This window comes from Skermanella rosea, from assembly GCF_016806835.2.
Taxonomy (GTDB): Bacteria; Pseudomonadota; Alphaproteobacteria; order Azospirillales; family Azospirillaceae; genus Skermanella; species Skermanella rosea.
On sequence record NZ_CP086112.1, the window covers coordinates 307963 to 365633 of the forward strand.

Annotated in this window: 48 protein-coding genes and 3 pseudogenes (1 of these 51 running past the window's edge); 41 read left to right on the forward strand and 10 right to left on the reverse strand. The window is 66.2% G+C overall.

What is annotated here, in order from left to right:
• Positions 1-45: pseudogene (locus JL101_RS29980) on the reverse strand (IS256 family transposase) (it extends 1201 nt beyond the left edge of the window).
• 275 nt (positions 46-320) lie between these two features.
• Here JL101_RS29980 and JL101_RS29985 point away from each other — a divergent pair.
• A complete protein-coding gene (locus JL101_RS29985; protein ID WP_203103750.1) occupies positions 321-506 on the forward strand; it encodes a hypothetical protein in 186 nt (61 codons plus the stop codon).
• A 692-nt stretch (positions 507-1198) separates the two neighbouring features.
• Here JL101_RS29985 and JL101_RS29990 read toward each other — a convergent pair.
• The 3 genes from JL101_RS29990 to JL101_RS30000 form a co-directional block, all read right to left on the reverse strand.
• Positions 1199-2359, reverse strand: coding sequence for an alkaline phosphatase D family protein (locus JL101_RS29990; RefSeq protein WP_203103747.1), 1161 nt, complete (start codon positions 2357-2359; stop codon positions 1199-1201).
• A gap of 387 nt (positions 2360-2746) precedes the next feature.
• The gene (locus JL101_RS29995; RefSeq protein WP_203103745.1) at positions 2747-3322 is read right to left on the reverse strand and encodes an SGNH/GDSL hydrolase family protein; all 576 of its coding nucleotides are present in this window, start codon (positions 3320-3322) and stop codon (positions 2747-2749) included.
• A gap of 204 nt (positions 3323-3526) precedes the next feature.
• Positions 3527-4501 carry a competence protein CoiA family protein gene (locus tag JL101_RS30000; protein ID WP_203103743.1) on the reverse strand — a complete coding sequence of 325 codons (975 nt, stop codon included), beginning with the start codon at positions 4499-4501 and terminating at the stop codon, positions 3527-3529.
• 636 nt (positions 4502-5137) lie between these two features.
• Between JL101_RS30000 and JL101_RS30005 the strand changes: the two genes are divergently transcribed.
• The 5 genes from JL101_RS30005 to JL101_RS30025 all read left to right on the forward strand — a co-directional run bounded on the left by JL101_RS30005 (position 5138) and on the right by JL101_RS30025 (position 10658).
• On the forward strand, positions 5138-5545 hold the full coding sequence (locus JL101_RS30005; RefSeq protein WP_203103741.1) for a recombinase family protein: 408 nt from the start codon (positions 5138-5140) through the stop codon (positions 5543-5545).
• 466 nt (positions 5546-6011) lie between these two features.
• Positions 6012-8942 carry a PAS domain-containing protein gene (locus JL101_RS30010; protein WP_203103739.1) on the forward strand — a complete coding sequence of 977 codons (2931 nt, stop codon included), beginning with the start codon at positions 6012-6014 and terminating at the stop codon, positions 8940-8942.
• A gap of 148 nt (positions 8943-9090) precedes the next feature.
• Positions 9091-9951: a DNA/RNA non-specific endonuclease gene (locus JL101_RS30015; protein WP_203103737.1), complete on the forward strand. Its 861-nt coding sequence runs from the start codon at positions 9091-9093 to the stop codon at positions 9949-9951.
• A 10-nt stretch (positions 9952-9961) separates the two neighbouring features.
• Entirely contained in the window at positions 9962-10219 is a 258-nt protein-coding gene (locus JL101_RS30020; protein WP_203103735.1) for a hypothetical protein, read from the forward strand.
• A gap of 157 nt (positions 10220-10376) precedes the next feature.
• Complete coding sequence (locus tag JL101_RS30025) at positions 10377-10658, forward strand: hypothetical protein (protein WP_203103733.1); 282 nt, start codon at positions 10377-10379, stop codon at positions 10656-10658.
• Between the two features lie 194 nt (positions 10659-10852).
• Here JL101_RS30025 and JL101_RS30030 read toward each other — a convergent pair.
• Positions 10853-12019 (reverse strand): annotated as a pseudogene (locus tag JL101_RS30030) (ISL3 family transposase); the annotation flags it as partial.
• 103 nt (positions 12020-12122) lie between these two features.
• On the opposite strand from JL101_RS30030, the gene JL101_RS30035 reads away from it, so the two are divergent.
• On the forward strand, positions 12123-13343 hold the full coding sequence (locus tag JL101_RS30035; protein WP_228435549.1) for an IS256 family transposase: 1221 nt from the start codon (positions 12123-12125) through the stop codon (positions 13341-13343).
• Positions 13344-13408: 65 nt separating this feature from the next.
• On the opposite strand, the pseudogene JL101_RS30040 reads toward JL101_RS30035, so the two are convergent.
• Positions 13409-13884: pseudogene (locus JL101_RS30040) on the reverse strand (transposase family protein); the annotation flags it as partial.
• A 233-nt stretch (positions 13885-14117) separates the two neighbouring features.
• Here JL101_RS30040 and JL101_RS30045 point away from each other — a divergent pair.
• From JL101_RS30045 to JL101_RS30130, 18 genes are all read left to right on the forward strand, one after another.
• The gene (locus tag JL101_RS30045) at positions 14118-14342 is read left to right on the forward strand and encodes an AbrB/MazE/SpoVT family DNA-binding domain-containing protein (RefSeq protein ID WP_203102800.1); all 225 of its coding nucleotides are present in this window, start codon (positions 14118-14120) and stop codon (positions 14340-14342) included.
• Entirely contained in the window at positions 14339-14761 is a 423-nt protein-coding gene (locus JL101_RS30050; protein ID WP_203102802.1) for a putative toxin-antitoxin system toxin component, PIN family, read from the forward strand. The genes JL101_RS30045 and JL101_RS30050 overlap by 4 nt, the downstream gene beginning before the upstream one ends.
• A 205-nt stretch (positions 14762-14966) precedes the next feature.
• Positions 14967-15899 carry a transposase gene (locus tag JL101_RS30055; RefSeq protein WP_203102804.1) on the forward strand — a complete coding sequence of 311 codons (933 nt, stop codon included), beginning with the start codon at positions 14967-14969 and terminating at the stop codon, positions 15897-15899.
• A gap of 1284 nt (positions 15900-17183) precedes the next feature.
• Entirely contained in the window at positions 17184-18404 is a 1221-nt protein-coding gene (locus JL101_RS30060) for a hypothetical protein (protein ID WP_228435550.1), read from the forward strand.
• Between the two features lie 16 nt (positions 18405-18420).
• A complete protein-coding gene (locus JL101_RS30065; protein WP_203102806.1) occupies positions 18421-20430 on the forward strand; it encodes a type IV secretory system conjugative DNA transfer family protein in 2010 nt (669 codons plus the stop codon).
• The gene (locus JL101_RS30070) at positions 20427-20783 is read left to right on the forward strand and encodes a hypothetical protein (RefSeq protein ID WP_203102807.1); all 357 of its coding nucleotides are present in this window, start codon (positions 20427-20429) and stop codon (positions 20781-20783) included. Before JL101_RS30065 ends, JL101_RS30070 begins: the two co-directional genes overlap by 4 nt.
• Positions 20780-21739 carry a P-type conjugative transfer ATPase TrbB gene (gene trbB, locus JL101_RS30075; protein ID WP_203102808.1) on the forward strand — a complete coding sequence of 320 codons (960 nt, stop codon included), beginning with the start codon at positions 20780-20782 and terminating at the stop codon, positions 21737-21739. The genes JL101_RS30070 and trbB overlap by 4 nt, the downstream gene beginning before the upstream one ends.
• Before the next feature lie 84 nt (positions 21740-21823).
• Complete coding sequence (locus JL101_RS30080; RefSeq protein WP_228435551.1) at positions 21824-22144, forward strand: TrbC/VirB2 family protein; 321 nt, start codon at positions 21824-21826, stop codon at positions 22142-22144.
• Between the two features lies 1 nt (position 22145).
• Complete coding sequence (locus JL101_RS30085; RefSeq protein ID WP_203102812.1) at positions 22146-22415, forward strand: VirB3 family type IV secretion system protein; 270 nt, start codon at positions 22146-22148, stop codon at positions 22413-22415.
• A 3-nt stretch (positions 22416-22418) separates the two neighbouring features.
• The gene (locus JL101_RS30090) at positions 22419-24905 is read left to right on the forward strand and encodes a VirB4 family type IV secretion/conjugal transfer ATPase (RefSeq protein WP_203102813.1); all 2487 of its coding nucleotides are present in this window, start codon (positions 22419-22421) and stop codon (positions 24903-24905) included.
• A gap of 5 nt (positions 24906-24910) precedes the next feature.
• Positions 24911-26836, forward strand: coding sequence for a hypothetical protein (locus JL101_RS30095; protein ID WP_203102814.1), 1926 nt, complete (start codon positions 24911-24913; stop codon positions 26834-26836).
• Positions 26837-26845: 9 nt separating this feature from the next.
• A complete protein-coding gene (locus JL101_RS30100; protein ID WP_203102815.1) occupies positions 26846-27025 on the forward strand; it encodes a hypothetical protein in 180 nt (59 codons plus the stop codon).
• Positions 27022-28884, forward strand: coding sequence for a P-type conjugative transfer protein TrbL (gene trbL, locus JL101_RS30105; RefSeq protein WP_203102816.1), 1863 nt, complete (start codon positions 27022-27024; stop codon positions 28882-28884). The genes JL101_RS30100 and trbL overlap by 4 nt, the downstream gene beginning before the upstream one ends.
• Positions 28881-29651, forward strand: coding sequence for a conjugal transfer protein TrbF (trbF, locus tag JL101_RS30110; RefSeq protein ID WP_203102817.1), 771 nt, complete (start codon positions 28881-28883; stop codon positions 29649-29651). Before trbL ends, trbF begins: the two co-directional genes overlap by 4 nt.
• A gap of 54 nt (positions 29652-29705) precedes the next feature.
• Positions 29706-30686 carry a TrbG/VirB9 family P-type conjugative transfer protein gene (locus JL101_RS30115; protein WP_203102818.1) on the forward strand — a complete coding sequence of 327 codons (981 nt, stop codon included), beginning with the start codon at positions 29706-29708 and terminating at the stop codon, positions 30684-30686.
• Positions 30687-30697: 11 nt separating this feature from the next.
• The gene (locus JL101_RS30120) at positions 30698-31810 is read left to right on the forward strand and encodes a TrbI/VirB10 family protein (RefSeq protein ID WP_203102819.1); all 1113 of its coding nucleotides are present in this window, start codon (positions 30698-30700) and stop codon (positions 31808-31810) included.
• Entirely contained in the window at positions 31803-32222 is a 420-nt protein-coding gene (locus JL101_RS30125) for a hypothetical protein (RefSeq protein ID WP_203102821.1), read from the forward strand. Before JL101_RS30120 ends, JL101_RS30125 begins: the two co-directional genes overlap by 8 nt.
• Positions 32223-32347: 125 nt before the next feature.
• Positions 32348-32920, forward strand: a complete 573-nt coding sequence (locus JL101_RS30130) for a S26 family signal peptidase (protein WP_228435552.1) — start codon at positions 32348-32350, stop codon at positions 32918-32920.
• A 10-nt stretch (positions 32921-32930) separates the two neighbouring features.
• On the opposite strand, the gene JL101_RS30135 is transcribed toward JL101_RS30130, so the two are convergent.
• The 4 genes from JL101_RS30135 to JL101_RS30150 all read right to left on the reverse strand — a co-directional run bounded on the left by JL101_RS30135 (position 32931) and on the right by JL101_RS30150 (position 36633).
• Positions 32931-33452 carry a hypothetical protein gene (locus tag JL101_RS30135; RefSeq protein WP_203102825.1) on the reverse strand — a complete coding sequence of 174 codons (522 nt, stop codon included), beginning with the start codon at positions 33450-33452 and terminating at the stop codon, positions 32931-32933.
• Positions 33453-34127: 675 nt separating this feature from the next.
• A complete protein-coding gene (locus JL101_RS30140; protein WP_203102827.1) occupies positions 34128-35042 on the reverse strand; it encodes a P-loop NTPase family protein in 915 nt (304 codons plus the stop codon).
• A gap of 385 nt (positions 35043-35427) precedes the next feature.
• Complete coding sequence (locus JL101_RS30145) at positions 35428-35694, reverse strand: helix-turn-helix transcriptional regulator (protein ID WP_407697449.1); 267 nt, start codon at positions 35692-35694, stop codon at positions 35428-35430.
• Between the two features lie 141 nt (positions 35695-35835).
• A complete protein-coding gene (locus JL101_RS30150) occupies positions 35836-36633 on the reverse strand; it encodes a DUF2285 domain-containing protein (protein WP_203102829.1) in 798 nt (265 codons plus the stop codon).
• Between the two features lie 228 nt (positions 36634-36861).
• On the opposite strand from JL101_RS30150, the gene JL101_RS30155 reads away from it, so the two are divergent.
• The 16 genes from JL101_RS30155 (at position 36862) to JL101_RS30230 (ending at position 57546) form a co-directional block, all read left to right on the forward strand.
• The gene (locus tag JL101_RS30155; RefSeq protein ID WP_203102830.1) at positions 36862-37374 is read left to right on the forward strand and encodes a hypothetical protein; all 513 of its coding nucleotides are present in this window, start codon (positions 36862-36864) and stop codon (positions 37372-37374) included.
• Positions 37375-37774: 400 nt separating this feature from the next.
• The gene (locus tag JL101_RS30160; protein WP_203102831.1) at positions 37775-38113 is read left to right on the forward strand and encodes an aminotransferase-like domain-containing protein; all 339 of its coding nucleotides are present in this window, start codon (positions 37775-37777) and stop codon (positions 38111-38113) included.
• Between the two features lie 35 nt (positions 38114-38148).
• Positions 38149-38913, forward strand: a complete 765-nt coding sequence (locus JL101_RS30165) for a GntR family transcriptional regulator (RefSeq protein WP_203102832.1) — start codon at positions 38149-38151, stop codon at positions 38911-38913.
• A 93-nt stretch (positions 38914-39006) separates the two neighbouring features.
• The gene (locus JL101_RS30170; RefSeq protein WP_203102834.1) at positions 39007-39213 is read left to right on the forward strand and encodes a hypothetical protein; all 207 of its coding nucleotides are present in this window, start codon (positions 39007-39009) and stop codon (positions 39211-39213) included.
• A 167-nt stretch (positions 39214-39380) separates the two neighbouring features.
• Positions 39381-40376 carry a hypothetical protein gene (locus tag JL101_RS30175; protein WP_203102836.1) on the forward strand — a complete coding sequence of 332 codons (996 nt, stop codon included), beginning with the start codon at positions 39381-39383 and terminating at the stop codon, positions 40374-40376.
• Complete coding sequence (locus tag JL101_RS30180) at positions 40366-41886, forward strand: MBOAT family O-acyltransferase (RefSeq protein ID WP_203102837.1); 1521 nt, start codon at positions 40366-40368, stop codon at positions 41884-41886. The genes JL101_RS30175 and JL101_RS30180 overlap by 11 nt, the downstream gene beginning before the upstream one ends.
• A 201-nt stretch (positions 41887-42087) precedes the next feature.
• Positions 42088-43065 (forward strand): Bug family tripartite tricarboxylate transporter substrate binding protein, encoded by a 978-nt coding sequence (locus JL101_RS30185; protein WP_203102838.1) that lies wholly within the window; start codon positions 42088-42090, stop codon positions 43063-43065.
• Between the two features lie 30 nt (positions 43066-43095).
• Positions 43096-43581 (forward strand): tripartite tricarboxylate transporter TctB family protein, encoded by a 486-nt coding sequence (locus JL101_RS30190; RefSeq protein WP_203102839.1) that lies wholly within the window; start codon positions 43096-43098, stop codon positions 43579-43581.
• 28 nt (positions 43582-43609) lie between these two features.
• A complete protein-coding gene (locus JL101_RS30195) occupies positions 43610-45121 on the forward strand; it encodes a tripartite tricarboxylate transporter permease (RefSeq protein WP_203102840.1) in 1512 nt (503 codons plus the stop codon).
• A 122-nt stretch (positions 45122-45243) separates the two neighbouring features.
• Positions 45244-46104 carry a universal stress protein gene (locus JL101_RS30200; protein ID WP_203102841.1) on the forward strand — a complete coding sequence of 287 codons (861 nt, stop codon included), beginning with the start codon at positions 45244-45246 and terminating at the stop codon, positions 46102-46104.
• Positions 46105-46888: 784 nt separating this feature from the next.
• Positions 46889-48181, forward strand: a complete 1293-nt coding sequence (gene ectB, locus JL101_RS30205; protein WP_203102842.1) for a diaminobutyrate--2-oxoglutarate transaminase — start codon at positions 46889-46891, stop codon at positions 48179-48181.
• A 131-nt stretch (positions 48182-48312) separates the two neighbouring features.
• Positions 48313-52419 carry a Pls/PosA family non-ribosomal peptide synthetase gene (locus JL101_RS30210; protein ID WP_203102844.1) on the forward strand — a complete coding sequence of 1369 codons (4107 nt, stop codon included), beginning with the start codon at positions 48313-48315 and terminating at the stop codon, positions 52417-52419.
• Between the two features lie 9 nt (positions 52420-52428).
• Positions 52429-52929, forward strand: coding sequence for a hypothetical protein (locus JL101_RS30215; protein ID WP_203102846.1), 501 nt, complete (start codon positions 52429-52431; stop codon positions 52927-52929).
• Positions 52930-52945: 16 nt separating this feature from the next.
• Positions 52946-54325 carry a S41 family peptidase gene (locus JL101_RS30220; protein ID WP_203102848.1) on the forward strand — a complete coding sequence of 460 codons (1380 nt, stop codon included), beginning with the start codon at positions 52946-52948 and terminating at the stop codon, positions 54323-54325.
• Positions 54307-56565 carry a porin gene (locus tag JL101_RS30225; RefSeq protein WP_203102850.1) on the forward strand — a complete coding sequence of 753 codons (2259 nt, stop codon included), beginning with the start codon at positions 54307-54309 and terminating at the stop codon, positions 56563-56565. Before JL101_RS30220 ends, JL101_RS30225 begins: the two co-directional genes overlap by 19 nt.
• A 78-nt stretch (positions 56566-56643) precedes the next feature.
• On the forward strand, positions 56644-57546 hold the full coding sequence (locus JL101_RS30230) for an FkbM family methyltransferase (RefSeq protein ID WP_203102852.1): 903 nt from the start codon (positions 56644-56646) through the stop codon (positions 57544-57546).
• Positions 57547-57671 lie beyond the last annotated feature (125 nt).

The following is a 57671-nucleotide window of genomic DNA, read 5'->3' on the forward strand; positions in this document are numbered from 1 at the left end:
GCCCAGCAATGGAACCGTGGCGTCGTTGGATGTAGTCTTTTCCATGGCGTGATCTCGTGGCGGCGGTGGCCAGACCGCCGGTGTGGGTTCTTCACCTTCCGGAGATTACGCCGCCAGACAATTTCCTACCAACCTTCGGACACGACCGCCGAGTCTCGCCGTTACGAGTCCTGCTGAGACTCCCCGGCCGCTTCTCCCCACAGCCGATTCTTCTCTTCTGGCACGTGTCCTTACATGGACGTTTCATCTTTCCATTCCCCGCTCGCATTCCTACGGCGAGCGGGTGTTTCTTGTAGGTGCTGAGTCGTCGGTGCGGTAAAATGGCCAAGGAGGATCGGGTGCAGTTCGTCGCCATCGCCCTCTCGCCGATTGCGCATGCCGTGGGCATGGTCTCCGACCTGGTCGCCTCGATCGGTTTTTACAGCGGCCTGACTGCCTCGGCATTCGGCTTGGTTACGGGGGTCGATAAGTGGACCTGTCAATTGGAGCAGCAGACCAGGCGATGATCCCCCGTCTAGTGCTGCTGGCGGTTCTGTTGACAGCACAATCCGCGCAGGCCCATGACTGGTATTCGGGTCTGCAGTCTCCGCGCGGTATATCCTGCTGCAATCAAGGTGATTGTCAGCGTGTGGGACATCGCTATTCACCACAAAGCGGGCATGAGATCCAGATCGATGGGCGATGGGTCCAAATCGATCCCGGAAGCATCCTGCCGTTCTCGTCGCCGGACGGCATGACGCACGCCTGCTTCTCACGTTACTGGTGGACCGATCCACCCAGTCAAGTCTATCTCAACGTGCGTTGCGTGATCCTCGGGGGGATGGCGTAGTCAACCGCCCTGCGTGCTCCCGCCAGCGGCACATCTGCTTCTGCTTCGTCGGCGACGTAGATGACGAATGTGAAGGTCATGGCGACCGTCTCGCCGTCGCCGGACAGCGGGAGATGGATGCCGCGGACGCTGGAAGCCGTTTTGTCTCCCCCCTGTAGGCCGGCGCCGTCATCCTGGGTGCGGATGTCTCGACAACGGCCCGTCTGTCTGTCCAGACTGGGGCCCTCTATGGGAGAGCTTCGACAAGCACCGCCCGGTTTAGCCCCCGCTGGATTTGGCGGTGATCCCGGTCCTGATTATGCGGTACTTGAAATCAAGCGGATCGCGCAGGATGTCGACCAGCAGGACCCAAGACAGAGGTATAGGCGGTTACTCGCCCGGGATGCTTAGGCAGCTCGTCGCCCCTGCACCATGCCACGTCGCAGCAAGGTCGACGCCGGTGAGCTCGATCTCCAGCCAGTTACGGGCGCGTAGGAAGCGCCGGCCCAGTCCGGGCAGCGGCAGCAGTCTGGCCGAAAAATCCGCGCCAGGCTGCAGTGGTCTGGCGCCGACCCGCTCGAGGACGGCGACGGCCAAGGCTGAGGGCGGAGGATGAACGATACCTGAAGAGGTGAGCTGGTGGATCTTCGTCGTGCTACTCTCAATCACGCCCCAAGATCCCAGATGGATCTCGCCCGACAGCGAGGTGATTCGTACGCCCCGCTCCGCCGAGAAGCGAAGCAAGGTGCGCAGCAGGCAAGTCCATTCGTCCCAATGCGCAAGGCTCGGCCATTGATCGATCAGGTCGTCCTGCCATTCCTGGTGGCCGGGAATGTGGCCAAACAGCCGTTCGAGCCCATGGAGGTGCACGTGCACCAGCGGCACGCTGGAGAGGAGAAGGATGTGGCGGCAGTCCGCCATGCGCTCGAGGCTTGCCTTCAAGGCGTGCCAGCCCACTTCGCCCATGACCCGTTCGCGCGTGCGCTCGGAGCGCAGATCCGGAGCCAGGATGCCGATTTCGCCCAAACGGTAGGCCCAGCCGAACTGTTTTCCGCAGCCGTCGGTAAATCCCTCCGGCAAGTCGTGGGGGTGCGCGGCAAGCTGGAACAGGGCAAAATGCTCCCGGGCCGCGGTCCAAAGCCCCTGGAACATCGCGCTTTCCAGCCAATCCGTAGCGTAGCTGCCCCACCCGTCGATGATGTCATGGTCGTCCCACATCATCAGCGACGGAACAACCGACAGGATCGGCGCCAACTCCGGCTGGCTCCACAGGTGACAGTAGCTGTCGAAGAAGAAGTCCCGCGCTGCTTCGGCCATTTCGGGCGTGAAGGAAGCCTTTCGACGCCGACGCCAAGGCTCTCGCCGCCACTCGGCGAATGCCGGAACATCGTGCCATAGCGCATCGGCATAGAGTTGATCGCCACCGTGCAGCAGCAGGTGAAAGGGATTTCTCGCGTGCTCCGCCGCCAGGTGCAGCCAGCGCTCGTTGCGCTCCCGCCCGCATGTCCAGACGTTCCTCGCCTCCGTGCCATTGCATGCCAAGTAGGCCATCCGAAGGGCACCTTTGGCCGGCAGATGAACTCGCCAGCTCTGATCTCCCATCCTGTATTCGTGACAGCATGGCGCCCCGCCTGTCGGCAAGGTGAAGTCGTATCGCCAGAGGCTGCAACCGCGCCGCTGGGCGAGGCGCAACGGTATCGTACGGCAGGTACTGGTCAGCAATGACGGCGGCTCCGCCTGCGCCGCCATCAGGACCGATAGGCGCCATGCACCGGCTTCGGCGCCGCGAAAGTAGAGCACAGGCCCCATGTGTGTCATCGATCTCGCCCCACGGTGCCCTGAAGCATCCCTGGATCCTCAAGCGCACGCCGGCCACATCGCGGCGCCAGCGTGGCTTGACCAGCAGGAAGCAGCCCGTGCGCCTCGACCCAATTCACTTCAGGATTGCCTTGACCGTTTCTGCAACACCATTGCCGATCGCCTTGTGGGCGGCCACAGTGGCCACCGCGCCGAGCGGGGCGGACAGAGGACCAGGGCCCTGGGCGCGGGATAGGAGGTGCCAACCCCTCCCGTGGTCTGCGTCACGATGTCAACCAGCTTGCCCACGCCGAGCGCGATCCACAACGGCGACCGATTGAACATCTGCTTCAGGTTATTGGTATCGAGCATGATCACGACGGGATCGAGCGGCAGGTGTGCCGCGATGGCGGCCGGCAGATAGGCCGACCCGTCGAGTTCGGCCCCCGGGATGTGCGGCAGCATCGGGTCAGTCAAGTCGGTCGTGCGCGCGCTTAGCCCCTCGTCAACGACCTTATAATTTGGCCCGAGCGTTACTCCGAACACACCCGGCCAACGCACGTCCTTAGGGTAGCGCTCGGGAACATAGCCCCAGGTATTGGAATCGCCGTAGACCATGATGCGCTTGGCTGCCCCCTCGGCCGCCTGCGTGGCGTTCCCACCAAGCAGCATCGGAGCCGTCAGTGCAACAATCAGGCTGCTTTGTATGGCGGACATGAAATGGCATCGTGTTATGAGCATGACACCTCCAGCCCTCAAGAAATCGAGCATTGCGGACCGCTACTACAGTTCACTCGCGGATTTGGCCCTTTTCAGAATTCCCGGATCCCCCATGGGTGCGATGAATGACCCTATCCTTCCTGCGAGAGTCCGGCATATCCAGCCACCGGAGATGCCCCCAACAATCTTGCGCCGCCTGCCTCAGTCCGCAGACCCGCTCCAGGTCCAGCGTGATGAGTGCAGCTTCGACGGTGCCCAGGGTTTGCCGGCGAGCGTCCAGCAGAGATGCCATCCGCAGGATGTCAGGGTTGTTTCGGGCACCCTCTGCAGGGAAATGGCCGCATCACACCAGGGACAGTGCGCGCGCATGCCGGCCGCGATTCGGGAGGGCGGCGGACGGCGCAGCGGGGTGAGCGACTCGCACGCTCCATGCAGCGTGGAAATGGCTCTCTGGTAGACGGCCAGCGCCTCGGGAAGCTTGCCAAGATCGCACGCCGGCAGGGTGCCGTGCGGCGCGAAAACGGTATGCGCCGGAAAATTGACGAGGGCCACGACCAGATCGATGTCGCGGCAGCATTTCCAGCATACCGATGGCACGGTCGCCACCGATGGAGCGCCGGCTCGGGGAGGTGGTCCCTCGAAGCGGACGCGCCCGGTCAGCAGTCTCCCAGTGAATTTCGCCAGATCAGTTCGTGCTGGCGCGCTATCCGTCGCGGAGTCGATCACCGCCGGTGCGAGGCGTTCGGCCTGCTTCACCTCCAGACGGAACAGAGGAAGGTCGCGCCGGGCCTCAAGCCTGGCGATGTCGTAGCCGACCAGCCACGCGCCGCGAATACCGGCTTCCCGGTAACGCTCCTGGCGATCCTGAATAGCCGCCAACGGAATGCGGGAGAGTTGGGCTTCCAGAGCCACCGTCCAATCCGGATGCCGCACGAGCACATCGGCGACCCAGGTTCCGTCGTCCGCACGCACCTCCGTGGTGACGTCCAGGCCGAGCCGGGCTGCCGCACGCGCCATGATCGATTTGCAGACGATATGTGCCAGGCTCTCGCGAATGGTGCAGACCGTGTTCGGCTTATGGCGGAAGAATTGCCAGCCGGTCGGCGAGCGGACGGGGATGACTGCCGCCCCGCAGCACGGGGCAGTGAGCCCCAGATCCCGATAGCTGGCCTTCAACTCCTCCCAAGCCGAGGGCGACATTGCCCAAGCGTGGTAAGCGGCTTCGTCAACTCCATAAGCAAGCAGCGGCATGACATCAGGCGGGCAAATGGTTTCCGATAGGCAGCAGAGATATTGGCACGGCATAAGGTGACTTTGCCGTCGATCACACTACCATGCCGACGGTGGCTTGGTGCACGGATGATGCGGTTGCCCTCGGAGAGGATGCCGGATAGGAGGCAGGTCCCTTGCTGATCGCCCCGCCTGCCCATGCCGCGCGGTCTGCGGCCGGGGCGGCCTGCCGCTTCCGTCGGTCAAACCCATGCGGGTGAACGCGTCGGCCGGCCTCCGCCAGTTGGGCCGGACCTGCTGCAGAAGCACCGACACCTCCTCGTGGTTCTCGCGCATCCACTGGTGGAGTGACGACCGGGTCCCCGGCGCCCCGGAAAGCGCCGCGCGCAGTTCGGCCATGGTATCGTCGCGCCGGGGCATCGGTCACCTGTCTCGCCAGCGTCGAAATAGTGTAGAGCGACGTGTCCGGGAGTTGTCAGGGACTCATCAGGCATATGCCATATGACTGCATCGCACCTGTCGAGGTTGCGTCACGGGATCGTGTCGCGAGCGCTACAGCACCCCGTATCCGGAAGGGAGTGCTTGTCAGTCTTCCACCGCGTCCGGAAAATCCCGGAAACCGGCACTGACCGGCCTGAACCCCAACGGCATCTCGCGCCCGAACCGGCGCCGGCGGCCACCCAGCTCCGTGCCGTCATCGCTGAAAGGCCCGTTGAGTTGAACGAAGCTCTGACGTATTCGGCCGGGGGCAACGTGCCGGTGGTCTGGAAGCTGGACCGCTTGGCACGATCCTTGGAGAACCTGATCAAGATCATCGCCTGCCTTAACCGGCGCGGTATCGATTTCCGGTCACTGACCGAGGGCATCGGCGCGGCCACCGTTGCCGGCCGCCTGACCTTCCCCATCCTTGGGGCCTTCGGCCAGTTCGAGCGCGACATCATCCGTGAGCGGACGGTAGCGGGCTTTGAGGCCGCTGGCGTCCGCGGGTAAATGAGGGAACACCGAAAGCCGTGGGAGCGGCCAAGATCGAAGCGGCGCGCCATCTGCTCGCCGGCGGCATGCCCATCAGGGGCGTCGCAGCGACGCTGGACGTTTGAATCAGCACCCTATATTGCTTTGGTTTGGATATGTTGGCAGTATCATCGCCAGCTTGAGCGAGTGGTGAGTCCGCCTGACCCCGGACAGTACTGAGTGACTTTGAGCCGCAGTATGGGACGTCCGGCTCAGTCGCGCCCGCTCCCGGGGGCCTCCGGATCGAGAATGCAAGGATGCGTCCCTCCACATCCCCACGTAGAAATCGACTGCAGTTCCTAAGAAGCTTTTCCGGTGATTAGAGTTCATCGTCTGGATAAGCAGCCAAAGGACATAGTACTCTGGAACAAAGAACATTTATTGTGGATGTCCTGTTTTTGAGCTAAGCGTTCTTGAAAGAACAATGCCGGGTCAGGAAAGCCCCATGAGTCTTCTGCGTCGCCTCATCCTGCTCGTGATGCTGGTTGTTGTTCCCATAATCGCAATCGAGATCACCAATCAGATCCAACTGCATAACGAACGTGTGGCCGCCATCAACGCGGAGGCGGAGCGGCTCGCCGTCCTGGTTGACGATGGCTACATCCACATGATCGAGGGGCTCCGCCACCTTCTCAGCACCTGGGCCGAGTCCCCGCTCCTGCGTGACGGCGACATGGCGGGATGTCAGGAGATGGCGGAGCGGCTTGGCAGGAGCTATCCCGCCTACCTCGGCGTCACCGCGACCGATGAGGTCGGGGTCATCCGGTGCGCGACCATGCAGGTAGCCCTCGGCCTGTCCACAAGCGAGAGCCCGCACATCCGCCTCGCCCGGGAGACCGGCGGCTTCGCGGTCGGAGAGTTCATTCTCCGCCGGGACACACACAGGCCGGCGCTGTCCTTCGCACAGCCCTACCGGAACCGAGCCGGTGCCCCGGCCGGCTTCATCATCGCCCTGGTTGACCTGGGTGGGTTCGAGCAATATCTCGCCAATAAGCTGCTGCCCGCGGAAGCTGCCTTCACCATCGCCGACCGGCACGGAACCGTGCTCGCCCGCACGCCTGAGGTGGCCGGCGCGGCTGGCAAGCCACTGCCCGAGCCTTACCGGCCGCTACTGGAGGCCGCACAGAGCGGCAGCGTGGATCTGGCCGGCCTCGACGGTGTCATGCGGGTGCAGGGCTATGTCCCGCCAGCCACTGGTGCGCAGGGCCTGTTCGTCATGGCTGGGCTGGACAAGGCCGCGGCGCTGGCGCCGATCCGCGGCACCCTGTGGCGCTCCCTGGGAGGGCTCTGCGCCACGATGCTTCTCGCCCTGGCCGTGGCCTGGTGGGGGACTCACCGCTACCTGCGCGGTCCGGTGCGGGCTCTGGTGGCGGCAACCGAACGCTGGCGCGATGGCGACTACACCGCCAGAGCCGGCATTCGGGACGGCGGCTCGGAACTGGTCGCGCTCGGTGGCGCCTTTGACGCCATGGCCGAAAGCCTGGAGACCTACAACCGGGCACGCGACGAGGCCTATGTGGCCAGGCGCAAAGTCGCCGAGGTCTTCGACTGCATTACCGACGGCGTGTTCGAGGTCGACCGCGACTGGCGCATCACCTTCATGAACGAGCTTGCCCGGAACGGGGTCGCGCAGGGGCAGGATCAGGTCGGCATGACTCTGTGGGAGGCCTACCCGGAACTCGTGGGCAGTCGGTTCTGGCACGAGGATCATCGGTCCATGACGGAGCGGGTGCCGATCGAGGTTGAGGACTACTACCCGCCGCACCAGAAATGGTATCGCGTGCGCGCTTTTCCGTCGCGTGAGGGCTTGGCCATTTATTTTCAGGACGTAACCGAGCGGCGTAGCCTGCAAGAGGATCTGAGACGCCAGCAGGCCCTGCTGGAGACCGTTATCGAGAGCGCACCTGATCCCATATTCGCCAAGGACCGGGAAGGGCATTGCATCACGCTGAACTCGGCGGCCGCCCGCATCCTCGGCCATCCGCGCCAGGCCGTCATCGGGCGTACAGATGCCGATTTGTTTCCCGTGGAGATCGCCACCGTGCTGCGGGACCAGGAACTGCGCATCATGGAAACAGGCGTGACCGAGGTTCTGGAGGAAACCATTCCGGACCGGCACCATGGCGAGTCCCGGGTGTTCCTGACGACCAAGACGCCGTTGCGCGATCCCGTCGGCGCCGTCGTCGGGATCATCGGCGTCTCCCGCGACATCACCGAGCGCAAGGCCCGGGAGGAGGCGCTGCGCCAGGCCAAGGAAGAAGCGGAGCGCGCCAACCTCGCCAAGTCCAAGTTCCTGGTAGCGGCCAGCCACGACCTGCGCCAGCCTCTCCAGTCCCTTACCCTGTTCACCGGCGTGCTCAGGGGGCATGTCCAGAACGCGCGTGGCCAGCAGGCGCTGCGACATCTGGAACACGGGCTCGACACCTTGAAGGCGTTGCTGGACAGCCTGCTCGACGTGTCGAGGCTGGACGCCGGCATTGTGAAGCCGGAGATCACGGAGTTCCCGATCTCCGCGGTGCTCGACGGAATCGCGGCCAGCTATGGTCCGGTTGCCACAGCCAAGGGACTGGGCTGGCAGGTCGAGACCTGCACCGAGGTGGTGCGGACCGATATGACGCTGCTTGGGCGCGTGCTCCGGAACCTGGTCGAGAATGCGGTGCGCTACACGAAATCCGGCCACATACGGATCGCCTGCCGCCGGATCGAGGATCGTTTGCGCGTCGCGGTCGAGGACACCGGCATCGGCATTCCGCCCGGGCAACTTGAGCAGATCTTCGAGGAGTTCCACCAGGTGGACAACCAGGCGCGCGACCGGAGCCAGGGTCTTGGCCTCGGTCTGGCGATCGTCCGACGCATCGTGGATCTGCTGGGCCACCGGGTTGAAACGCAATCCCGGCCGGGCGAGGGCTCCACCTTCAGCATCGAGTTGCCGCTCACCATGACAGGCACCATGCCGGTACCGACGTTGTCCGGGGGTGATAGCTCGGAACAGGACGGGCAGGGCCGGCTGGTCGTGGTGATAGACGATGACGTCCTGGTGCTGACGAGCCTGGAGGCGATTCTGACCGAGTGGCGCTACGATGTGATCGCCGCCATCAGCGCCGAGGAGGCTGTCGCCCAGGTCCGGAATGCGGGCCGCCGGCCCGATATCGTGCTTGCCGACTACCGGCTACAGGACGGACGCACGGGCACCGAGGCCGTCCTGGCCATCCGCGCCCTGTTCGACCGTCCCATCCCCGGCCTGATCCTGACCGGCGAAACCGATCTGCAGTTCCTGCGCGGGTGCGCCGGCCAGGATCTGGGCATCGCGCACAAGCCGGTGATGCCCGCGCAACTCGGTCGTGCGCTTGAGCAACAGTTGAACGCTGTGGCCTGAATGCAAGACGCCGAGGAAACACGGGAAGGCAGCCTGTCCGACCCTGCGGCGCTGAAGACGCTGAGCGGAGATGCCTTGCACTGGTTGGGAAGGAACATGGTGGGGCAGGAATGAAGAGTTCGTATCGATCACAGGGCGTGCCCTGGTCATGATGATGCTGAGGCGCTCCGTCATCGTGGCCGCTCTTGCGTTATGCCCGACCATCGGCATGACGACCGTGTCGCTGGCCGCCCCGATCGAGTGCTCGCAGTTCTTCCCGCACGGCAGCGCGCCGGACCTGGTCAACCCGAAGCTCCGCCCCAGGACCCAGGCATTGTGCTACTCGGCCTTTGCCGTGCTGCATTCCGGCATCACGCGCACTCCGCTCTGGGCGGCCGAGCACCTGACCCGGAAAGGGCTCGACGCGGCAGTGGCTACTCTGCGCAGGGACACCTTCCACGAGGAACCAAGACTGCCGCCCGGTGAGCGCGCCGATCTCGATGATTACGCGCGTTCAGGTTTCGACCGTGGCCATCTCGCGCCGGCCGCCGATATGCCCGACGAGCAGGCGCAGCAAGAGAGCTTCTCCCTGGCCAACATGATACCGCAGGATCCGCAGAGCAACCGCGGCCTGTGGTCGGGCATCGAGTCCGCCGCGCGTGGCCTCGCGCGCAAGGCAGGGGAACTGTACGTCGTCAGCGGCCCGGTTTTCCAGGGTGCGACCCTGCAGCGCCTGCGCGGACGGGTGCTGGTGCCGACCCACATCTTCAAGGCCGTGTACGATCCCAAACGCAAACAGGCGGCCGCCTATCTCGTGGAGAATGCCGATGGTGATCACTGGCGAGGTGTATCGATCGCCGAGCTTCGGCAATTCACCGGGATCGATCCGTTCCCGGGGCTGGCGCCAACGGTCAAGGATCATGCGATGGCCCTGCCGGACCCGAAGCTGCCGGGCAGGCGCCAGAAGCAGACCGAGACCCCCTGGAGCATGGACACGATCCTGGACAAACTGATGCGGTTCATGCGTTGAGGATGCCACTATGAACAGGACCATCTCGCCCTTCGCGAACGAAAGCGAGACGCTCACAATCGGTAACCTGACGATCGAGAACCGGGCGGATCGCGTTTCAATCTACGGCAGCATCGATCTCACCCGCGACAAAACCGGGCTCGAACATGCCCGGATCCTGAAGGCGGTGCTCGACGAGGTGCTGCAGGTCCTGGAGAGCGAGAGTGACCTGCCGGACAAAACCGCACTAGCCGACCTGCCGGATCACGTGGAAAACCCGTTTCGATAAGTTTGCCCACTGATGTTCAGATAAGAAGCTGTTCGCAGACGGGACGTGCCAGCCGGTGCTGAGCGGGATGCTACTTTGAGGGGAATGAGGGCTGACGCGTGGGAGGGCGATAGGATATGTCTGCGGCCATGGTCAACAGTCATCGGACCAGGTGCATATGGGCACCGCCTTCAACCCCGCCAAGACGTCTCCGGCCTCGTGGAATGCGTTCTCCGGTGTCGAGGACTTCGTCGACGCGGTGCTGGCGGAACTCGCGGCCATGGCGGCAGATGGCACCCGGTCGATCCGTTCCGGGCCCAAGTCGCCGTTGACCGGAGCAGCGTTGCGCAAGGCCATCATGGCGATCTGGTGCGTCTGCTTCTGCGGTCTGCAGTGGCGAGCCATAGGCCAGCTCTGCGATATCCCGTTCGGTACGCTCTACACCCTGTTCGCCCGCTGAACCCGGCCCAGCCTGTGGCGGCGCCTGCTCAACCGCCTGATCCTGGCCTGGCGGCAGGCCTTCGGCGACACGCCCGATTCCAGCGCGGTCATCATAGACAGCCGCTCCTATCACTTGTCAATCGGCTTCGAATAACCGGTTCTTCCAAGTTTTGTGTGGATGACTCTGGCGTGTTTGGCTCCATCGTTTACTCGCTACGCATGTGCGAGCACTCGACAGCGGAGTAAGTCGAACCCGGCGCGTCCGTACATCTCGCGCTTGATGACCTTGAGCCGGTTGACCTGACCCTAGACCTGGCCGTTGCTCCACGGCTCGATCAAGGCGGCGCACAGCGCGTCCTCATCGCGGCGCAGACCGGTGGCGAACGGCGCCAGGGCGCTGGCCTCCGCCTCGCGCAGCCAGCCGTCGAGAGCGCCGGCCATCTGGTCCTTCACCATCGTCGTGAAGCGGCGGATCAGATCGACGGCGGTGGCGATGGTCGGCGAGCGCTCCAGCAGTGCGGTGACGAACCGGCGGTCGTCGTCGCTGAGCTTACCGGCCTCCCCGGTCAGAAGGCGAACCGCCCGGCGTGGTGTCGGCGGCTCCGGGCTCTTGCTCAGGGCCGGTTTGCCGGGCGTCCCTTTCAGATCGCCAGGAGGGTCCTGCCGCTGGCGCTGTGTCGCCCAATCCCGTACGACAGTGTACTGCCCGGCAAAGCCCCGGTCCCGGAGTTCCCGCCATAGTGCCGCAGCGTTGTTGCAACCGCTCCGCCAGCGTTCCTCCAGCCAGGCTTTGTACGGATCGAGGATGCTGGTGCCGCGATCGGCATGACGCCATGTCGGGGCATGACCGGCCCTCAGCCAGCGGCGCACCGTCCTGCGTTCGATGCCGATCGTCCGGGCGATCGCTGTCAGCGACAAACCCTGCTCGCGCAGACGGGCGACTTCAGCGAAGCGGGCATCGCGGCGTTCCTGTGCCGCCTGTGACCGCCGCTCGGTTGTACGCATCGGCCTCTCTGCTGGTGAAACCGGTTCCGGGACCTCCACAACTGCTGCCGGAGCCGCTGGCTGTGCTGCCGCTCGTGCGGCCGCGCGCAGCTCGCGGTGATGCTGATCGAGGAGACCGCGCAGGGCGTCGCTGCCGTTGCGCAGCAGATGCCAGCGATCAACAATCTGGATGGCGTCGGGCGCGCCCCGGGCGGCGCCGTCGGCATAGGCGCCGGCGCGGTCGCGGACAACTGCCGAGACACTGGGATGCTCCTCCAGCCAAGCCGCCAGAGTGTCGGCGCTGCGGTCGGGCAACAGGTCGATGACCCGGCGACGCTCGAGATCGCACAGGATCGTGCCGTAGTTATGGCCCTTGTGCCATGCCCAATCATCCACGCGGTCGTGTCCGAAGGTTGGTAGGAAATTGTCTGGCGGCGTAATCTCCTGAAGGTGAAGAACCCACACCGGCGGTCTGGCCACCGCCGCAGGAGATCACGCCATGGAGAAGACTACATCCAACGACGCCGCGGTTCCATTGCTGGGCGACGACTGGTTCGATCCGTTGGAAGCCGGTGTGCGCCAGCGGATCCGCTCGTTCATCGAGGCGATGCTGGAGAGCGAGCTGGACGCGGCGCTGAACCGCGGGCGTTATGAGCGCGCCGGGCCACGCCAGGGGCATCGCCACGGCCATCGTGACCGACAGGTCCTCGGCACATTCGGCCCGACCACCGTGTCGGTTCCGCGCGCCCGGTTGGCCGGGGCCGACGGCACGACCCGGGAATGGCGCAACCGGACGCTGCCGGCCTACAAGCGACTGACCAGGCAGGCCGAGGCGCTGATCGCCGGGACCTACCTGGCGGGCACCAACACCCGCCGGGTCCGCCGCGCCCTGGGAGCGCTGTTCGGCGGGGCGGTCGGCAAGGACACCGTCAGCCGGGCCTGGCGCAAGGTCCAGGGCGACTGGGAAGCCTGGCAGAAGCGGGATCTGTCGCAGGACGACATCGTGCGCATCATACTGGATGGCACCGTGGTCAAGGTCCGGCTGGACAAACGGGCCACCGGCATCTCGGTGCTGGTGGCACTCGGTGTCCGGCGCGACGGCCAGAAGGTGCTTCTCGGCCTGCGCAATATGGGCGGCGAGAGCGAAGCCGCGTGGCGGGCCTTCCTGGATGATCTGGTCGCCCGCAAGCTCGCCACGCCGGACCTGCTGATCATCGACGGCGCCCCGGGCCTGGAGGCGGCCCTGAGCGCCCTCTGGCCGGACGTGCCGCGGCAACGCTGCACAGTCCACAAGCATAGGAATCTCGTGGCCCACGCGCCCAAGAAGCTGCACGAAGAGATCAGCACCGACTACACCGACATGATCTACGCCAGGACGGTGAAGGATGTCGAAGCCCGGCGGAAGGCGTTCGTGCGAAAGTGGCGGCTGAAGTGCCCAGCGGTCGCCGCCAGCCTTGAGGAGGCAGGTGCCAACCTGTTCACCTTCCTGCTCTACCCGCCCGACCAGTGGAAGTCGATCCGGACGACCAACGCCATCGAGCGGTTGCACGAGGAGTTCAAGCGCCGGATCAAGACGCAGTGCCTGCTGCCGTGTGCCGAGACCGCCTGCATGCTGTTCTGGGCCCTGCTCGCCAGCGGCCAGATCACCCTACGCCGCGTTGACGGTTGGGACACCCTGCACGTCGCTCCCGCCGACCAGCCGCTTGACCTCGCCGCATGATCCGACGACCCTGAAGCTCAGGAGAATGCGCCCTCAGCAATTCCTACCAACCTTCGGACACGACCATCCACGCCGAGCACTCTGACCGGTGGGATCGGGTCGGCATCATTGGAACAGACACGGTGCAGCAGCGTCGTGCGGCTGATCGGCACGCCCAGGGTGGCGGCATGGCGGGCACCGGGATTGCCGCCCAGCGCCAAGCCGATGGAGCGATGGATCGTACGCAACCGGTCGGTCTGGCGTGCCCGCGGGCAGTGCCAGGCAGGGCCTCGGCGAAGGTTCGCCGCGGACATTCAGGACTGGCGCAGCGAAAGCGGCGGATCCGGACGAGCAGAAGCGTCGGGCGGCCGAAACAAGCGACGTCGCCAAGGCTGCGCCAGTAAAAGCCGTGAACCCTCCGCGAGGATGTTCCGCAGGTGGTGCAGGAACCTGACTTTGCTGTTGGCTGCGCCCGCAGCGTGATCCGGCAAAAACCATGGTCGATTTGTTCAAGGACCTCAAGAGTGTCAGGAAAGCCGATTGAATGCAGGGAGATACTCAAGAACGGGCCCGGGATAGTGGAGGATATCTCTCATATGGCAATCCCGCGCCTCACAGAAATCAGGCCTCGCCGCGGGCTGAACTCCAAGGGCACCGCGACCTCCGGTTGGTCACACAAAACTTGGAAGAACCCCGGCGTTGGCGCCGATTCAGTCGCGGTGGACGGGGAAGCCCTTGAACCTAGCGGCGGAATACACTATTGTTTCCTTACATCCTTACTAAGGGATTTTCGCCATGCTCGCCAAGTTGACCTCAAAGAACCAACTGACCCTGCCCAAGGCGGTGGTCGCCGCCGTCCAGGGGGCAGAATATTTCGACGTTGCGGAAGAGAACGGCCGCATCGTGCTGACCCCGGTGCGCATCAACCGCGCCGATGCCGTGCGAGCCAAGCTGGAAGAATTGAACCTGTCCGAGACCGACATCGCCGACGCAGTTGCCTGGGCACGCCGGCCCGGATGAGTCCGCCCCGCCTTGTCCTCGACACCAACGTGCTGCTGTCGGCGCTGCTTTTCCGCAGTGCGTCCATGACTTGGCTGCGGAAGGCCTGGCAGGCCGGGAACATCCTGCCTCTGGCCAGCCGCGACACCGTGTCGGAATTGCTCCGCGTGCTCAGCTATCCCAAATTCGGCCTGACCGCGCCCGATCGTGACGACCTGCTGGCTGATTACTTGCCGTGGTGCGAAACGGTCACCATTCCGACGCCACCACCCGCCGTGCCCAAGTGCCGCGACGCGTTCGACCAGCCCTTCCTGCTGCTGGCCCTGACCGGCCACGCCGATGCCCTGGTCACCGGCGACCGCGACCTGCTGGCGCTGGCGGATACCTTTCCGGTTCCCATCCTCACCCCGGCGGACATGAAGTCCCGGCTGCCTGGGTGACCGCGCCACCATGGCCCTCCGTGCGGGAATGTCCGCTCACAACCGGCGCGACAGAAGCTCACCGCTGTGTCAGAGCTTGTTCGCAGACGGGGCATCCTGGGCCGTGCGGAGCGGGATGCTACTTTGAGATGAGTAAGAGGTGACGCGTGGGCAGCTGGCGGGCTATGTCTAGAACCGACGTTAACAGTCGCCGAGCCAGCAGGATATGGGTACCGCCGTCAGAACCGCAACGACCTCTCCAGCCTCCTGGAGCGCTTTTGCTGACGTTGATGCCTTCGTGGGTGAGGTGCTGACGGAACTCGCGGCCATGGCAGCGGATGGCACGAGGCCGACCCGGTCGGGACCGAAGCCGGCGCTGACCGGTGCGACCCTGCGTAAGGCGATCATGGCGATCTGGTGCTTGTGCTTCTGCGGCATGCAGTGGCGCGCCATCGGGCAGCTCTGCAACATCCCGTTCAACACGCTGTTCACTCTGTTTTCCCGCTGGACCCGCCTTGGTCTGTGGCGTCGGCTGCTCGACCGGCTGCGCCGCACTTGGCGGCTGGCCTGCGGCGACACCCCGAAACCGAGCGCTGTCGTCATCGACAGCCCCCTTTCGCTGTCCGCAAGCGGACAGCTGTCGGGTGAGAGCTCTTGCAAGTCGGCGCCGGGCTGCTTTGAGCGCGGCTTTGATGGCGGCAAGAAGATCCGCGGCATCAAGGTTCACTTGGGCGTCAACACCCGAAGGGCAGCGAAGCTAATTACGGCATCCCGCTGGCGATCGACGTTCCGTCAGCCAACGTGCATGGGCCATGGCAACGCCGCCAGGCGGTATACGAAGGGTATCATCCCGGTGCTCCGCGAACTCTCCGGCAAAGGTTTCCGGGGATCGGCGCTGGGCGACCTCGGCTACCGGGGCAAGCGTCTGGCCAAGGCAGGCCGGAAGCTCGGCATTGCCGTCGAGCCCGTCGCTCGCGGCCATGATGACAAGTTCCTCCCGGCTGGAATCTGCTGGGTGGTCGAGCGTTCCTTCTCCTGGATTTTCAATCACCGACGGTTGAACACGATCTTCGAGCGGACGAAGGAGCACCTCGTCGCCTTCATTTCCATCCTGTCCAGGCGCATCAAGCGCCTCGTCGCCGAGGAAGTCTGTGCCTGACCTTTACAAACATCTTCTAAAGGTTCCGCCGAGGTCACCGAGGTCTGTGACGGTATAGGTTGGGACGGCAAGAGCCGTGCCGGGAGCCAAGCCGAAAGCCAGGGCGATGGTGGTCAGGAGGACCAGGTGATGCGAGCGCATGGTTTGTCTCCGTGCCGCTGTCTGGCCTGAGGTTTGAGCAAGTTCCGGGCTTTCTTCCCAAGCCGAAGATGCTAGCCAGTAGATCCGTCAGGTTTCCATAAGCCGGGTATTATCGTATGGATAGGGATTGTCGGCAACGAAATGGACGGTGGTTCCAGAGGCGCTAACGGACGCGACTGTAGTGTACGGGGATGAATGGTCTGGCACTATCTTCCAGAAAAAAGCCCCGCAGCGGATGAACGCGCGGGGCTAAGTCTAGGGAGGAAACGCACGTGAATGCGTGCACGTGATTATGACTTGGAATCCTATCAAATTTGTTAAACATAGTTTGAATGTGTGCCTCTTCTTGAGACTCCGACCCGGGTAGAAACCGCCCATTGGGTTGAGCCACGGTGCCTGTATGGTTCCGTCGAACGCAGGAATGACCATCCCCGCCGTCAGCCCAGGACCAGCAGTCGCGTCGCGGATGCGCTACAGGACACCGCTACGAAAGCGTGACGCCCTGTCGAATTTCCGTCAAGACAGCGTTACGCAAGCGTGACACATACGCGACAGAAGCGTCCATGCGGTATCCATCGCCGGAGCGGCCGATCCGTCCACAATGTTCGGAAACCTGAAGAGTTCGGAGTCCGGCCGGCCACAGCCACCCTATCCCCGGCACGGGGATGCGGATGCCGGGGGGCGGTCCATCTCCGCCCCGTGACTGCCGCCGGTTCATCCAGGCCCATACCGAACCTGCCGGCACATTCCTCTCGATGCATCCGGTCCGTCCATCATCGCTGACAAAGGCTTTGCGGCTGGCGGCACCCGGCCCATAATCCTACCAGGACGCGGCGCTTGCCGGCTACGCGAGGCGGTCCGAGAGCCCACCGGAACCGGCCCGGAACGGATCAGGCCGGAACGGCGCCGGCCGGCGGCATGCCGAAACCGGAGATCGTGAGACAGAGAGCCCGAGGATCATGACGGATCCTGCGCGAGGATCCTGGGGCAGCCTAAGCAAGAAGGAAAGCCGATCCGGACCAAACAGCAGGAAACCGCGCGATCACGCGGGCAATCGCCTGTGTGGCGGCGGGTCGTCCGGAAAAAATCCGTGCACTGGTCCGGATGGTTTCCGGATATGACAGGGGAGGTCTCGAGGTGCCGATGAGCCGAAGGTCGCGATACTTCTTCAAGCGTGACGAGGACGGGATCGAGCCTCGCATGCATATGCGAAAGCCGGTCGATGGAGCGATGGAGGCGAGTGCCAGCCGGCTGAAAACCCCGACGATCATGGGACGCGGGCGGTGGGCCTATGTCCGGCCGGCGGCAGCTTCCCAGCAGCGCGTGACGGTCAAGACGAAGATCCAGCCGGCGGCGAAGGCGGCGGCCCATGCCCGGTACCTCGAGAAGCAAGCGGCGGGCCTCGACGGCCAGGACGCGCGCGGCTTCACGGCGACCGGGGATGATGTCGACCCGAAGGGCCTGGCCGAAGAGTGGTCGGAGGATAGGCATCATTTCCAAACGATCATCTCGCCGGAACAGGGCGACCGGCTCGATATGCAGCGCTACGTCCGCGATGTGATGGTCCGGTACGAGCGGGATCTGGGCTCCAAACTTACATGGTGCGCTGTGATACATTATGACACCGAACGCCCCCATGCTCATGTCCTGATCCGCGGGCGGGATAATCGAGGCGGTGATCTGGTGATCGACCGGGAGTACATCCGGCACGGCATGAGGACGCGGGCGATGGAGGTCGCGACGACGGAGCTGGGCTTGCGATCGGCGCAGGAAATCGCCGCGTCTTCGGAGAAGCGCCGGCGCGCTCCGGAGGCCGGTATCGGGCAGGCGGAGGGGCTTGGGAAGGCGGCCGGCTGGCAGCTTCACCTGAACGTCCCGGCTGAGCGGTGGCATCCGACGACCCAGGCCGTCCTGGCCGATCTGGCCGACCGTGGCTTGCCGTACCAGATGCACTTCGCGGCGGACAAGGCGAAGCGCCTGACGGTCAGCGTCGGCCCATACGACGACGCGGTCAGGGTGGCGCGCGAGCTGGATGCCGCCTTCGGCGAGCGGCTCCGCGACCCGACGGGGAAGATTGCCCGCGACGACGTGCGTCTGTCCGGGCCCGTGTGGGGCGCCTTCGAGTCGCAGGGAGATCGGGACTTCACCCACTGGACGGTGAAGGGCCTGCCGCTGGAGCGGAACGCGGCGCGGGACCTGCGCGGGTTGCGGGGAGCGGAGCGGGTCGCCCTGCGCGATCGATTGCGCGCGGCGGCGGACGCGAAGCTGATGGAGCGGTACGGCGAATTCTATGCCGGATCGGAACGGCTCCGGGCGCTGGAGAAGCTTCGGGAGCTGCAGCGGGGAATGGGCCACGGATACTGAAGGGGAGTGATACGAAATGACACTGAGGGACAAGCTGGTCGGCACGGCCAGCGTCCTGGGGATCGCCGCGGCGACCTGGGGGCCGACATACTGGCTGGCGTCGCGGTTCGGTTTCCATTCGGCGCTGGGCGGCTGGAAGCCGTTCGGGGTGCCGGTGTACTGGCCCGGGCAGTTGGTGGCCTGGGCCGGCCAGTGGGGCCAAGTCCACCAGACGCCCTTCGCGATAGCCGGCGGGACGATGCTGGCCGGGCTGACACTCAGCCTGCTGCTGGCCCGCCTGGGAAGGGCGGGTGGTTGCGCATCCCCGCCGCCGGAATTCGGCGCCGGCACCTGGGGCACGCTGAAGGATGCGAAGCGCGCCGGGCTCCTTGATGACAGGGGCGTGGTCCTGGGCAAGCTGGACGGCCGACTGCTGACCCATCACGGGGCGGAAGCGGTGCTGGTGTCGGGCGCCAGCCGGTCGGGCAAGGGGCGCGGCACGGTGGTTCCGACCCTGCTGTCGCACCCGGGGTCGGCGTTCATCCTGGACACCAAGGAGGAGCTGTTCTTCGGGACGGAGAACGAGGAGTACAGGTTCGAGGGCACCAGCGGCTGGCGCAGCACCTTCTCCCACTGCATCTACTTCAATCCTTTGGACAGGCGGTCGGCGCGGTTCAACCCGCTGTTCGAGGTCCGCAAGGGCGAGGACGAGGTCGGGGATGCCCAGGCCATCGCGGCGATCCTGACCGATCCTGCCGGGGTTCGCGACGAGCCGGACATCTGGGACCGGGCGACGCGCGAGTTCTACACCGGCCTGATCCTGCACCAGCTCTACGCGGCACCGGACCCGGAGAAGACCCTGGCGGGCGTCCGCCGGCAGCTCGTCCGGCCGATGGAGCACCTGTCCTGGGAGATGCGGAACACCCGGCACCTGGGCGATCGTCCGCATCCCGTCGTCCAGCGGGCGGCACAGGCGCTGCTGGAGCGGGCGAAGGGGAATGACCGCTACCTCTCGTCGGTCCTGGCGACCGCGGACTCGCACCTGAGCCTGTTCGACAACCCCGTCGTGGAATGGACCACGCAGACGTCGCAGTGGTCCATGGGCGACGTCATGTGCAGTGATCACCCGGTTTCGGTCTACCTGTCCATGCCGGCTTCGGACGAGGAGACATTGATCGTCCTGCTTCGGGTCATGATGAAGCAGTTCCTGACCGTGAACATGCGCCATCTCAGCCGGGACAACCGGGGGCGTAAGAAGAAGCACGACTGCCTGATCGTCGCGGACGAGTTCCCGGCGCTGAAGAGGATGAAAAGCTACGAGCTGCTGATGAAGCGGTTCGCCCAGTACGGGGTGAAGTCGTTCAAGACGGTCCAGAGCTTCAACGACATCGACGCGGCCTATACCCGCTACAACACGATCCGGGAGAACTGCCACGTCACCGTGATCTTCGCCTCCGCCGATCCGACGACGCAGAAGCAGCTGTCGGGGATGCTGGGGAAGGACACCGAGTACCGGCAGATGGAGAACCTCCAGGGGAGCCGGTTCGGGGTGATGCTCGGCAACAAGTCCATCGTCACCAACGAGGTCCATCGGGACATCGTGTCTCCCGGCGATGTGCGCGAGCTGGAGCCGGAATACGAGTACCTGCTGGTCACCGGCCATCCGAAGTTCAGGGCGAAGAAGGTCCGGTACGACGAGGAGCCGGTGTTCCGCGACCGCCTGCTGCCGGCGGCCGGGGTCGGCGACGGCGCGGGCAACTACCCCGACCTCCCCGGGAAGGTCGCCGGGAAGGTCGGGATCGGATGGCTTGGCATGCGGGCGTCCTGCCCGCCGATGCCCAGGCAGGCCGATCCGAAGAAGCCGCCGGAGGATGCACCGACAAGAAAGCGGCCGGGGACGACGAAGGAGCCCCGGGGGGCGCCCCGGGATCTCCCGGACCCGCCGGACGGGGCGGCGGAACCCGGGGCGCCGCCGGCCGAAACCGTCGTGCCGGGGGCCAGGCTGCGGCGGAAGAGAACCCTGGCGATCAAGGGAGACGGCGCATGAAACGGCAGAAGGCGGGCACTCCCAAAACCCGGTTTGATCTTCGGCTGCCGGCCGACCTGGACACGAAGGTGCTGAAGATCGCCGCCAAGGCCGGCACGACCCGAACCGCCGTACTGGTCGCCGCGGTCGAGCGCTTCATCTACGCCGAAGACACCCAGGCCGGCGTCGAGACGATCCATGAGCGGGTCGCGGCCCTGACTGTCGGACAGGACCGGATAATGTGGGAGCTGCTGGAGGTCCGGGCTTACCTGGATACCTTGGCGCAGACGATATGCGGCAGCCAGGGGAAGTTCGACGCGTTCCTGGCCGCCGTCGACAAGGTTAAATCCGAACTGGCGGAGGACGCGGGATGAGGAACGAGATCGCGTCCGGCCGGACGCTGGCGGCCTACCGGCGCGCGCTGGGTGCCACGATCCGCGGCGCCATGGATGATCCCAACGTGGTCGAGGTCATGCTGAACCCGGATGGAAGGATCTGGGTGGACCGGTTGACCGGCGGCAGGGCGTGCACGGGCGAGACGATGGACCCGGAGGACGCGCTCCAGGTGATCGACCTGGTGGCCGACCATGTCGGCGAGACCGGGATCGGCTGGAACCGGCCGCTCCTGTCGGCCGACCTTCCCGAGACGGGAGAGCGTTTCCAGGCCATTCTGCCGCCGGTCTCGCGGGCGCCGATGTTCACCATCCGGAAGAAGCCGCCGGTCGTGTTCACGCTGGCCGACTACGTGCGGGACGGCATCATGACCCGGCGGCAGGCCGATATCCTGGAGGATGCCGTCGACCGGCGCATCAACATCATCGTCGGGGGGTCGACCGGCAGCGGTAAGACGACGCTGCTGAACGCGCTGCTGGCGCTTCCCGGGTTCACCCGGCACCGCATCCTGATCGGTCAGGACCGGGATGAGCTTCAGTGCTCGGCGCCGGACATGGCATCCCTGCTGGCGCGCGAGATGGATCCCATCGTCACCGTGCACGACATCATCAAGGCCAAGATGCGGTTGCGCCCGGACCGGATCGTGATCGGGGAAGTCCGGGAAGGGGCACCCTGCCTGGCGATGCTGAAGGCCTGGAACACCGGACACCCCGGCGGTCTGGGAACCATCCATGCCGACAGCGCCGCGGAGATCTTCGACCGGCTGGAGGAGCTTGTCGGAGAAGTCACCGCCTGTCCCCAGCACCGCCTGATCATGCGATCCGTCAAAATGGCCGTGTTCATCGAGCGGACAGAGGAAGGCGTGCGGCGGGTGACCGAGATCCGAAAGCCGACCGGGTATAGGGACGGGGAATTCCAGACCGAGCGCATTGCCTGAGGGCTGGATGCAGAGCCGTGGATGTGGTACTGGATATCACTGTGTAATTAAGTATCACAACAGACCGAGCAGAGGATGGCTGAAATGAACGTTCGCAGAAACGCTCTCGCTGTCAGGACCTTCGCGCTGTCGGGACTGGCTTTGATGGCATCGGCTCCCGCCCGGGCTGCCGGCGGCGGCATGCCCTGGGAAGACCCGCTGTCGCAGGTCGCGAACTCGATCACCGGGCCGGTCGCGGGGTCGATCATCGCCATCGCCATCGTGGCATCGGGTCTGACGATGGCGTTCGCCGCGGGCCAGGGCATGCGGACCTTCGCCGGTATCATCTTCGCCGGATCGATCGTCGGGGTCGGCCTGCTGTTCTTCATGGGCCTGTTCGGCCTGACCGCCGGAATGGTGTTCTGAGATGGCGGGCGACGACGTTCCAGGGTTCCGGATCACCCTCCATCAGAGCCTGCTGGAGCCGGTGACGATCAAGGGGGTGGCGCGCATTCCCGCCATCCTGATCGGGACCGTGGGGGCCCTGCTGGTCTTCTCGCTTCACAAGGTGACCGGCGGCGTGCTGCTGACCGTGGGGCTCTGGACCGTCGCCCGCCACCTCACCGGGATCGACCCGCACATGTTCGACTTCATCACGCGCCGGGCTCGGGCGCGCCTACCCTTCCTGGGGGGCTAGATCATGCTCAATCTGAAAGAGTACCGCGAGCAGCCCAGGTCCCTGGCGGACTATCTGCCCTACGTGGCGCTGCCGTTCGGGCAGTACCCGTTCGTGATGGCGCAGAAGGACGGCAGCCTGCTCGCCCTGATCCGCTATCGCGGGCCGGACCTGGAGAGCACGACCACCTCCGTCCTGGTGAACTACTACGCCGGCCTGGGCACGATGCTGAAGCACCTGGGGGACCGCTGGGCGGTTCACCTGATCGCGGATCGCTTCTACACGTCGGAGTACCCGGATGCCGATTGGCCCTGCCACGCGGCGGCCCTGTTCGATCTGGAGCGTCGGAACCTTGTCCAGGGCAGCGGCCGTCAGCTTGAGTCCGACTACGTCCTGGCCCTGACCTACCTGCCGCCGGGCGATGCGTCCAGCCGGCTGGAAGGCCTGCTGATCGAAGGGGAAGACGGCGAGCGCGAAGGCTCCGGCATCGAACAGGTCGACTACTTCGCCCATCGCGTCAACGAGGTCGGCGACATGCTGCGCGCCTTCATGCCCCTCGCGCGCCTCCTTCGGGACGATGATCTGCTGACCTTCCTGCACCATCCCCTGGGGCTGGAGCGGCACCAGGTGGCGATGCCCGAGGTCCCGATGTTCCTGGACTCGCTCCTGGCGGAACAGCCGGTGTGGCCCGGCATGCGGGTCGGGATCGGCTACACCGAGGACGCCGGCGGCACGCCCCGGCCGGAACGGTACCTGGTCACCGTGGGGGTTCGGGGATACCCATCCTCGACCCACGCCGGGATGCTCGATGACCTGAACAGCCTGGGCTTCGAGTACCGGTGGAGCACGCGCGCGATCACGCTCGGTCCTCAGCAGTCGCTGCGGGCCGTTCAGACGCGGGTGAACCGGTGGGGCAGCCAGCGCAAGGGCCTCATGACCCTGATCGCCGAACACGTCCTCAGGGAGCCCAGCGAGCGGGTGAACCACGAGGCGGTCGCCAGGCACGCCGACGCCCTCGCGGCGTTGCAGGAAGTCGCGGAAGGGCTGGTGTCGATGGCCTACGTCACCCCGACGATCACGGTGTGGCACGAGAACCTGGGCCAGGCCCTGGACAACGCCAAGAAGGTGGTCGGCCTGCTGACGGCGAAGCACTTCATAGCCAGGGTCGAGACGTTCAACGCCTTCGAGGCGTGGCTCGGCAGCCTGCCCGGGAGCTGCTACGCCAACGTGCGCCAGCCGCTGGTCAACACCATGAACCTCGCCCACCTGGCCCCGCTGTCGGCGGTGTGGGCCGGCGAGTCCTGGAACGGCGAGCTGAACGGCCCGGCGCTGATGCGGGTGATCACCGAAGGCAACACGCCGTTCCACTTCAACTTCCACCACGACGACGTCGGGCACTCGGTCATCTACGGCCCTACCGGCGCCGGAAAGTCGGTACTGCTGTCCTCGGTGGCGTTGCAGTGCCTGCGTTATCCGGGGGCGCGGGTCTACGCCTTCGACAAGGACAGGTCCATCCGGCTGACGACGCTGTGTGCCGGCGGCCGGTTCCACGATATCGGCGCCCAGGGTGGGACGCTGGGGTTTCAGCCGCTCGCCTGCATCGACGCGCCTGCCGAAGTGACCTGGGCCACGGAGTGGCTGTACGACCTGTTCGGCAAAGCCGGGCTGGAGCTGACCCCGGAGCAGAGGAACCACGCCGCCGAGAAGCTGGCGAGCCTGGCGACCAGTCCGGTCGGGGAGCGCAGCCTGACCGTGCTCCGGGCGCGGCTGGGCGACCGGGACCTGAAGGATGCCCTGAAGCCCTTCTGCGTGGGCGGAGCGTTCGGGCATCTCCTCGACGGCGACCGCGATACCCTTCACCTGGGCCGCTGGCAGGCCTTCGAGATGGGCTCGCTGCTCAAGCAGCCGAGTGCCGCGGTGCCGGTGATGACCTACCTGTTCCACCGGATCGAGGAGTCCCTGGACGGGTCTCCGACCCTGCTGATCATCGACGAGGGGTGGCGTTTTCTGGATGACACGACCTTCGCGAAGAAGATCGAGGACTGGCTGCTGACCTTGAGGAAAAAGAAGGTCGCAGTAATCTTCACGACGCAGACGATCTCCAGCATCGCCAAGAGCAAGGTTGCCCCGATCATCTGGGACAACTGCCTGACCCGGATCTACCTGCCCAACGCCGCGGCGAACGACCCCCAGACCAGAGGCTATTACTCGGCGCAGGGCCTGAACGACCGGCAGGTCAACCTGATCGCGAACGCCCGGCGCAAGCGCCAATACTATTACTCGTCGGCTTCGGGAAACCGACTGTTCGAACTGGGGCTCGGCGAACTCGGCCTGGCGCTGGTCGGGTCGAGTGACCCTGACGACCACAAGCTCGCGGACAGCCTGCTCGCGTCGTGCGGCGCGGACGTTTTCCTGCCGGCGTTCCTGCGCGCCAAAGGCATGGACTGGGCGGCCGACATGGTCGACCCCAACGGCGTGACCCGACACCTCATCCCCCAGGCGGCGGAGTAACGGATATGAAGCTGTTGTCCACGGTCCTGCTGGCCGGCACCGTTCTGACGACGCCTGCCATTGCCGAGACGATCACGCTGTCGCCGGGAGATAATGTCCAGGCCGCCATCGACCGCGCCCGCCCCGGCGACACCATAGCCCTGCGCGCCGGCACCTATAACCAGTCCCTCGACTTCTCGAACAAGCACGGCGCTGCCGGCGCCCCGATCAGTCTCGTGTCGGCCGACGGCAGGGGCGCTGCCCGGGTCGTGGCCCAGGGCAACCAGGCGGCCATCCAGGGCAACCGGCTTTCGCACATCACCGTGGACGGGCTGAACATCGTCTCGACCAGCCGGAGCGGCGACACGGGCGGGATCAAGTTCTGGGGGTCATACCAGAAACTGCACGACGTGAGGATCACCAACAACCTGATCACCGGGGTCGGGCAGGACGGCATCAAGATCTTCAACATGGCGCCCGGCGACGGGCGCGTGATGGTCGCCGGGAACACCATCGATGGCAACTGGCGGCAGGAAGGGATCGACAACGTGTCGGTCGTGGACGTGACCTATCAGGGGAACACGATCAAGGGCCGGGCGGGCTTCGCAGGGATAACCTGGAAGGCCGGCAGCGACGGCGTGAGGTTCATCAACAACACGGTGGACATCGCCGCGGACACGGCGGTCTCGGTCGGCGGCTACGGCGATTCGCGCCTGGGTCGGATGGGGAGTTTTCCCGACGAGTTCCAGGACAACGAAGCGGAGAACAGCGTCGTCACCGGCAACGACATCCGGGGCGACGTGCGGGTCATCTCGGCCGAGAACAACAGGATCGAAGGCAACAGCATCTCCGGGAGCATCAGCAACGGCCGGAACAGCCACATGCCGGGCAGCATCGCCAGCCGGAACAACGCCATCGCCGACAACCGGGTGACCGGGGGCACCGGGACGGCTGCCTGGAACGGCACGACGGACAGCCAGTTCGAGAGGAACGTGGACGGTCTTCAGCGAAACGTCCTCGACACGGACGAGCAGTTCTGGCGGGCCGTGGAACGGGGCGAGACGGGAGCGCTGCGGCGGCTGAACGACCTGGTCTCCGGCGGCATCGTCGCACGCGAGGGCAACCGGATCATCAACCGTGCCACCGGTCAGATGATCAGCGCGGTGAACAGCACCATCGGAGAGGCCGTCGATACGGTGCTGCAGCCGGTCGAGGACACGGTCTCCGGCGTGGTCGAGGCGGTGAAGTGCAACATCGGCGGCAGCATCATGGGGGGAGGGGCCAGCATCGTCAGCGGGATCTTCGGCGGCGGGCGCGCGACCCTCCCGGCGCAGATCGCCCAGCAGATGACGATGATCGCGGGCAATCTGTGCCTCAGCAGGCAGCTCGCCGTGCAGCAGAGGCAGCTTCAGGCGCAGCTCAAGCACTTGGAGGCGTCGCAGGCGGATACCGGCGCGGAGATCCAGGACGCCATGATGCGGCAGCGGTCGTTCATGGGAACAACGGAGGCCACGGCCTACGACCCGGATGAGGCAGCCGCGAGCTATCGGAACGCCTACCCGGACGACATGTCCGGCCTGTCGAATGACGGACTGCTGGCCCAGCCGGATCAGTGGCGCTATTCGGCGCACCGCGCGACCGAGGAGTCCTGGCGCGTCCAGTCAGGGGCGGTACAGGCGCAGCCGGCATCCCAGGCCCGCGTCGGCCGGCAGCTCGGCGCGGTCCGGTCGGCGCCCGGCATGCTGGCGGCCCAGCAGGGAACGGCGCAGCTGATCGGCAGCCTGATCGGCGAGACCCAGGCCCTGCAGTCCGTCTCGATCTCCCACTTCCGTGCCGTCGAGCATTCGATGGCGCAGGAGCAGGCAAAGGCAAAAAGAGCCGAAGAGCTTCACCGGAGGGCGATGCAGGGACTGGGTGAGAATGATGCCGTAAATGTCAGAATTCCATTCTAGGAGGGTGAGATGCTGATCCCGGCTCTTACGCCCAAGGCGATCCTGATTGTCTTCATCTTCGGCATCCTCTTGCTGGTCGACCGCGGATGCTCCCGGACCGACCGTCACGACGCGGCGATGAGGGACCTCGGGAAGAACGAGCATGTTCCGGTGCGCAGCCCGTGGGCTCCCGAAGGATCCGCCAGATGAACACCGGCGTGGCCGACCGGTTGCTCGACGCCTACATCGCCATCGGGGATGCGGCGGTCCAGGCGATCCGTCCCGACGTGATGTTCGTCCTGATCACCCTGGCGGTGATCGGCCTGACGTGGGCGCATCTGCGCAATGCCCTGACCCTGCGGGAAAGCCCGATCAACCTGCTGATCCTGCAGCTCATGATGGTCGGTTTCTTCGTGTGGCTGCTGGAGAACTGGCCCGGCCTGATGAGGGCGCTGATGGGCGGCATGGTCCAGCTCGGCCTGAAGGCCGGCGGCAACGCCATGACGCCCGACCAGTTCCTCCATCCGAGCGAGATCGCATCCGCGGGCATCCGCATCGCCGCACCCCTGATCGATGCCGTGGGCTTCTGGGGGTGGCTGACCGGGACCAACATCCTCATGGCCCTGAGCATGATCATCGTGGTCTTCGCCTTCTTCATCATGTCGCTGCAGGTCCTGGTCGCGATCATCGAGTTCAAGCTCGGCGTCGTGTGGTGCTTCTTCATGGTGGCGCTGGGGATCCTCAAGGGCACGGCGTTCGCCAGCGAGAAGGCACTGGGATACGTTTTCGCCTCCGGGATCAAGCTGTTCGCCCTGGCCACCGTCGTATCGGTCGGATCGGTCCTGATGACGACGATGGGCACGGTCGCAGACCCGACCGCCCCAACCTATAACGAGGCCCTGGGCATGGCGTTCGGATCGCTGGTGCTGGCTGCCCTGGCGTGGTTCATCCCCTCCAAGGTGGCGGGTGTGATCGGCGGGGGACCCTCCCTGGGTGCCGGCGCCGCCGTGGGCACGATGGCGGCGATCGGGGCGACCGCTGCGGTGGCCGCGGTCGGTGGTGCTGCCGTCGCGAAAGCCGCTTCGGGAACCGGTGCGCTGCGCGCTGCCACGACCGGAGGGGCGACACGCGGCGGACTGCCTCCGATGGGTGGCGTTGCCCCTGGAGGCGGCGGTGGGGATGCTCCCGGCGGCAATCGTGGTGGTCTGTCTTGGCAGATGAGGGCAAACCCCGTGATGGCGTCCTCCGCCCTGGAGGCCATCGACCGCACGGAGCGGGCGCATGCCGCGACCCTGGGGAAGATCAACAGCGGGATGAGCTTCAAGGCACCGGAAACCGCGGAGCACGAACGGGCACAGGCTTACCGCGGCCTGGCCTGGGACATCGGCAGCCAGATGCAGGAGAGCAATCCGGAGCTGTCCCAGAGGATCGAGGGCGAATTGAACCGGATCGAGGCGATGAAGATGGATCTCGCCAAGGCCGGTGTCTCTCCTGCCGTGAACAGCGCCACCCTGGCGGAGGAGTACCGCAACGTCACGATGCGGGCGCTGAACCTGGACGGCGGCGGCGGTTTCGACACCCCGTCGCTCTCTACCTCGCTGACGCCCGAGGGACGGTCCCGGAATGCCGCCCTGGCGTCCAGCCTGGGCGTCGGAAACCTCATCCGGGCGGAGGCGGCGAAGGGCAGGACGACGCGCCAGATCGCCGAGGGATTGGGCGACCGCCTGTCCCCGGTGAATAGGATGGCGGAGCGGATCGGCCAGGGCAGCGACGCCAACCTGCACCGCATGGCCGTGGTCCAGGCGTACAAGGATGAGCACGGCATCCCCAACCCGACCGATGCCGGCTTCAGGTCCTGGGCAGCCTCGGAAAAGAAGACGCAGGCTGCTGCGGCGACGCAAGCTCCCGCACAGCCGGCCCGCTCCGATGCTCCCTCCTGGGCCAGGAACCCGGGTTATGGTGCTTCATCGAACCTCTTGAAGATCCCGGCCAGCCTCAACGCGATCGTCCCGCGGGGTGCCGAGAGAAGCGCCGGGATGACTGCCAGCAACACAGGAGCACGGGAATGATGTTCAACCCGTTCAAGGCGGCGTCCGACGCGGCGGGAAAGGCCATGGGAGGCCATGATTTCCGGTCCGACAAGGTCGAGGACTATGGCGCCGGATATCCTGTCCTGACGCCGTTCCAGCGGGCCCGCCAGGAATGGGATGATCGGATCGGAGCGCCGGTCGTGCGGGCGAAGAACTGGAGGCTGGCGGCTTTCGGCTCGACCGCCGTCAGCCTGGTCCTGGCCGGTGCGCTGATCTACAAGCTGTTCGTCGCCCCGCTCGACCTGTGGGCGATCCCCGTGGACGAGAGCGGCATCGTCGTCGGCCCGGCACAGCGTTTCGCCGTCCAGCGCTACGAGCCGACGCGCGCCCAGGTCGCGGCCGACCTTGCCCGGTGGATCGAGTGGGTGCGGACACGCCCCGCGGACGGCGTGAAGCTGAGGGCCGACATCGAGAAAGCCTACGATTTCATGGACGATACCGCGAAGCGGAAGCTCAATGAGTACAATGCCCGGTTCGACCCGTTCGCGACCTACAACACCCCGGACAGGATGTCGAAGAAGACCGTCACCATGTCGTTCCCGAAAGTCCTGCCCATGGAGGGGAGCAGCTACCACGCGACCTGGACCGAGACCGTCTGGGAACACGGCCAGCCGCGCCCGTCCTACACCATGACGGCGACCTTCACGGCGACCGCGACGGGACAGACCGACAGTACCCTGCTCAACATCAATCCCGCCGGCACGACGATCCACGATTTCGATTGGCGCAGCGACACCGCGCCCTGACACGGATGTCGTTTTGTGCTACTATGTGACACACGGCGCGGGAGGATCTGGGTAATGAAAAGGCTTGCCGCCGTCGCCCTGCCGGCCCTCCTGGCGGCTTGTGCAACGACACGGGAGGAGCCGGCAACCCATCTGGTGCCGGTGCTGCCGGAACCGCCTGTCCAGGTCGTCGAGAAGGTCGTGCCGGTGCTGGTGACTCCCGCGCCGGTGATCAGGGAAAAGCCCCGCAAGCAGGACCCTGTCGCCGCGACACGCAGGGCCAACGCCAGGGCCATGGAGATGCCTCGGGCCGAGCGGTTCATCGGCTCGACGCTGGAGTATCCGCTGGTGCCGGGAGCGGTCTACAACGTGCTGACCGCTGTCAACGACATCACGGCGATCGAGATCCCGCCCGGCTGCCGGATGGTCAAGAAGGCGCCGATGCTGGGCGACCCGTCGCACGAGTCGGACGACCGGGCCGGTGCAACTGCGGAGGATATGGAGCTCGCGAACTGGGTCATCGCCAAGACGTTCCACGGCACGCCGCGCGATCCGGTCTCGAAGGTGGTCGTTCGTCCCAATAAGCCTGGGCTGCGCACATCCCTGCTGATCGACAGCGACTGCGGCGCCTTCCGGTACAGGCTGATCTCGACGGAGTCATCGGCAAACGCAACTGTCCGGTTTCGCCAGGAACAGCCCAACATGGGCATGCCTGAACCGCCCTATGCCGACGAGCGGGAAAAGACCCGCCCGGCGGTGCTGTCCTGCACCGACACGCCGATCTCCCAGGTCCAGTACGGCTACACGGTTTCGGGCGACAAGCCCGCCTGGAGACCGGCCGACCGGGACGTGTTCCACAACGGCTCGAAGCTCTGCATCGGCATGCCGGGTGGTCTGGGCGACCTGGAGACCCCGTCGATCTCCCGGCCTGCCGGCGGTGACGCGATGACCGTCCACTACCGCACGTCCGGCCGGTTCATCGAGATCGACCAGGTCGTCCCGGTGCTGAACCTGACGCTGGGCGACGACACCGTCCGCCTGACCCTGAAGCGCTAAGGAGACCTGACATGCTTCCCAAGACCAAGGCGCCCGGCACCTTGCGGCCGCAATCACCGAAGCCGAGAGGATTGAACCGCAAGGTGACGATCGGACTGGCCGGTGCCGGCGCTGCGGCAGTCATCGCCGTCTTCGTGTTCGATCCGGGGTTCAGCACGGTCCGCGGGAAGCCGCCCGAGACACTGCCGTTGCTGAGCAACGTCAAGCCCGACCTTTCCATGCTGCCGTCCGACTACCGGGAAACGCAGACGGCATCCGTCGCTGTTCCCCCGGAGCCGCCGCTTCCCCCGGCGGTCGATCTTCCCCCTCCGGGGGATGGATCCCGGCTCGTGCCTGCTGTCCAGCACCCGGGAGCTTCGCCGGGACGGAAGCCCGTGAGGCGCGGCATCTCGGTCGGCGGCGACGATGGCCTGGGCGATGCGGGGCAGCCAGGCGTTCAGATGGTCGCTGACAGGCATGCCGGTGCTCCGGGACAGCCTCGCACGCTCGCCCAGGGCTTTCGGCACCGGAACAGTGCCCGCAGTGACATGTATCTTCCCCAGTCGGTTCAGGCGCCGCTGGGCGAGCGGGAGATCTGGCCCGGAACGATCATCCCGGCGAAGCTGGCCAGCGCCACCAACAGCGAGCTGGGCGGCAACGTCGTGGCCCGGGTCTCCGCCGACATCTACGATAACCGGACGGGCCAGTGCGTGCTGATCCCGCGCGACTCCACGGTGTTCGGCAAGCTCTCCGACGAGGTCCAGTACGGCCAGCGTCGGCAGCAGGCGGTCTGGACGATGCTGATCCTGCCCGACGGGAAGAAACTGGACCTGATGGGGATGGACGCGACGGATGGAGCAGGCCGAGCCGGGATCACCGCCAACGTCAACAACCACTATGGCCGCCTGGCCGGTGCGGCAATCGCTGCAACCGCGCTCGATGTCCTCGGTGGACTGGCCCGCGGCGGCAGAAACAGCGGGACACAGATCAACATCGGGGGCGCTGCCGCCGATAACGCCGCATCCATCGGCGAGCGGATCATCCAGCGCGAGCTTCAGGTGCCGCCGACCCTGGAGCAGATCATCGGACATCCGGTGAGCCTGATGGTCGACCGCACCATCGCGATGGCGTGCTACGATGATTGAGGCCGTTACCACATATTTGCCTCATTTGGCGGCAGCCGCTAATGTGTCACAAATTGACACTGGCAAGGCTGACGACATGGTCGATCGGGAAGGTTTTACGAGCGTTTCATTCACTTCCGTCCCGCCAAGGGGCTTCGACCAGCTCAAAGACATTGCACGCGCCCAGGGGATGTTCCCCCGCGACCTTTTCAGCCAGGCGATCCGGCAATTGCTGCAGGACCGGAAAGCCGGGACGATGATCGATTATCCGGCATCCCGCAAAGGAGGTGTCCGGCGGTCACTGTGGCTGGAGGACGACCTTGTCGAGCAGATGAACGAAGCGGCGACGGCCGACAACGTCAGCAAGACGGTGCTGTTCCTGACTGCGCTGAAGCGCTACGCGGAACGGGAGGGCATCGATGTCGAGGTGTAGCCTGATCCCGGCGGCCGGCACGGCGGCGCCTCTCTGCGCCTGTGCCCATCCGGAGCCGGTCCGTCCGGTGGCGGCTTATCCAGCCCGGCAGTTCCCCTGACCCGTCCAGCGGCAGGTCCCGATCCGTGACACCTCCCGGGAGCTCTATTCCGCCAACCGGATCCTGCGGCAGATCCAGAGCCTCGCAGGCCCGGTCGATCGCTTCGAAGCTGGTCCCTCATACGGCTCTGCTGCTGATCCTGGGCGTGGTTCTCGCTGCGCCGAAGGTCACGCTGTTCACCTGGAACGGCACGCCGTCGATGCCGGAAGGTTTATATCTCCGCGCTGTTTGGGAAAAGCCGGCGGTCGGGAAGATAATCGCCTTCACCGCCCCTCCTGCCGTGGTGGACTATGCCCGGCGCCGCGGCCATGCCGGCGGCTTGCCGTTGCTGATCAAGCCGCTGGCGGCCGGTCCCGGCGACCACGTCTGCGCGACCGATCACCTCGCCATCAACGGACGGCGGGTCGCTCCGGTTCTGGAGGCCGGGCCGGACGGCGTGCCGCTGCCCCGCTGGAGCGGCTGCCGGACGCTGGCGCCCGGCGAGTGGCTCACTTACACGTCCCGGCTGCCCAACAGCCTGGACGGCCGCTACTACGGTCCGGTCCGCGAGACCGACATCGTCGGGGTGTTCCGCCCGGTGTGGGTTTCGGACGAGTGAGGCGGGCCGCTCACTGGGCCGCCTTCGCCGGCGCGCCCCGGCTCGCGTCGACCAGGCCGCGGGCCTCGTCGGCCAGGACGCCCAGGGACACCAGCTCGAAGTCCTCGGGAAAGAAGCTCATCAGCGCGGTGTATTTGGCACAGTGATCAGCCACGCTCGCGGAGCGCTCGGCAAGCAGCGCGTCGATCGCGCGGCAGCGTCGGTCGGCGACCGCATCCCACTCGGGCGGACGCTCGCCGAAGTCGATCACGTCGAGCGCCGCGGTCCAGCGCCGGTACTCGGCGATCAGCTCAAGCATTCGGGATGACACAGGCGCCGTCGCGGCGGGAGCCGCGCGCAACGCCGGATCGATCGGTTCGCAACGCACGATCCCGTACGCGTCGGACTCGACGCGGAGCGTGCCGACGCGCCGGCCGGAACCGCCCGCGGCGGCGATCTCGCGGGCAGCATCGCTGATCGAGCCGTGCGCGGTGCAGCGCGGGGCGGGGCCGCCCGCGAAAAGATTGACGTAGGAGACTATGATCCTGGTCATTGCGAACCCTCAGGCGGCAGCGAAGTGCGGCCTTCGTGATGTTCCGTCATATTCGATACTGCGGCTGCCGACCGACCGCTTCAAGGCCCTGCCAAGGACTCATAAGTATAGGAAAGCTCACGATCTAACGGACAAAACAGGGCTTGCCGCTCAGTTATGCCCGGATTTCTTCCTGCCTTGATTTCAGCAGCTTGGTCGATTTTGACAAAGAAGGTCGCGGAAAATTTCACTTGCGCTACCAGTGAATCAGATAATTATGAGTTCATGCCGGGCGATCGGCGGTCACGCTGCCAATCGCCCGCCTGGTTATTCAGCGAGATTGTAGCCAAGTAGTCGTTGCTGTCAGGCAAGTCGAGTAAGGATGCTTTGGACTTGATGAATAATCTGTCGGAGCCGCCGACCGGAAAACGTCACCCCGGCCCAGGGGGGATGAGCCGGCCCGGGAGGTTTGCACGCCGCCGAAAAGTCTGATGCGGATACCCAGGGCCGTGCGGCAATTTCCAGGCCGGAAGCCTTCTCCCGATCGTCGCGTATCTCCGCAGGCACGGGAAAGTGGCGGCTCGGGTTCCGGAGTCGGTCACCTTCGGCTCCGGCGTCCGGTCCGGCTTGGTGCGGACAGGGACCGGGGCTTTCCGGCCCCCCGGCCGCTCCCGCGCGTCTCAGGCACGAACGTTTCTAAGGTCGCGGGTCGGGATCGGGCTCCTTGGGTTCCCGCCAGGGCGCCGCGGGCGGACGCCGGCGTCCGCGCCGACGCCTGCGGACCTCCGTCAGGCGCCAGGGCGCACCCGGCGCCGTGGTGGAAACGACCGCGTCGGTCAGGTCAGCCCCGGCGCACGCCGGCGGACCGCCCGGTGTCAGGCCGATCAGCCGTTCCAGTTCGCCGGCTGCCCGCCCCGGGCCCCGGGCATGGATGGACATGATGCAGGGGGGGCGTCGGTGCGCGGCGCGGTCGATCAGCCAGGACTGCGTCACGATCGTCGGGGCCGGGAAGACGAGGCGGTCCGGGCGCAGACGGCCGGCGAGCGCCTCGATGCCGGCGCGGCACACCGCGCCGCCCGCCGGAGCGGCGATCGCGACCAGCCCCGGCATCCCGGTGTGAAACCGTTCGTGCCCCTGGACGTGAAGAACCCGCTGCCCGTGGGTTGCCGCCTCGGCGAGAAGCGTCTCGACGATCTGCCGTCGGGCCAGTTCGACGTGCGCCGCGACCACGAGGTTCGCGCCGTTGCGCACCAGCTCGCGCAGCTGCCCGGCGTCCGCGCCGTCCAGCAGGCCGGCCGCCACCCAGCCGTCCAGCCGGGGAGCCGCCATTCTGGCGACGCTGATCGCGGGTGCCACGATACCGTCGGACGGCAATGCTGTCACCGCGAGATCCGCCTCCGGGTCCTCGATCACGATCGGCCGCCGGTCGCCGGGCCGGCGACCGAGACGGTGGGCCAGGCCGCCGACGAGGGAGTCGACCTCGCGGCGCGTCAAGCCGGCTGGCCGAAGCGTACGGCCATCGATCCGTTCGACCAGAAGCCCGCCGTCATGATCGACCGTGGCGGCCGTCACCGCCGGATCGGCGAGATACCCGGCGATGAGGCATCCCATCGCGTCCAGCGGAATGCGGATCCTGGTCCGGGACAGGCCGCCGCGATCCCCAAGGAATACGACCTTGATGATCCACCTCCCTCCGGTTCCCCGCCGACGCCCAAAGTCGTGAATGAGCATAGTCGACACTCGGAAACGCGGCACCTGGAAGAACAGTAAGTGAACCTACGACCATATTCTTCTGGAGATTCGCTCAATGAAAGATCGGTCACCCTTGAATCATCATGATAGGACGCTATCATAACTATAGAGGTTCGGTAAGTTTTGCCTGAATTTTATTCCGTGTTGCAGCGAGCAACTTGTTCAAATTCTATGACTGATTTTCAGGGACGGAGCACGGAGCGGGCGCCGTCCCGCCCGCTCCGTGCTCCGTTCAGCCGGCCCGTCACCGCCGGCCTGGACGTTCCGGCGCCGAGGTCGAGTCCCGACGCCGCTCGGCCGCCCAGTGGTCGAGATCGTCGACGGCATAGACGACGCGGCGGCCGAATTTGGCATAGGCCGGGCCACCGCCCTGGACACGCAGCTTCTCCAGCGTGCGCGGACTGAGGCCCAGGTACCCGGCGGCCTGGGCGGTGGGCATGAAGCGACGGCCGCCTTCCGCCGGGATGGCTCGGGCCGGCACGCTCCGGTGCGTCATATCGGATGTGGGCATGGTTTGTCTCCCCGAGGGTTGCCGGTCGGTGGCGGGCGGAGAGCCGCCACCCCGAGGGTAGCCTCGCGGATCCGGACGGGCGGCGGGAGAGTCGAACGGCACTGCCCTGCCGATTGACCGGTCAGCGTGCCGAAACCCGCTCTACGCCTTGGCTTTCAGCGGCCTGAGCAGCGTCCGGTAAGCGCCGCGCATCAGCTCGGTGCCACGCTCGACAAGATAGCGGGTCCGGCGACGGCGAACCCCATCGGGATCGGCCCAGTCCCCCGCCACTGCTTCCAGGCCGTACACCGCTTCGGCGATTTCCCGCAGGCTGGCGGCTCCGGCCAGCCGGGCGTCGAGCGCCTGGAGCTGCCGCATCAGGTTGACGGCGTTGGCGGGCTGGAAGCGGTTCGGCGGCGTCCCGCCATCGGCCCGGTGGACGAAGCGCAGCGCCGCCTCGCGCTCCGGCTCGTCGGAGGGCAGGTCGCCGAACCGGACCTCTACGGGCAGCCGGTCGCGCAGGTCGGCCGGGTCGGCGAACAACAGCCGGAAGCTCTCCCGGCCGCGCTCGATGATGGTGTAGGCGCCTTCGGGCGTCAGGCACACCGCCTTGTTGCCCGGCTCGGCGAACAGGTCGAAGAGCCCGGTGCCCGGCCCAGGTCCCGGCCGGGCGCCGACGCGGACGCGCCCCGGGATCGCGTCGGCGCGCCAGAACGGGACGGCCTCCAGTCCGGTCTGGTCGGGCGGTTCCAGAAACACCAGGCCCCAGCGGGCGGCGCGGTCTCCAGGCCTGCGCGACTGTTCTCCGGGCGGGTGGCCCGGTGCGCCGCGCTCCGTCCTGCGCTCCAACTGCCAATCGTCCTGGTAGTCCGGGTTCCGGCGCAGATACTCCCAGGCCCAGCCGCTTGCGGTCAGGCGAAGCGTGTAGAGGTAGGATGCAGGTCGTCTTGGTGGGAGCAATTCATGGGCCTCGTGGCCGTAAGGGTTGTTCCGGGCACACTCGGCTATGTGCAGTTAATGCCCTCTAAATTCGCCCTTAAGTCTTTGTGCATATGGCTTTCATTTTTGTTGCTTGCCAGGGATGCACTGTCCCGATGATGGTCTTGCGGTCGCGCCCCGCCGTGTTGAAAACGGGCGGTGACCGGGGATGGTGAGTTCGGCGGGGGGCAAGCGGTGGGACGTTCGTTGATGGAAACGCTGTGCCGGGTGATGGCGGCGCAGCACCGGCACGCGACCGCGGCCGGGGTCAGGGTATCGCTGGCGGTGCCGGACAGCCAGCGCATGACGATCGAATCGCCGGCACCCCTGTCGCGGGCATTGCCGGCACTCGTGCGCGCGGCAATCTCGGCCGTGCAGCCGGGCGGGACGGTGGAGATGCGAGTCGAGGGTGTGACTTCGGAGGTGGTTCAGCTCTCGCTCACGGGTCCACTGCGTCCGGGTGCGGCGGTGAAGCCGCCCCTGGACGGGGGCCTGGGCGGCTTCGAGTTGCCGGCCCCGGCACGGCGCGCCGCCGCGATGGTCCGCAACCGCGGCGGCCGTGTCGAGAACCACTCCAGCGCCGCCGCCGGCCGGCTCAGGCTGATCGTGCGGCTGTTCTTCCACCCCGAAGACGCCATGCCTGTCGAGGCTTCCGGGCGCGGGCCGAACACGGGTTTAGCCGGAACCGCGTCGCATCGGCCGCGTGGGCCGCGGCGGCGGTGACGTCGTCGTGCAGCTCTCTGGGAGTATCGGTATTCCAGGCATACGAGGCGGCTATGCCCAGCATCGCCCCAGTTTGGAGGGGCTTGGCAGCCCGCCCGAGGTCATGCGCGCGGAGCGCCGGCACTTCCCTGGCCCCTGGCACGCCGATCTCCACGGGGCGGGGCATCCTGGTTTCCTCCGCGCTCGCGAGTCGGGTGCTCCGGCGCCTCGGCTGAAGCATCAGGGCCGTGGATCCGCGGAGGCGAACCGTCGGGCGGGATCGCTGCTCCGTGGGTTCCCCGGCGCGCCGCTGGTGCCGGAATTGGGGACTGCTCGGTTTCCGGCACCGGGCGGATGCGTCGAGGCGGCTGGAGCCTCCGCGTCGGTGGGGACCCGATGGGTCGCCAAAGCGACGGGTGTTGTGGTTCAGGTTCGGCGGAGCGAAATCCGCAGGCGGCAGGAGCTGGTCGCCGCGATCCTGGGGACCCGTGTCGTGGGCGGTCACCCGCTGGCGCTCAGCGCCTGGCTGCGCGTGCCGGGCTACTGGACGGAGGAGGGGCTGGTCCGGGCGCTGCGCGAACGCGGCGTCGCGGCGACCTCGTCCGAGCCGTTCGTGGTCGAGGCGGGCGAGCCGCCGAACGCGCTGCGCATCTGCGTCGGCGGCACCCTGACGCTGGAAGCCCTGCGCGAGGCGCTGGAGATCATCGCCGGCACCTTCGCCCAGTATCCAGGCATCAACGACGCCTGTTTCATCGCCTGACCCGCAGGACCGCGCTCGAGAGCTGAACCGGGACCATGACCGACCTGAACCCCGCCGCCCCCCCGGACCCCCGCCGACACCGCGGCGGCAACCCGCCGACCGGATCCCGGCAGCGGTTCGAGGCGATCCATGCCGAGATCCGCGACCGGATCTGCCTGCTCCGATATCCGCCCGGCCACACGCTGGGCGAGCACGATCTGGCGCGGGAGTTCGGGACCAGCCGGACCCCGATCCGCCGGGTGCTGCAACGGCTGGAGCATGAAGGGCTGGTCGAGAGCCGGCACGGCGTCGGCACCATCGTCACCCTGATCGAGTTCGATGAACTGGAGGAGATCGACGCCCTGCGCATGAAGCTGGCGGAGATCGGCGGCGAGCTGTCGCCGCTGGCGCGCGGCCCCGACGACGTCGCCCGCATGAAGACGCTGCTGGAGCGCTGCGGCGGCATCCGGTCCAGGGTCGACCTGGAGGAGCTGGGCCGCCTCCACATCGCGGTCCAGCAGGAACTGTCCGGCTCCATCGGCAACCGGCCGCTCCGGGAGATCGGCGACCGCCTGTTCTTCCAGACCGCGCGGATGTGGCTCCAGCTGCTGCCGCGGATGGACTGGACGGCGGAGGTCGACGCGTTCGCGGGCGAGATCGCCGACCTGATCCAAGCGATGGAGCTGAACGACCTGGCCAGTCTCCACCACATCCGCCGGAACCACATTTCGATGAGCCGGAGACGCATGAAGGGATACTTCGGTCAGGAGACCCTTGCGGGAGCGGCATCCCTCCACCGGCCGGACAACGGGGCTATATAAAATGCGTGCTTAAACCGGGCGCTCCGGTCCGCTATCGTCCTCAATCCAAAGGACTGTTCAGCGGTCAGATCGAAGCGGATCGGAAGCGACCAAATGCGGATCTCGACTGACAACACGGACTACAGGGGAGGCGGGCGCAACGGCGTCTGGCCCGAAAGCCCGGGCAACAGGTCGCGGCTGCGCTCCAAGCAGGGCCGCCGTGCCGTCGCCGCCCCGGTGCGTCCGGGCATCTCCTGCCGGTTCCGTCCGGCCACCGTGGCACGCCACGGGCAACGAAGCGTCCCCTGCGCCCCACCGTGAGGACGGCGTCGCGATAACGCGACCCTGCCGGCGCCGAAGATCCATCCCCGGGCACGCCTGCCGTGCCCGCGCCATGGCGCGCGCCGCCATCCGTCATCACCGTCATGTCGAACCGGGCTCCGCACCGCGGGTGCCCGCCCGGTTGATCATTGGGCGAATCCAGAAAAATGTCGAATACCCTGTCCAGCAGGGCCGCGCTGCGATTCAATATCGCCTTCGTGTCGTGGTGCGCCCTGTTCCTGGTCCTGGGCGCCGCCGGGTTTGCCGCCCTGGCGTCCGTCGACCGTCTTCCCGCGCCGCCGATCACGGCGACCAACTGCATCGACGAGAAGTTCAAGTTCCTCCACGAGACGACCATCCGGGATCCCGACCTGCTGGCCGTCGGCTCCTCGGTCACCTGGAGGAACCTGGACTTTTCCGTCCTCAAGGCCCGCTACGGCGATGCCGTCGAGCCGCTCAACGCGGCCCCCTGCTATCTTCACGTCGACGAGACGGCATTCCTGACCGGCTTCCTGCTGGACAACATGCCGAGCGTGAAGACGGTGCTGTCGGTCTTCTCCATGCGCGATTTCGAAGCCTGCTCCGCCGGCGAGAACGCCTTCTTCCGGCCCGAGGATGCCCGCGACTATGTCTTCGGCGGCAGTCCGGGCTGGCACCTCTACTTCAAGAACTTCCGGCCGGGAGCGTTCCTGCGCGACGCCCTGACCCTGGCCGACATGCGGTCCGGGGAAAACATCCACGCGCCGCTGGTGATGGACGCCTACGGGTCCGGTCCCCTGCTGCTGCCGGAACCGGACATCCGCGAGAACGTGTCGGTCGATCCCGCCTGCCTCCGCCACCTGAGAAACATGAGCAAGGAGCTGTCCCGGCGCGGCGTCGAGTTCGTGGTCGTGCTGCTGCCGCCCATGCCGGGCTGGATCGCTGCCTACGATCCCGGCGGGTTCCGCGACGGGGCCTTCCGCTCCGAGGTGTCCCGGCATCTCGAAAGGACCGGAGCCCTGCTGATCGACGCCGCGAAGGGCCTGGCGCTGACGGACAAGGACTTCACGGACCCTGCCCACCTGCAATGGACGTCGGTGCCGGCCTTCATGGACCACCTGATCTCCCAGATGGACCGGTCGCAGCTCGACCTCGCCGGCGGGGAAAAACACCATGCTCTTTAACTCCTGGGTCTTCATCGGCGCCTTCCTGCCGGTGACGCTGGTCGTCTACCGGCTGCTGGCGCTCCAGCCGAACCCGCGGATCCCGCTGCTGTGGCTGACGCTGGCCTCGCTGTTCTTCTATGGCTGGTGGAATCCCTCCCATGTCCTGCTGCTGCTGGCCAGCGTGCTGTTCAACCACGCGGCGGGAGCGAGGCTCGGGGTGCTGTCGCGGGGGCCGGCCGGATCGATGCGCCCGCTGCTGGCGCTGGGCGTCACCGTCAACCTGCTGCTGATCGGCTACTATAAATACTCGGTCTTCCTGCTGGACAATGTCGGGGCGCTCGCCGGGATCGATTTCGGCATCCGGGCGGTGGTCCTGCCGCTCGGGATCTCGTTCTTCACCTTCCAGCAGATCGCCTACCTGGTGGACGCGGCGGAGGGCGAATCGACCGACTACGGCCTGGTGGACTACTGCCTGTTCGTGACCTTCTTCCCGCAGCTCATCGCGGGACCGATCGTCCACCACAAGGACCTGATGCCCCAGTTCAGCCGGCCGGAGAACCTGCGCTTCAGCCACGAGGGCTTCGCCCTGGGACTGGCCTTCTTCACGGTCGGGCTGTGGAAGAAGGTCGTGCTGGCCGACCAGCTCGCCACATATGCCACCCCCGTGTTCGACGCCGCCTCGATCCGGGCATCGGCGGAGGTGCTGACCGCGGCGGAGGCCTGGACGGGAGCGCTGGCCTATTCCCTCCAGCTCTATTTCGACTTCTCCGGCTACTCCGACATGGCGGTCGGGCTGGGCCTGCTGTTCGGCGTCAGGCTTCCCTTCAACTTCAACTCGCCGTACCAGGCGACCGACATCATCGATTTCTGGCGGCGCTGGCACATCACCCTGTCGGAGTTCCTGCGCGACTACCTCTATATCCGGCTGGGCGGCAACCGCCACGGCAAGGCGCGCCGCTACCTGAACCTGTTCCTCACCATGGTGCTGGGCGGGCTGTGGCACGGGGCCGGCTGGACCTTCATCGTGTGGGGCGCCCTGCACGGCGTCTACCTGATCGTGAACCACGGCTGGCGGGCGCTGCGCTCCCGACTGGGCCTGGGGAACGGGGGTCTGGGCAGCGGGAGCCTGGGCGGGATCTGGTTCGGCCGGGGCCTGACGTTCCTGTGCGTCACGATCGCCTGGGTGTTCTTCCGGGCGACCTCGCTGGAAGGCGCCTTCGCCATGCTGCACGCCATGACCGGCGCCAACGGCTGGACCGCCGATCCCGTCGAGCTCGGGTCCGTGGCCGACCTGTTCGCCTACCGGCACGAGATCCTGATCGCGTCGCTGCTGGCCGTCTGCATGCTGGCGCCCAACTCGCAGGCGTGGCTGTTCGGTGCTGCGGAGGCCGGGCGGAAAGGATTGCTGCCACCCTGGCTGCCCCGCTGGCGGTTCACGCCGCTGTGGGCCGGCGTCGCGGCCTGCTGCTTCCTGTTCACCCTGACCCGCCTGACCTCGGTCAGCGAGTTCATCTACTTCAACTTCTAGATCGCGGAGGGGCGGCGTCCCGCCGCCCGAGGTGCGCGGGACGCGCACCCTCCCTCGGGTTCATCCCGGCGCCGCCGGTTTTCCGGAAAATCCCGCGGGGCGCCCGGCGTGACAGGATGGTGACAGGTTTCGCTGGTAGGGTCCTCTCCAACGAAGGTCCGCCTCCGGGCGGCGCAACTAACATCCGAGGGAGAGAACACCATGCTGCTCGCCAGCTTCAGGTCCATCCGGCACGTCCTCGCCGCCGCGGCGCTGTCCGCGGCCGTCTTCGGCGCCGTGCCGGCGTCCGCGCAGGTCAAGGGTCTCGAACTGATCGCACCCGCCAGCCCCGGCGGCGGCTGGGACCAGCACGCCCGCGCGGTTCAGCAGGTCCTCCAGAAGCTCGACCTCGCGTCCGGAGTCCAGGTGGTCAACATCCCCGGCGCCGGCGGCACGATCGGCCTCGCCCAGTTCGTCACGGCGAAGAAGCGGTCGCCGTCGCTGCTGGTCGGCGGCCAGATCATGGTCGGCGCCATCATCACCAACAAGTCGCCGGTCAGCCTGGACCAGGTCACGCCGCTGGCCCGCCTGACCGGCGAATACACCGGCGTGGTCGTCCCGGCCGACAGCCCGATCACCTCGCTCCAGGACCTGCTGACCAAGTTCAAGTCCGATCCGGGCTCGGTCTCGTGGGGCGGCGGATCGGCCGGCGGCAGCGACCAGATCCTGGCGGGCCTGATCGCCCGCAAGACCGGGGTCGAGCCGACCGGCATCAACTACGTGGCGACCGCGGGCGGCGGCGAGCTGCTGTCCGCCATCCTGGGCGGGCACATCACCGTGGCGCTGGGGGGCTACAACGAGTTCGCGCCCCAGATCGAGGCCGGCAAACTGCGCGCCATCGCGGTGTCGTCGCCCGAGCGGCTGCCCGGCGTCGCGACCCCGACCCTCAGGGAACAGGGCGTCGACCTGGAATTCGTCAACTGGCGCGGCGTGTTCGCCCAGGGCACCCTGAAGGCGGCCGAGAAGAAGCAGCTCGACGAGATGATGGGCAAGCTGGCGGCCAGCCCGGAATGGAAGGAGATCCTGACCCAGCGCGGCTGGATCGACCAGTACCAGCCGGCCGACCGGTTCGCCGCCTTCCTCCAGGCCGAGCGCGGCCAGATCGAGGCGACCCTGACCGATCTCGGCCTGGTCAAGTAAGGCCTGATCAATTAGGAAAGGGACCCGGCCATGACGACCGGACGCAGCCTGAAGCTGGGCGAGGCCGGGCTGGGCGCCGCGGTGCTGGCGCTCGGCGGCTTCATCGCCTTCCAGACCGCGCAGGCGCCGGGGGCGGCCAACGCCGTCGTCGGCCCCGCCCTGTTCCCCTACCTGATCTCCGCCGGGCTGATGGCCGTCGGGCTGGCGCTGCTGCGGGAAGCCCTCGCGGGAAAGATCGCCCACGGCGGCGGGATCGAGCTGGACGGCGGCGCGGTGGCGCTGGTGTCGGGCGGGCTGATCGCGCAACTCCTGCTGCTGGAATGGCTGGGCTTCGTCCCGGCCTCCACGGTGCTGTTCATGATCGGCGCCCGCGCGTTCGGCAGCCGCCGGCCGCTGGTCGACGCGGTGCTCGGCCTGGCGCTCACCGGCCTGGCCTTCACGCTGTTCAATTACGGCCTCGACCTCAACCTGCCGCTCGGCAGCGTGTTCGACTCCCTGGCCGGCGCGCCGGACTGAGGCGCCCGGACCGAAAGGCGACATCCCCATGGAAACCCTCGCAGCCCTCGCCGCCGGCTTCGCCGTGGCGCTGACCCCGTACAACCTGATGTGGGCCACGATCGGCGTGACGGTCGGCACGGCGATCGGCGTGCTGCCCGGAATCGGCCCGGCGCTGACAGTGGCCCTGCTGCTCCCCGTCACCTACAGCCTGGAGCCGACCTCCGCCTTCATCATGTTCGCCGGGATCTATTACGGCGCCATGTACGGCGGTTCGACGACCTCGATCCTGCTGAACGCGCCCGGCGAGTCCGGCAGCATCGTGACCGCGATCGACGGCCATGCCATGGCGCGCCAGGGACGCGGCGCGCAGGCGCTGGCGACGGCCGCGATCGGCTCCTTCGTCGCCGGGACCATCGCCACGATCGCGCTGACCTTCGTTGCGCCCCTGATGGTCCGGATGGCGTTGCTGTTCGGGCCGGCGGAGTATTTCGCGCTGATGGTGCTGGCGCTCACCACCGTGACCGCGGTGCTGGGATCGTCGCTGACCCGCGGCCTTGCCAGCCTGTTCTTCGGCCTGTCGCTCGGGCTGGTCGGCATCGACCTCCAGACCGGCCAGGCGCGCCTGACCTTCGGCATCCCGGAACTGCTCGACGGCATCGACACCGTCGTGGTCGCGGTCGGGCTGTTCGCGGTCGGGGAGACCCTCTACGTCGCGTCCCGCTACCGCTTCGAGACGGAGGAGATCTTCGCCCTCAAGGGCTCGAAGTGGCTGAGCCGGGAGGATTGGAAGCGGTCGTGGAAGCCGTGGCTGCGCGGCACCTTCCTGGGCTTTCCGTTCGGCGCGCTGCCGGCCGGCGGGACCGAGATCCCGACCTTCCTGTCCTACCTGACGGAGAAGCGCCTGTCCAAGCACCCGGAGGAGTTCGGCAAGGGCGCCATCGAGGCGGTCGCCGGCCCGGAAGCCGCCAACAACGCGGCCGCCGCCGGCGTGCTGGCGCCCCTGCTGTCGCTGGGCCTGCCGACCTCGGCGACGGCCGCGATCATGCTGGCCGCCTTCCAGCAGTACGGGCTCCAGCCGGGGCCGACCCTGTTCGACACCAACCCGGACCTGGTCTGGGGCATGATCGCCAGCCTCTATATCGGCAACGTGCTGCTGCTGATGCTGAACCTTCCCATGGTCGGGCTGTGGGTGAAGCTGCTGGTGATCCCGCGCCCCTGGCTCTATGCCGGCATCCTGGTGTTCGCGACCCTGGGGGCCTACACGCTCAACAACAACGTGGTCGACCTCGTCATCCTGTGGGTGATCGGGCTGATCGGCTTCGGCATGCGCGTGCTCGACGTGCCGGTGGCGCCCTGCGTCGTGGGCCTGATCCTGGGGCCGCTGGCCGAGCAGCAGTTCCGCCGGGCGCTGGCGATCAGCCAGGGCGACCCGACCGTGTTCTTCACCCATCCGCTGTCGTTGTCCCTGCTGGTGATCGCGGCCCTGCTGGTGCTGGCCCCGGTCCTTCTCCGCGCCGTGCGGAACAGGCGCGGGGACCGGCAGGCGGTCGGCACCTGAACCGGACCCGGCCGATCCCGCGTCAGGCGCAGATAGTGCTGGATCGGCCGGGCCGGACTGCGGATCATCTCCGGCGGGTCATGCAGCCAACGACGTGGCTCTTCTGAGGGGAGGCAGTGATCATGTTCAAGAAGATACTGGTGCCGTTGACGGGCGCCGGCACAGACCGGCGCTCCGCCACCCTGGCCTTCATGGTGGCCGACCGGGTTCGCGGCCATGTCGAGGGCCTGTGCGTGACGCCCCACGCGGAGGTGGCGTCCCCGGTCGAGACGGCGTCGATCCCGGCCGCGCTGGGCCGCAAGCTGCGCGAGATCGCCGAGACGCGGCAGTCCGAGCTGGTGGCCTCGGCCCGGCGGCTGTTCGACGACCTGGGCCAGCGCGTCGGCGGTCCCGGCATCGAACGGCCGAGCTCGTCCTGGCGGGCCGAGGTCGGCTCCCTGGCCGAGATCATCCCCGAGGAGGCCCGGCTGGCCGACCTGACCGTCTTCGCCCGCGATGGCGGGGGAGCAGACCTGATCGGTGCGGCGCTCGAAGCCACGCTGTTCGGGTCGGGCCGTCCGATCCTGCTGGCGCCGGCGATGGAACCCGGGGCGGAGCCGGCCCCGTTCGGGACGGCCGTCGCCGTCGCGTGGGACGGCGGCCTGCCGGCGTCGCGCGCCGTGGCCTCCGCGCTGCCGCTGCTCGCGGCGGCGGAGCGCGTGGTCATCCTGTCCGGCGAGAAACCCTCCACCCGCCGCGCGGGCGATCCCGACCGGCTGGCGGAAAGCCTGCGCTGGCATGGCGTGAGCGCCGAATGCCTGCGGGTTACCGACGACGGACGCCCCCTGGCGCTGGCGTTGGTGGCGGGCGCCGCGGAATGCGGCTGCGACCTGATGGTGATGGGGGGCTACGGTCACAGCCGTTTCCGCGAGACGGTGCTGGGCGGCGTGACGCGGGACATCCTGTCAGCCCCGCCCGACCTGCCCATCCTGATGGTGCATTGAGACGGTCCGGCGGAACCGGAAAACCTCGGAGTGAACTTCCCAGGGTCCCGGGCTATTCGTCCGGGACCCTTTCCATTGAAAGCTCTCCCTGACCGAATGCAGGCTTTCCGGCCCAACCTCCCCGATCAGACACCACGCCGGTGAGGAGCAGTAAACGTACACTGGCGCAGCCACGTTCCGCCGACCGCGGCGAAGAACCCCGTGAAGCGGCTCCATCAACTTCTTATCGGTTGCATATCGGCACGGTCGGATACATTGTGTTTTGGAATAACGTTGCGGTTTCAAAAATATTCCCGATTCCAATATGCATATATCTATTACCGGGATTTAACTTCCCGGCCCTTCAGGTTAGCTCCACCATGCACATCCAAGCGAACATAAACTAGAGCCCATTGAATTATGCCTAAAATGGGAAAGAAAAATCCTTAGACATCGTGTATTAATTTTGTTGCTGTATCCTGAGCACTTAACGTCAAAACGCCCGCGTACCGCACAAGAAAAACCCCAAACGCTCGCGAAGTTCCCTCCGCAGGGATTTTCGCGCAAGAAGTCGCTGCTTCCAATCAAAGGAGTAATTCGTTCCTCACTCGACGAGTCTTTGCCGAAGTCGCGCTGACTGAAATCCCCCGAACAGAAACAGATCGTCATCCGCACGTCAGCCGAACCCGGCGACTCCGCAAGTGACGGTAAAAAGGGCGGCCGGGGAAGCTGGAGACATCAAGGTAATTTGAACCAGTCGTTTCGGACATCGTCCCAAAGTGACGAGATCAGGAGGGAGGAAAGGATGAAGCTCAATCCATCAAGGGAGGACGATTCCGTCTTCCACCGCCGGGAATCCGGAGTTCGCAGCTATTGCCGCCATTTCGATGCCGTCTTCCGCAGCGCCCAGGGCAGCTTGATCCGGGACGCGGCGGGGCGCGAATACATCGACTTCCTGGCCGGATGCGCATCCCTCAACTACGGCCATAACGACCCCGACATGAAGCAGGCGCTGGTCGAGCACATCCTGGGCGACGGCATCGCCCATGGCCTGGACCTGTTCACCACGGCCAAGCAGGGTTTCCTGGAAACGTTTGAGAAACTCATCCTGGAGCCCAGGGGACTGGACTACCGCCTGCAGTTCACCGGGCCGACCGGCACCAACGGCGTGGAGGCGGCGCTCAAGCTGGCGCGCAAGGTGACGGGCCGCACGAACGTCGTGGCGTTCACCAACGGCTTCCATGGCGTGAGCCTGGGAGCCCTGGCCGCCACCGGCAACCGCCATCACCGCATCGGCCCCGTCCTGCCGCTCCACGGCGTCACGCGGGTGCCGTTCGACGGGTACCTGGGGCCGGATTTCGACACCGCCGACCTGCTCGACCGCATGCTGTCCGATCCCTCCAGCGGACTGGACGCGCCCGCCGCGATCCTGCTGGAAACGGTCCAGGGGGAAGGAGGGCTCAATGCGGCCGGCCCCGCCTGGGTGCGCCGGGTGGCCCGCTTGGCGGAGCGGCACGGCGCCCTCCTCGTCGTGGACGACATCCAGGCCGGATGCGGCCGGACGGGCACCTTCTTCAGCTTCGAGACCCTGGGCGTTGTTCCCGACCTGGTGGTCCTGTCGAAATCGCTGTCCGGCTTCGGCCTGCCGATGGCGCTCCTGCTGATCCGTCCGCAGCACGATGCCTGGCGGCCGGGGGAGCACAACGGCACGTTCCGCGGCAATACCCACGCCTTCGTCACGGCCCGGGTCGCCCTGCGGAAGTTCTGGTCCGACGGCGCCTTCGCCGCGGCCACCCAGGCGAAGGCCGCCCGGGTCAGGGAGCGGCTGTCCGGGATGGCGGAGCTGGTCCCCGGCAGCCGGGTCAAGGGCCGGGGGCTGATGATCGGCCTGGACGTCGGCTCGGGCGAGTTGGCGGACAGGATCTGCCGCCAGTGCTTCGGGGACGGGTTGATCATCGAGACGTCGGGAGCCCATGACGAGGTGGTCAAGATCCTGGCCCCGCTGACCACGCCGGACGAACTGCTGGAGCGCGGGCTGGACATCCTGGAGAACGCGGTCCACGCCGCTTCCCGGGGCGGCCGGGCCGCCGCCGAATAGGGCAGTCCCGGGGGCGACCGTCGGTCCGGCACCCGGAACCGGGTGCCGGCGCCTCCGGACTGGGCCTGCCGAAAAGATCCCGCGCGGCATTCCGATCATCGTCAGCAAGAAAACAGCTTCGGGGATCCGAAATGGAACGAACCGAACAAACCGTCGCGAGCGAAGCGCCGGTCGAGGAAACCGCCTTCTCCCGCGAGACCATCGCCCGGCTCTATCCCGAACCGGAGCGGATCCTGACATGCCCCGGCCTCGGCAACCATATCCGCTGGCAGCCGGGAGAGCGGCTCGACGGGCTGATCGAGTGGCGCTGCGCGATGATGGGCCGGACCGGCGCCGCCGACCGGCTGGCAGTCTCCGCCGAGGACGGCCACCTGAGCTACGCCGACCTCGACCGCACGGCCAACCGGCTGGCGCGCCTGCTGGCCAAGCGCGGCGTGGCGCCCGGCGACCGCGTCGGGCTGCTCTTCGCCAGGTCGGTCTGGACCTATGTCGCGATGCTGGCGGTCATGAAGGCGGGCGCCGCCTACGTCCCGCTGGACCCCGGATTCCCCGGGGACCGAATCTCCTTCATCTCCCGGGACGCCGGCATCGGGCTGTTCCTGACGACGTCGGGCCTAGCCGGACAGCTCGACGGGCTGGGGGTGGAGACGCTCAGCCTGGACCGGGCATCCGCCCTCGTCGAGCGGGAGTCCGACGCCCCGCCGGAACCGCCGGCCGACGCCCCCCCGGATGCGCTCTGCTACATCATCTACACCTCGGGCTCGACCGGCTATCCGAAGGGCGTCGCCGTCGACCATTCCAGCATCTGCAACTTCGTCAGGGCGGCGGCCGAGGTCTATGGGCTGACCGAGGACGACCGCGTCTACCAGGGCATGACGATCGCCTTCGACTTCTCCGTCGAGGAGATCTGGGTGCCTCTCTACTGCGGGGCCGCGCTGTTTCCGGCCCCCGCCGGTCCCAGTCTGGTCGGGGCCGACCTGTCCCGGTTCCTCGCGGCCCGGCGGATCACGGCGCTCTGCTGCGTACCCACGCTGCTGGCGACGCTGGAGGATGACCTGCCGGCCCTGCGGTTCATCCTCGTCTCCGGGGAGGCGTGCCCGCACAATCTGATCGAGCGGTGGCACCGGGCGGGCAGGACCTTCCTCAACGTCTACGGCCCGACGGAAGCCACGGTCACGGCGAGCTGGACGCTGCTGGAACCGAACCGGCCCGTCACCATCGGCGTGCCGCTCCCCACATACATGATCCTGATCCTGGAACCGGGCGAGGCCAGGCTGGCGAAGCAGGGCGGCGTCGGGGAGATCTGCATCGCGGGCATCGGCCTCGCCCGCGAGTACGTCAACCGGCCCGACCTGACCGCCAAGGCCTTCATTCCCGATTTCCTGCACCTGCCGGACAACCCGTCCGGCCGCATCTACCGGACCGGCGACCTGGGTCGCGTCACAGGGGACGGCGAGATCGAGTATCTCGGCCGGATCGACGCACAGGTGAAGATCCGCGGCTACCGCATCGAGCTGGCGGAGATCGAATCCGTCATCATGAGGGTGCCCGGGATCGCCCAGGCCGTCGTCGGCAAGTACGAGCCGACCCCCGGTTCGGCCGAGCTCGTGGCCTACTACACGCTCCGCCAGGACGCCGCCGATCCCGGCCCCGACGCGATCTTCCAGGCCATCCGCAGCCACCTGCCGGCCTACATGCTGCCCTCGTACTACGAGGCGATGGACTCCCTGCCGATGCTGCCGAGCGACAAGGTCGACCGCAAGAAGCTGCCGGCCCCGTCGAAACCCCGCTTCGTCGCCAGGACCGCCCGCTACGTGGCGCCGGGCACCGACACGGAGCGGGAGATCGCCCGGATCCTGGGAGACCTGCTGGGGATCGAGCAGGTCTCGATGGACGACCATTTCTTCGACGACCTGGGCGCCAACTCCCTGCTGATGGCGCGGTTCTGCGCCCGGATCCGGGAGCGCTTCGACTTCTCCGACGTCTCCATGCGGGAAGTCTACCTGCATCCGACCCTGCGCGACCTGACCGCGTTCCTCAGCACGCAAGCAGGCCGGAAAACAACGGACGCTTCATCCGGACCGGTCCATGTGGCCAGCAATGTCCAGTACGCGGTGTGCGGCGGATTGCAGCTGGTCTTCTATCTCCTGTACTCGACCGCGACAGCCGCCGCGCTCATCGCCGGATATTCCTGGGTTTCCGAGACGGACAGGATGGGAGACGCATATCTCCGGTCGGTCGCCTTCACGAGCGCCCTGTTCCTCGCGCTCGCCGTGCTTCCTGTCGCCCTGAAATGGGCGCTGGTGGGCCGCTGGCGCGAGGAGCACATCCCGATCTGGAGCCTGTCATACTTGCGGTTCTGGATGGTGAAGCAGCTGACCCAGGCAAATCCGATGGTCATGTTCATCGGGTCGCCGCTTTACAACATCTATCTCCGGGCGCTCGGAGCAAGGATCGGCCGGAATGCGGTCATTTTTTCACGGGTCGTCCACGCCTGCCCGGACCTGCTGTCGGTCGGCGAGGGCACGATCATCCGGAAGGATTCCATCCTTGCCGGTTACCGGGCGCGTTCCGGGATCATCGAAACGGGCCGCATAACCATCGGCCGCGACGCTTTCGTCGGAGAGGCGAGCGTCCTGGACATCGGGACCTCCGTAGGCGACGGCGCGCAACTCGGACATTCGTCTTCCCTGCGGAAGGGACAGTCGATCCCCTCCGGCAAGCGATATCACGGCTCTCCGGCCCAGGAGACGACGGACAACTACCGCAGGGTCGAGCCAAGGCCATGCGGCACCGTCCGCCGGGCGGCGTTCAGCATCGCGCAGTTGGCCGTCCTCTTCGGGTTCAGCCTGCCTCTGCCCATCGTCTTCACGGATACCCTTTTCTCATGGCTGGGTTTCGGAACGGGCGCCGAGGTGGCCGCCTATGCCGCGTCGAGTTCCTTCGACCTGAACCAGCAGTTGGCTCTGCTCGGGTTGACGCTCGGAACGTTCTTCGGGATGATCGTTCTCGGCCTGCTGAACGTCACGCTGATACCGCGCCTGATGTATCGCCTCCTGACGGAGGACCGGACATATCCTCTGTACGGATTCCATTATCTGCTGTCGCAGTCCGTTTCGAGGGTGAGTAATTCCCCCTTCTACAACATGCTGTTCGGCGACAGCTCCTACATCATCTACTACCTGCGGGCCATAGGCTACAATCTTTCGCTGAAGGATCAGACCGGCTCAAACTTCGGGGTGGAGCAGAAGCATGACACGCCTTTCCTCTGCAACATCGGCAGGGGCACCCTGATCTCCGACGGCCTGTCGATGATAAACGCCGAAGTCTCGAGCTCGTCCTTCAGGCTGAGGCAAGTCTCCATTCCGCCCAACAGCTTCCTGGGCAACAACGTGATCTACCCTGCGGACGGCAAGGTCGGCAAGAACTGCCTGCTGGGCACCAAGGTCATGGTGCCGGTCAGCGGGCCCGAACGGAACGGCGTCGGCCTGCTCGGATCACCCTGCTTCGAGATCCCCAGGTCGGTCCTTCGGGACAAGCAGTTCGAGCATTACAAGGAAGCCCCCGTTTTCAAGGAAAGACTGCGCGGCAAGAACATCTCGAACACCATAACGATGCTTCTGTTTCTCGCTACGCGCTGGCTCCTCATTCATGCGTTGGTCCTTTTGGGCCTGTTCGAGCTGAACCAGTATCAGGAGTCGACATGGAGGAGCATCATCGACTTCATCGTCATCGGAACGATCATCACGGTCCTGTACCACGCATTCCTGGAGCGGGCGAGCCTCGGTTTCAAGAAGCTCAAGCCCCGGTACTGCTCGATCTACGATGATTATTTCTGGCAGCACGAGCGGTATTGGAAGCTTTCCGAAAACCCCTTCCTCAACCTGTTCTCGGGAACGCCCTTCAAGGGGTTGATATGGAAGCTCCACGGCGTCACGGTCGGAAGGAAGCTGTTCGACGACGGTGTCGCGATCACCGAGAAGTCGCTCGTCTCCATCGGCGACCACTGCACGATCAACCAATTGGCCGTACTCCAGAGTCACTCGCTCGAGGACGGCGCCTTCAAGTCCGATCATATCCGCATCGGGAACGGATGCACGTTCGGCTGCAGTGCCTTCGTTCACTATGGGGTCGAGATCGGAGACGGCGCCGCGGTCGAACCCGACTCCTTCCTGATGAAGGGCGAGCGTCTGGCTCCGAACTCCACATGGCGAGGCAATCCCGCCAAAGAGGTATGAGGAGGCTCCATGTCGGGACTATCAGGAATCCGACCGGAAACGATACCGCTCTGCGGCCCGGCCGATACCTTGGAACTGGTCGAATGCTGCAACGGGACGGGCCGCCACGCCGGCCGGCGGGAATGGCTCTACGTGGCTGTCCACCGCAGCTATGGTCTCTGGACCCACGTCTACGACGTCGTCGACATCCCTGGCTACCCTCGCGCCGAGATCCGCCTGATCCGCGTGATGGCGGGTGACCGGCGGGCCGATGCGCGTTCCTGGGTCCTGAACATCAAGGGGCAGGACGCCGCGAGCGGCAGCGAAGGAGTGGACAAGACCCATTATGGACGCGGGCTCGCCTGGCACCCCGAAGCCGACGGGGCACAGTTGAGCGATGTCTCTGGCCAAAGCGACCCTGTGGGCGAACATCCCTTTACGCCGGCCGGTATGAACACGCGCCGACGCCGGTTCGGCCGGACGATCAGGATCCTTGCCCATGCCAACACCGATTTCGGAGCAACGCCATGAAGGATGAGGTCCCCGGATGTCGCTTACCCGGCGCGCTTTGATTCTGGCGACCGCCGCGAGCGGCTTGGCGCCGCTGATGCCGGCCATCGCGGCACGGTCGCGCATGCCGCTCCCGGCCGGACTCTGGCAGTCCCGCACGACCGCCGAGTTGCTGGCTTTCGACCGGAGGGCATGCCGGACCTATACCCGCCACAGCGGCGCGGTCGTCCTGGTGGATGAAGTTCCCCTGGAAGAGATGTTACGGGAGGTGCTGGACGCGCGGGTCGATGGAGTACTGGATCTGGAGTATTGGGGCACCCTGACCCGCTTTCGATATGACCGGCTCGACGGCTGGCCGGACCTGCCACGCCTGGACGAGGATGACGACTGGATTTCCGATCCCCGCATGACCGTCGACGCGTTCTTCGAGGTTCTCGCCGGACACTTCGCCTTTGCCGCCGAACGGGCGATCGATTGGACCGAGCTTCGATCCGAATGCGATGCGGCTCTCGGGCACCGGCGCCCCTCCGCGGACCGCCTGTTCGATGCGATGACATCGACCCTGCGGCATCTGCGGGACGGTCACGGTTCGTTGCAGGCGATGGAGAGGCGCTCGGAAAGCCGCTCTTCCGAATCCCTGCTTTACCGGACCTGGAGAACTGCCGGGGGCTTCTCGTCAGGCGTGGACCTGTCGGATGCATTCGACCGGGAATGGCTCCGTCATGTGCAGCGCCGGGTTCTGTCCGGCAGGGGACGCCTCGCGGGGAGCGGCACCGTCGCCTGGGGTTGGCTTCCCAGCGGCCTGGGGTACATCTTCCTGATGAGTTGCGAGGGCCTGGCGGAGGACGAGGGCGGTTTCGCCGACGTGATGGCGGCCCGGCAGACCTTCGGTCGAATCCTCAGGGATCTGGGGGCGGCCAAGGGCATGGTGATCGACCTGCGCGTCAATTCCGGAGGCTGGGACCGGGTTGCGCTCGCACTGGCCTCGCATTTCACGGATCGACCCGTACTGGCCTTCACCAAGCAGCCTGTAAGACTCGGTGTCGGCTTGGACACGCAGGCGATCGAGGTGACGCCGGCGGATGGGGTCCGCTACACCGGTCCCGTGGCGGTTCTGACCAGCGACGCCACCGCCAGCGCCGCCGAAGTCGGCGCACTCGCATTCCGCAGCCTGCCCGGCACGAAATCGTTCGGAAGCCCGACCTATGGCGCGCTGTCCGACCCGTTCAGCTATCGCCTTCCCAATGGCTGGAAGGGCACGGTGTCGAACGAGATCTACCGGGCGGCCGATGGTCGGGTTCATGAGGGGACAGGTATTCCCCCCGATCGACTTACCGCGAAACCATCGGCTTCGGACTACTGGGAAACGGTCGACGCCCAACTCCGGGAAGCGGAAGCATGGCTGCTGGCACTGTGAAGGCATCGGAAGGCCTCGCTCTCGTGAGGCGATGCCTGCCCACCGCTACCGCGATCCTCACGGTCATGGTGCTCGCGTCCCGGACCGAGGCCGAAGCGATCTCCGACCCTGCCGTCAGTTCCGCATATCGGAACGGCACCGCCGTGATGGTTGCCCAGGCGGACGAGGCTGCCGACCCCGCCGACCCCGCAGAGGAGGACGAGGACGGCGACGATGAGGAAGACGAGAGCGAGGACGGCGAGGAAGGGGAAGGGGAAGGGGAAGAGGAAGAGGAAGAGGAAGAGGAAGAGGAAGAGGGAGAAGAGGACGGAGAGGACGAAGAGGACGAAGACCCGGAAGAAGACGCGGAAGAAGACGGCGAAGAAGAGGAGGACGACGGCGACTCCACGGACGACGAGGACGACGAGGAGGAGGAAGGCGATCCAGAGGATGAAGACGACGCGGGGGAAGACAATGGCGATGAGGTGAGGGAAGAAAGTGACGACACATCCCCCCCGATGGTCGCTCCGGGGCAGGAGAACCCCGACGCTTCGGCCGCGGATCCATCTTCCGGCCTTTTGGAAACCGGGCGCACTAGCGAGGGGAGCCCTTCGAGCGATGGCGCCGAGGGTCAGGGAGTCGGCACGCCGGATGCCAGGTCGGACGAAGAAGGAAGCGACGCCAAAGAAGCCGAAATCGATCAGAAGGAAGAAAGAGAAGAGTTTGGCGGTGATCCTGGTCGGATCAGCGCAGTCGTCGGCGGAACATCTTTTCTTCAAGCAGGATTTGGCAGCGACCTCTCCAGAGGAACACAATTCCGGAACAAGACCGAACTGGAAGTAAGGGTCGGCGGGAAGGCCGATAACGGGCTGCTGTATGGCCTGAAGGTACAGCTTGAAACCATAACCGGTGGCCCTGAGACTTCCGACACGATCTTCGACGAAGCCTATGCCTATCTGGGCGGTCGCTGGGGCCGCCTGGAATTCGGCGACACCGACGATGTCGTGGCCGGAGGATTGCTGGTATATGCCCCCGGTGTCGGGATAGGCCAGGTCGACGGTGATTACGGCAGCTTCTCCAAACTGACCCTGGACGATTATTATCCGTTTTATCCGGACCTGGGATCAGCGACCAAGCTGAACTATTACACCCCCGACATCGGCGGCTTCCAGGCCGGATTATCCTACACCCCCTATGTTCCCGATCGGGGCCAGTCGGTCGTCCCCTTCAAGCCGGGAAGGCTCCGCACCGCTCCGGCGTCCCAGGCAAGTTCATCCTCCTTCGGCATCGTCCGCACGCCCGTCGCGGCGGCGAGCCCGTCGGTTCCGTCGGCCATTCCGGCGGCGCCTCCAGTCGCCCCCGCGCAGAGCCTCGCCGACGTGGCGGCACCTGCCCCCATCACCGTCAATCAAGTCATCGAAGACGGCGAGGAGGACGACGGGGGCGACGGGGACGACGGCGAGGAGGAGGACGACGGGGACGACGGCGAGGAGGACGACGGGGAGGTCGATGAGGACGACGACGAGGATGAGGAAGGGGACGACGACGAGGATGAGGATGAGGATGAGGATGAGGATGAAGACGACGGGGGAGACGACGAGGATGACGGTGGCCCCGGGGAGGTACCGGAAGACGACGGCGAGCAGGATGACCGTGATCCCGACTCCGGGCAGCCCGATCCGGAACCCCCCTCTCCCGACCTCGGAACACCTCCCGTGATCGATCCCGACCCCGAAACGCCCGACGTGGTGGTGCCGGGGGAGGAAGACCCGATTGATGAGGAAGATGACACAGAGGAGGAGAGCGGATACCGGGACGTCGTCGCGCTGGCGATGAACTACCAGAGGGAGTTCCTGGACGGGGACATGACGGTCATCGGCAGCGCCGCCCTGATGAACGGCAGGGGATACGGCGAGGGCTTCCAGGATTTCACCGCCTGGCTCGCGGGCGTCCAGGTCGAGTTCGCGGGCATCACGGTGGGCGGCGGGTTCGGCGATTTCGACGGCTTCAACAGCCTGGACCGGCAATGGAACGTCGGGACGACCTATTCTGCCGGTCCGTTCAGCATAGGTGCCCAGTATGTCCAGGCCTGGGACGTCAACGACGACAAGTCGTGGGCGGCCGGCATCGGCGTGAACTACGAGTTGGCGCCCGGGCTGTCGCTCCAGGGCGATTATGTCCGCTCCCGGGTCGATTTCGACAGGGCCGAAAGCCGGAACACCGCGGACATCCTCCTGCTCGGTGTCCAGTTGAGCTTCTGAGCCGCTCCCGACGAGCACTTGACCTGCGGGCCCGGTCCCTCGACCCTGGCGCCCGGTTCGGAAACTTCGGGATACCTCATGGTGAAGAGCGTTCTTGGCAATCTGTCCCGGAAGATGGGCGTCAAAGGGAGGATCGACTGGTACCTGACCAAGCTCAATTACAGGCGCACAGTCAGCTTGAACGGCGTGGAGCTGAGGATCCCGGCGATCCGAGGCGTTTCCTGCGACATCTCCGAGCCCTGGATGAGCGATCTGCTGCGAAAGGTGCTGCGGCAACCGGGAGCGTTCCTCGACATCGGCGTGAATGTCGGGCAGACCCTGGTCAAGGTGAAGTCGCTCGACCCGGACAGGGACTATGTCGGATTCGAACCCAACCCGGTATGCGTCGCCTATCTCCAGGAACTCATCAGGGACAACGCGTTCGCGAACTGCACGATCGTTCCCGTGGGCCTGTACACGGAAGACGGCGTCCTGGCCCTGGACCTGTTTTCGGACAGCGCGACAGACTCGTCGGGTTCCCTGATCGAGAACTTCCGGCCGGACCATAAGGTCTTTTCCACGGTCCTGGTGCCGGTCTTCCGCTACGATGCCGTGGACCGCTTCGTGAAAAGCGACCGCGTCGGGATCGTGAAGATCGACGTCGAGGGCGCCGAACTCGAGGTCGTGAAAAGCCTGTACGCCATGATCCGGCGTGACCGGCCGATCATCCTGGCCGAACTGCTGCCGGTCTATTCGGAACGGAACGCGGCCCGGAAAAGCCGGCAGGACGAGTTGGAGCGGATCCTGTCCGACCTCGGCTACGCGATTCTGCGGGTCGAGAAGAAGGCCGACAATACCTACTCCGGGCTGCGCCACCTCGCCGGGATCGGCATCCACTCCAACCTGGACCAGTGCGACCACGTGCTTGTTCCCCGGGAGCGGCTGGGCGAGTTGCCGACGGTACTGGACATGGTCACGGCCGGGACGGCCGATTGCCCCTGACGACAAGCTTCCGCCGCCGATCGTATTCCCCGCGATGCGTTGGGCCTCCGGAGGTTCTCCCGCATTCTGCGTGGAACGTCTGGTCTGAGAACGTCTCGCAAACCTTCCGGCCGAGATCACATATC

Bases quoted from the DNA above. Each gene is read 5' to 3' on its own strand.
- trbF (WP_203102817.1), top strand. From the start codon at position 28,881: ATGATGTTCAACCCGTTCAAGGCGGCGTCCGACGCGGCGGGAAAGGCC.
- JL101_RS30135 (WP_203102825.1), bottom strand. From the start codon at position 33,452: ATGACCAGGATCATAGTCTCCTACGTCAATCTTTTCGCGGGCGGCCCC.
- JL101_RS30145 (WP_407697449.1), bottom strand. From the start codon at position 35,694: ATGCCCACATCCGATATGACGCACCGGAGCGTGCCGGCCCGAGCCATC.
- JL101_RS29985 (WP_203103750.1), top strand. From the start codon at position 321: ATGGCCAAGGAGGATCGGGTGCAGTTCGTCGCCATCGCCCTCTCGCCG.
- JL101_RS29990 (WP_203103747.1), bottom strand. From the start codon at position 2,359: ATGGCCTACTTGGCATGCAATGGCACGGAGGCGAGGAACGTCTGGACA.
- JL101_RS30035 (WP_228435549.1), top strand. From the start codon at position 12,123: ATGGAGAAGACTACATCCAACGACGCCGCGGTTCCATTGCTGGGCGAC.
- trbL (WP_203102816.1), top strand. From the start codon at position 27,022: ATGAACACCGGCGTGGCCGACCGGTTGCTCGACGCCTACATCGCCATC.
- JL101_RS30050 (WP_203102802.1), top strand. From the start codon at position 14,339: ATGAGTCCGCCCCGCCTTGTCCTCGACACCAACGTGCTGCTGTCGGCG.
- JL101_RS30190 (WP_203102839.1), top strand. From the start codon at position 43,096: ATGACGACCGGACGCAGCCTGAAGCTGGGCGAGGCCGGGCTGGGCGCC.
- trbB (WP_203102808.1), top strand. From the start codon at position 20,780: ATGAGGAACGAGATCGCGTCCGGCCGGACGCTGGCGGCCTACCGGCGC.
- JL101_RS30100 (WP_203102815.1), top strand. From the start codon at position 26,846: ATGCTGATCCCGGCTCTTACGCCCAAGGCGATCCTGATTGTCTTCATC.
- JL101_RS30215 (WP_203102846.1), top strand. From the start codon at position 52,429: ATGTCGGGACTATCAGGAATCCGACCGGAAACGATACCGCTCTGCGGC.
- JL101_RS30140 (WP_203102827.1), bottom strand. From the start codon at position 35,042: ATGGGATGCCTCATCGCCGGGTATCTCGCCGATCCGGCGGTGACGGCC.
- JL101_RS30090 (WP_203102813.1), top strand. From the start codon at position 22,419: ATGCTCAATCTGAAAGAGTACCGCGAGCAGCCCAGGTCCCTGGCGGAC.
- JL101_RS30220 (WP_203102848.1), top strand. From the start codon at position 52,946: ATGTCGCTTACCCGGCGCGCTTTGATTCTGGCGACCGCCGCGAGCGGC.
- JL101_RS29995 (WP_203103745.1), bottom strand. From the start codon at position 3,322: ATGTCCGCCATACAAAGCAGCCTGATTGTTGCACTGACGGCTCCGATG.
- JL101_RS30010 (WP_203103739.1), top strand. From the start codon at position 6,012: ATGAGTCTTCTGCGTCGCCTCATCCTGCTCGTGATGCTGGTTGTTGTT.
- JL101_RS30170 (WP_203102834.1), top strand. From the start codon at position 39,007: ATGCGGATCTCGACTGACAACACGGACTACAGGGGAGGCGGGCGCAAC.
- JL101_RS30095 (WP_203102814.1), top strand. From the start codon at position 24,911: ATGAAGCTGTTGTCCACGGTCCTGCTGGCCGGCACCGTTCTGACGACG.
- JL101_RS30045 (WP_203102800.1), top strand. From the start codon at position 14,118: ATGCTCGCCAAGTTGACCTCAAAGAACCAACTGACCCTGCCCAAGGCG.
- JL101_RS30055 (WP_203102804.1), top strand. From the start codon at position 14,967: ATGGGTACCGCCGTCAGAACCGCAACGACCTCTCCAGCCTCCTGGAGC.
- JL101_RS30195 (WP_203102840.1), top strand. From the start codon at position 43,610: ATGGAAACCCTCGCAGCCCTCGCCGCCGGCTTCGCCGTGGCGCTGACC.
- JL101_RS30210 (WP_203102844.1), top strand. From the start codon at position 48,313: ATGGAACGAACCGAACAAACCGTCGCGAGCGAAGCGCCGGTCGAGGAA.
- JL101_RS30085 (WP_203102812.1), top strand. From the start codon at position 22,146: ATGGCGGGCGACGACGTTCCAGGGTTCCGGATCACCCTCCATCAGAGC.
- JL101_RS30020 (WP_203103735.1), top strand. From the start codon at position 9,962: ATGAACAGGACCATCTCGCCCTTCGCGAACGAAAGCGAGACGCTCACA.
- JL101_RS30080 (WP_228435551.1), top strand. From the start codon at position 21,824: ATGAACGTTCGCAGAAACGCTCTCGCTGTCAGGACCTTCGCGCTGTCG.
- JL101_RS30180 (WP_203102837.1), top strand. From the start codon at position 40,366: ATGCTCTTTAACTCCTGGGTCTTCATCGGCGCCTTCCTGCCGGTGACG.
- JL101_RS30125 (WP_203102821.1), top strand. From the start codon at position 31,803: ATGATTGAGGCCGTTACCACATATTTGCCTCATTTGGCGGCAGCCGCT.
- JL101_RS30015 (WP_203103737.1), top strand. From the start codon at position 9,091: ATGATGATGCTGAGGCGCTCCGTCATCGTGGCCGCTCTTGCGTTATGC.
- JL101_RS30175 (WP_203102836.1), top strand. From the start codon at position 39,381: ATGTCGAATACCCTGTCCAGCAGGGCCGCGCTGCGATTCAATATCGCC.
- JL101_RS30120 (WP_203102819.1), top strand. From the start codon at position 30,698: ATGCTTCCCAAGACCAAGGCGCCCGGCACCTTGCGGCCGCAATCACCG.
- JL101_RS30060 (WP_228435550.1), top strand. From the start codon at position 17,184: ATGAGCCGAAGGTCGCGATACTTCTTCAAGCGTGACGAGGACGGGATC.
- JL101_RS30200 (WP_203102841.1), top strand. From the start codon at position 45,244: ATGTTCAAGAAGATACTGGTGCCGTTGACGGGCGCCGGCACAGACCGG.
- JL101_RS30070 (WP_203102807.1), top strand. From the start codon at position 20,427: ATGAAACGGCAGAAGGCGGGCACTCCCAAAACCCGGTTTGATCTTCGG.
- JL101_RS30155 (WP_203102830.1), top strand. From the start codon at position 36,862: ATGGAAACGCTGTGCCGGGTGATGGCGGCGCAGCACCGGCACGCGACC.
- JL101_RS30225 (WP_203102850.1), top strand. From the start codon at position 54,307: ATGGCTGCTGGCACTGTGAAGGCATCGGAAGGCCTCGCTCTCGTGAGG.
- JL101_RS30230 (WP_203102852.1), top strand. From the start codon at position 56,644: ATGGTGAAGAGCGTTCTTGGCAATCTGTCCCGGAAGATGGGCGTCAAA.
- JL101_RS30025 (WP_203103733.1), top strand. From the start codon at position 10,377: ATGGGCACCGCCTTCAACCCCGCCAAGACGTCTCCGGCCTCGTGGAAT.
- JL101_RS30115 (WP_203102818.1), top strand. From the start codon at position 29,706: ATGAAAAGGCTTGCCGCCGTCGCCCTGCCGGCCCTCCTGGCGGCTTGT.
- JL101_RS30185 (WP_203102838.1), top strand. From the start codon at position 42,088: ATGCTGCTCGCCAGCTTCAGGTCCATCCGGCACGTCCTCGCCGCCGCG.
- JL101_RS30165 (WP_203102832.1), top strand. From the start codon at position 38,149: ATGACCGACCTGAACCCCGCCGCCCCCCCGGACCCCCGCCGACACCGC.
- ectB (WP_203102842.1), top strand. From the start codon at position 46,889: ATGAAGCTCAATCCATCAAGGGAGGACGATTCCGTCTTCCACCGCCGG.
- JL101_RS30065 (WP_203102806.1), top strand. From the start codon at position 18,421: ATGACACTGAGGGACAAGCTGGTCGGCACGGCCAGCGTCCTGGGGATC.